Annotated in this window: 53 protein-coding genes and 1 tRNA gene (1 of these 54 cut by a window edge); 35 read left to right on the plus strand and 19 right to left on the minus strand. The window is 63.4% G+C overall.

The window, feature by feature from the left end; all coding sequences use genetic code 11:
* From FJW04_RS09965 to FJW04_RS09975, 3 genes are all read right to left on the minus strand, one after another.
* Nucleotides 1–120: the 5' end (the start) of a TetR/AcrR family transcriptional regulator gene (locus tag FJW04_RS09965; protein ID WP_140713810.1), read on the minus strand. It extends 495 nt beyond the left edge of the window; only the first 120 of its 615 coding nucleotides appear in the window; it begins with the start codon at nt 118–120; its stop codon lies beyond the left edge, outside the window.
* Between the two features lie 141 nt (nt 121–261).
* Nucleotides 262–3369, minus strand: a complete 3108-nt coding sequence (locus tag FJW04_RS09970) for an efflux RND transporter permease subunit (protein WP_140713812.1) — start codon at nt 3367–3369, stop codon at nt 262–264.
* Nucleotides 3369–4481, minus strand: coding sequence for an efflux RND transporter periplasmic adaptor subunit (locus tag FJW04_RS09975; RefSeq protein WP_140713814.1), 1113 nt, complete (start codon nt 4479–4481; stop codon nt 3369–3371). The genes FJW04_RS09970 and FJW04_RS09975 overlap by 1 nt, the downstream gene beginning before the upstream one ends.
* Nucleotides 4482–4566: 85 nt before the next feature.
* Between FJW04_RS09975 and FJW04_RS09980 the strand changes: the two genes are divergently transcribed.
* Nucleotides 4567–5145 carry a TetR/AcrR family transcriptional regulator gene (locus tag FJW04_RS09980; RefSeq protein WP_140713929.1) on the plus strand — a complete coding sequence of 193 codons (579 nt, stop codon included), beginning with the start codon at nt 4567–4569 and terminating at the stop codon, nt 5143–5145.
* Between the two features lie 35 nt (nt 5146–5180).
* Complete coding sequence (fabF, locus tag FJW04_RS09985) at nt 5181–6449, plus strand: beta-ketoacyl-ACP synthase II (RefSeq protein WP_140713816.1); 1269 nt, start codon at nt 5181–5183, stop codon at nt 6447–6449.
* 122 nt (nt 6450–6571) lie between these two features.
* On the opposite strand, the gene FJW04_RS09990 is transcribed toward fabF, so the two are convergent.
* Entirely contained in the window at nt 6572–7165 is a 594-nt protein-coding gene (locus FJW04_RS09990) for a TetR/AcrR family transcriptional regulator (protein WP_140713818.1), read from the minus strand.
* A gap of 66 nt (nt 7166–7231) precedes the next feature.
* Between FJW04_RS09990 and FJW04_RS09995 the strand changes: the two genes are divergently transcribed.
* Nucleotides 7232–7708 carry a VOC family protein gene (locus tag FJW04_RS09995; RefSeq protein ID WP_140713820.1) on the plus strand — a complete coding sequence of 159 codons (477 nt, stop codon included), beginning with the start codon at nt 7232–7234 and terminating at the stop codon, nt 7706–7708.
* Here FJW04_RS09995 and FJW04_RS10000 read toward each other — a convergent pair.
* Nucleotides 7668–8618, minus strand: coding sequence for a trypsin-like peptidase domain-containing protein (locus tag FJW04_RS10000; RefSeq protein ID WP_140713823.1), 951 nt, complete (start codon nt 8616–8618; stop codon nt 7668–7670). The genes FJW04_RS09995 and FJW04_RS10000 overlap by 41 nt on opposite strands.
* A 166-nt stretch (nt 8619–8784) precedes the next feature.
* Between FJW04_RS10000 and FJW04_RS10005 the strand changes: the two genes are divergently transcribed.
* Nucleotides 8785–9657, plus strand: a complete 873-nt coding sequence (locus FJW04_RS10005; protein ID WP_140713825.1) for a S1C family serine protease — start codon at nt 8785–8787, stop codon at nt 9655–9657.
* An 8-nt stretch (nt 9658–9665) separates the two neighbouring features.
* Nucleotides 9666–10352, plus strand: coding sequence for a helix-turn-helix transcriptional regulator (locus tag FJW04_RS10010; RefSeq protein WP_140713827.1), 687 nt, complete (start codon nt 9666–9668; stop codon nt 10350–10352).
* A 294-nt stretch (nt 10353–10646) separates the two neighbouring features.
* Here FJW04_RS10010 and FJW04_RS10020 read toward each other — a convergent pair whose 3' ends face one another.
* On the minus strand, nt 10647–10862 hold the full coding sequence (locus FJW04_RS10020) for a type II toxin-antitoxin system VapB family antitoxin (RefSeq protein WP_140713829.1): 216 nt from the start codon (nt 10860–10862) through the stop codon (nt 10647–10649).
* A gap of 179 nt (nt 10863–11041) precedes the next feature.
* On the opposite strand from FJW04_RS10020, the gene FJW04_RS10025 reads away from it, so the two are divergent.
* Nucleotides 11042–11908 carry an NAD(P)-dependent oxidoreductase gene (locus FJW04_RS10025; protein WP_140713831.1) on the plus strand — a complete coding sequence of 289 codons (867 nt, stop codon included), beginning with the start codon at nt 11042–11044 and terminating at the stop codon, nt 11906–11908.
* A gap of 400 nt (nt 11909–12308) precedes the next feature.
* Here FJW04_RS10025 and FJW04_RS10035 read toward each other — a convergent pair whose 3' ends face one another.
* Entirely contained in the window at nt 12309–14408 is a 2100-nt protein-coding gene (locus FJW04_RS10035) for an OmpA family protein (RefSeq protein ID WP_140617815.1), read from the minus strand.
* Between the two features lie 198 nt (nt 14409–14606).
* Between FJW04_RS10035 and FJW04_RS10040 the strand changes: the two genes are divergently transcribed.
* Together FJW04_RS10040 and FJW04_RS10045 are read left to right on the plus strand one after the other, a co-directional pair.
* A complete protein-coding gene (locus FJW04_RS10040; RefSeq protein WP_140617863.1) occupies nt 14607–15053 on the plus strand; it encodes a YcgN family cysteine cluster protein in 447 nt (148 codons plus the stop codon).
* 262 nt (nt 15054–15315) lie between these two features.
* On the plus strand, nt 15316–15672 hold the full coding sequence (locus tag FJW04_RS10045; RefSeq protein ID WP_015316248.1) for a hypothetical protein: 357 nt from the start codon (nt 15316–15318) through the stop codon (nt 15670–15672).
* A gap of 167 nt (nt 15673–15839) precedes the next feature.
* Here FJW04_RS10045 and FJW04_RS10050 read toward each other — a convergent pair whose 3' ends face one another.
* Nucleotides 15840–16550 (minus strand): SIMPL domain-containing protein, encoded by a 711-nt coding sequence (locus FJW04_RS10050; protein ID WP_140617816.1) that lies wholly within the window; start codon nt 16548–16550, stop codon nt 15840–15842.
* A gap of 135 nt (nt 16551–16685) precedes the next feature.
* Here FJW04_RS10050 and FJW04_RS10055 point away from each other — a divergent pair.
* From FJW04_RS10055 to FJW04_RS10105, 11 genes are all read left to right on the plus strand, one after another.
* Nucleotides 16686–16761 (plus strand) — tRNA-Ile (locus tag FJW04_RS10055).
* Nucleotides 16762–16846: 85 nt separating this feature from the next.
* Entirely contained in the window at nt 16847–17869 is a 1023-nt protein-coding gene (locus tag FJW04_RS10060) for a LacI family DNA-binding transcriptional regulator (protein ID WP_210161500.1), read from the plus strand.
* Between the two features lie 189 nt (nt 17870–18058).
* On the plus strand, nt 18059–19072 hold the full coding sequence (locus FJW04_RS10065) for an SIS domain-containing protein (protein WP_140713835.1): 1014 nt from the start codon (nt 18059–18061) through the stop codon (nt 19070–19072).
* A gap of 37 nt (nt 19073–19109) precedes the next feature.
* The gene (locus FJW04_RS10070) at nt 19110–20432 is read left to right on the plus strand and encodes an ABC transporter substrate-binding protein (RefSeq protein ID WP_140713837.1); all 1323 of its coding nucleotides are present in this window, start codon (nt 19110–19112) and stop codon (nt 20430–20432) included.
* Between the two features lie 4 nt (nt 20433–20436).
* Entirely contained in the window at nt 20437–21396 is a 960-nt protein-coding gene (locus FJW04_RS10075; protein ID WP_224527425.1) for a sugar ABC transporter permease, read from the plus strand.
* A 5-nt stretch (nt 21397–21401) separates the two neighbouring features.
* The gene (locus FJW04_RS10080) at nt 21402–22253 is read left to right on the plus strand and encodes a carbohydrate ABC transporter permease (RefSeq protein WP_041163763.1); all 852 of its coding nucleotides are present in this window, start codon (nt 21402–21404) and stop codon (nt 22251–22253) included.
* A gap of 19 nt (nt 22254–22272) precedes the next feature.
* Nucleotides 22273–23127 carry a sugar phosphate isomerase/epimerase family protein gene (locus tag FJW04_RS10085; protein WP_140713839.1) on the plus strand — a complete coding sequence of 285 codons (855 nt, stop codon included), beginning with the start codon at nt 22273–22275 and terminating at the stop codon, nt 23125–23127.
* On the plus strand, nt 23124–23990 hold the full coding sequence (locus FJW04_RS10090) for a PfkB family carbohydrate kinase (RefSeq protein WP_140713841.1): 867 nt from the start codon (nt 23124–23126) through the stop codon (nt 23988–23990). The genes FJW04_RS10085 and FJW04_RS10090 overlap by 4 nt, the downstream gene beginning before the upstream one ends.
* Before the next feature lies 1 nt (nt 23991).
* Nucleotides 23992–25407, plus strand: a complete 1416-nt coding sequence (locus tag FJW04_RS10095) for an FAD-dependent oxidoreductase (RefSeq protein ID WP_140713843.1) — start codon at nt 23992–23994, stop codon at nt 25405–25407.
* A gap of 156 nt (nt 25408–25563) precedes the next feature.
* The gene (locus FJW04_RS10100) at nt 25564–27060 is read left to right on the plus strand and encodes an aldehyde dehydrogenase family protein (RefSeq protein ID WP_015316719.1); all 1497 of its coding nucleotides are present in this window, start codon (nt 25564–25566) and stop codon (nt 27058–27060) included.
* Nucleotides 27061–27210: 150 nt separating this feature from the next.
* Nucleotides 27211–27486, plus strand: a complete 276-nt coding sequence (locus tag FJW04_RS10105) for a hypothetical protein (RefSeq protein WP_015316720.1) — start codon at nt 27211–27213, stop codon at nt 27484–27486.
* 105 nt (nt 27487–27591) lie between these two features.
* Here FJW04_RS10105 and FJW04_RS10110 read toward each other — a convergent pair whose 3' ends face one another.
* Entirely contained in the window at nt 27592–28092 is a 501-nt protein-coding gene (locus FJW04_RS10110) for a peptide deformylase (protein ID WP_140713845.1), read from the minus strand.
* A gap of 10 nt (nt 28093–28102) precedes the next feature.
* Complete coding sequence (locus tag FJW04_RS10115; RefSeq protein WP_140713847.1) at nt 28103–29185, minus strand: CaiB/BaiF CoA-transferase family protein; 1083 nt, start codon at nt 29183–29185, stop codon at nt 28103–28105.
* A 105-nt stretch (nt 29186–29290) separates the two neighbouring features.
* On the opposite strand from FJW04_RS10115, the gene FJW04_RS10120 reads away from it, so the two are divergent.
* Nucleotides 29291–30313: an LLM class flavin-dependent oxidoreductase gene (locus FJW04_RS10120; protein WP_140713849.1), complete on the plus strand. Its 1023-nt coding sequence runs from the start codon at nt 29291–29293 to the stop codon at nt 30311–30313.
* A 49-nt stretch (nt 30314–30362) separates the two neighbouring features.
* Entirely contained in the window at nt 30363–31010 is a 648-nt protein-coding gene (locus FJW04_RS10125; protein ID WP_140713851.1) for a ThuA domain-containing protein, read from the plus strand.
* Nucleotide 31011: 1 nt separating this feature from the next.
* Here the strand turns inward: FJW04_RS10125 and FJW04_RS10130 are convergent, their stop codons facing one another.
* Both FJW04_RS10130 and FJW04_RS10135 read right to left on the minus strand, forming a co-directional pair.
* Entirely contained in the window at nt 31012–31407 is a 396-nt protein-coding gene (locus FJW04_RS10130; RefSeq protein WP_246673772.1) for a VOC family protein, read from the minus strand.
* Nucleotides 31408–31490: 83 nt separating this feature from the next.
* Nucleotides 31491–33512: an amidase gene (locus FJW04_RS10135; RefSeq protein ID WP_140713853.1), complete on the minus strand. Its 2022-nt coding sequence runs from the start codon at nt 33510–33512 to the stop codon at nt 31491–31493.
* A gap of 158 nt (nt 33513–33670) precedes the next feature.
* On the opposite strand from FJW04_RS10135, the gene FJW04_RS10140 reads away from it, so the two are divergent.
* Both FJW04_RS10140 and FJW04_RS30530 read left to right on the plus strand, forming a co-directional pair.
* A complete protein-coding gene (locus FJW04_RS10140) occupies nt 33671–33904 on the plus strand; it encodes a hypothetical protein (protein WP_181166341.1) in 234 nt (77 codons plus the stop codon).
* A 150-nt stretch (nt 33905–34054) separates the two neighbouring features.
* Complete coding sequence (locus FJW04_RS30530) at nt 34055–34177, plus strand: hypothetical protein (RefSeq protein WP_281405540.1); 123 nt, start codon at nt 34055–34057, stop codon at nt 34175–34177.
* A 65-nt stretch (nt 34178–34242) separates the two neighbouring features.
* On the opposite strand, the gene FJW04_RS10150 is transcribed toward FJW04_RS30530, so the two are convergent.
* Together FJW04_RS10150 and FJW04_RS10155 are read right to left on the minus strand one after the other, a co-directional pair.
* Nucleotides 34243–35526, minus strand: a complete 1284-nt coding sequence (locus tag FJW04_RS10150; protein ID WP_140713855.1) for an alpha-D-ribose 1-methylphosphonate 5-triphosphate diphosphatase — start codon at nt 35524–35526, stop codon at nt 34243–34245.
* A 379-nt stretch (nt 35527–35905) separates the two neighbouring features.
* Nucleotides 35906–38020: an alpha/beta fold hydrolase gene (locus FJW04_RS10155; protein ID WP_140713857.1), complete on the minus strand. Its 2115-nt coding sequence runs from the start codon at nt 38018–38020 to the stop codon at nt 35906–35908.
* Between the two features lie 897 nt (nt 38021–38917).
* Here FJW04_RS10155 and FJW04_RS10160 point away from each other — a divergent pair.
* Nucleotides 38918–39976 (plus strand): alpha-hydroxy acid oxidase, encoded by a 1059-nt coding sequence (locus FJW04_RS10160; RefSeq protein WP_140665969.1) that lies wholly within the window; start codon nt 38918–38920, stop codon nt 39974–39976.
* A 402-nt stretch (nt 39977–40378) separates the two neighbouring features.
* A complete protein-coding gene (locus tag FJW04_RS10165; RefSeq protein WP_140713859.1) occupies nt 40379–40930 on the plus strand; it encodes a GNAT family N-acetyltransferase in 552 nt (183 codons plus the stop codon).
* Between the two features lie 39 nt (nt 40931–40969).
* Here FJW04_RS10165 and FJW04_RS10170 read toward each other — a convergent pair whose 3' ends face one another.
* Nucleotides 40970–41992: an aminopeptidase gene (locus tag FJW04_RS10170; protein ID WP_140713931.1), complete on the minus strand. Its 1023-nt coding sequence runs from the start codon at nt 41990–41992 to the stop codon at nt 40970–40972.
* Here FJW04_RS10170 and FJW04_RS29915 point away from each other — a divergent pair.
* From FJW04_RS29915 to FJW04_RS10180, 3 genes are read left to right on the plus strand one after another with little or no spacing between them, the layout of a single operon-like run.
* Entirely contained in the window at nt 41967–42179 is a 213-nt protein-coding gene (locus FJW04_RS29915; protein WP_181172917.1) for a hypothetical protein, read from the plus strand. The genes FJW04_RS10170 and FJW04_RS29915 overlap by 26 nt on opposite strands.
* Before the next feature lie 56 nt (nt 42180–42235).
* Nucleotides 42236–42994 (plus strand): SDR family oxidoreductase, encoded by a 759-nt coding sequence (locus tag FJW04_RS10175; protein WP_140713861.1) that lies wholly within the window; start codon nt 42236–42238, stop codon nt 42992–42994.
* Nucleotides 42991–43887: a sigma-70 family RNA polymerase sigma factor gene (locus FJW04_RS10180; protein WP_140713863.1), complete on the plus strand. Its 897-nt coding sequence runs from the start codon at nt 42991–42993 to the stop codon at nt 43885–43887. The genes FJW04_RS10175 and FJW04_RS10180 overlap by 4 nt, the downstream gene beginning before the upstream one ends.
* 12 nt (nt 43888–43899) lie before the next feature.
* Here the strand turns inward: FJW04_RS10180 and FJW04_RS10185 are convergent, their stop codons facing one another.
* The 3 genes from FJW04_RS10185 to FJW04_RS10195 form a co-directional block, all read right to left on the minus strand.
* The gene (locus tag FJW04_RS10185; RefSeq protein ID WP_140713865.1) at nt 43900–44520 is read right to left on the minus strand and encodes an FMN-binding negative transcriptional regulator; all 621 of its coding nucleotides are present in this window, start codon (nt 44518–44520) and stop codon (nt 43900–43902) included.
* Nucleotides 44521–44653: 133 nt separating this feature from the next.
* Nucleotides 44654–45802 (minus strand): amidohydrolase, encoded by a 1149-nt coding sequence (locus tag FJW04_RS10190; RefSeq protein ID WP_140713867.1) that lies wholly within the window; start codon nt 45800–45802, stop codon nt 44654–44656.
* 98 nt (nt 45803–45900) lie between these two features.
* Nucleotides 45901–46356 (minus strand): hypothetical protein, encoded by a 456-nt coding sequence (locus tag FJW04_RS10195; protein ID WP_140713869.1) that lies wholly within the window; start codon nt 46354–46356, stop codon nt 45901–45903.
* 214 nt (nt 46357–46570) lie between these two features.
* Here FJW04_RS10195 and FJW04_RS10200 point away from each other — a divergent pair, with 214 nt between their 5' ends.
* The 7 genes from FJW04_RS10200 (at nt 46571) to FJW04_RS10230 (ending at nt 53947) form a co-directional block, all read left to right on the plus strand.
* Nucleotides 46571–47431, plus strand: coding sequence for a xanthine dehydrogenase family protein subunit M (locus tag FJW04_RS10200; protein WP_140713871.1), 861 nt, complete (start codon nt 46571–46573; stop codon nt 47429–47431).
* A complete protein-coding gene (locus FJW04_RS10205; RefSeq protein ID WP_015316741.1) occupies nt 47431–47907 on the plus strand; it encodes a (2Fe-2S)-binding protein in 477 nt (158 codons plus the stop codon). The genes FJW04_RS10200 and FJW04_RS10205 overlap by 1 nt, the downstream gene beginning before the upstream one ends.
* Before the next feature lies 1 nt (nt 47908).
* Nucleotides 47909–50173, plus strand: a complete 2265-nt coding sequence (locus FJW04_RS10210; RefSeq protein WP_140713873.1) for a xanthine dehydrogenase family protein molybdopterin-binding subunit — start codon at nt 47909–47911, stop codon at nt 50171–50173.
* A 167-nt stretch (nt 50174–50340) separates the two neighbouring features.
* Entirely contained in the window at nt 50341–50586 is a 246-nt protein-coding gene (locus FJW04_RS10215; protein WP_019859698.1) for a MoaD/ThiS family protein, read from the plus strand.
* A 568-nt stretch (nt 50587–51154) separates the two neighbouring features.
* Nucleotides 51155–52156, plus strand: a complete 1002-nt coding sequence (locus FJW04_RS10220) for a hypothetical protein (protein WP_140713875.1) — start codon at nt 51155–51157, stop codon at nt 52154–52156.
* A complete protein-coding gene (locus tag FJW04_RS10225; protein WP_140713877.1) occupies nt 52146–53267 on the plus strand; it encodes a hypothetical protein in 1122 nt (373 codons plus the stop codon). The genes FJW04_RS10220 and FJW04_RS10225 overlap by 11 nt, the downstream gene beginning before the upstream one ends.
* 38 nt (nt 53268–53305) lie before the next feature.
* The gene (locus FJW04_RS10230) at nt 53306–53947 is read left to right on the plus strand and encodes a hypothetical protein (RefSeq protein ID WP_140713878.1); all 642 of its coding nucleotides are present in this window, start codon (nt 53306–53308) and stop codon (nt 53945–53947) included.
* A gap of 120 nt (nt 53948–54067) precedes the next feature.
* Here FJW04_RS10230 and FJW04_RS10235 read toward each other — a convergent pair whose 3' ends face one another.
* Complete coding sequence (locus FJW04_RS10235) at nt 54068–54781, minus strand: hypothetical protein (protein ID WP_140713880.1); 714 nt, start codon at nt 54779–54781, stop codon at nt 54068–54070.
* Nucleotides 54782–55082: the final 301 nt, after the last annotated feature.

Raw genomic sequence — 55082 nt, forward strand, 5'->3', positions numbered from 1 at the left:
GGCGATATCAGCCACCGATGTCTTATGGGTGCCGAGGCGGCGAAACTGCTCGTCCGCCACAGCCAGGATGCGCGCGCGCATCTCGTCGGGATCAGTTCGTGTTCGAACTGGACGGTTCATGCATGTCTCCAGAATTGATGAAGCGAACCGGCCGGACTCGCGTGGGACGATCCTCTGTAAGCGGCAAGTTCGTGCCGTTGGCCTGTGTCCAGGCAGAGCCAACGGGCAAGAATTCGAACCGTCTCCTGCGACAACGGAGCCCTACTCGGCCGCCATTGCTGCCGGCACTTCCGGTTCCTCCGTTGAATTCTCCTGGTCATCCGTGGCCGGCTTGATCCGGAACCACGCGACGTAGAGTGCAGGGAGGAACAGCAGGATCAGCACCGTGCCGGCAGCCGTGCCGCCGATCAGCGTGAACGCCATCGATCCCCAGAAGACGGAGTGCGTGAGGGGGATGAAAGCCAGAACGGCGGCAAGTGCGGTCAGGATCACCGGCCTTGTGCGTTGCACCGTGGCCTCGATGACCGCCTGATAGTCGTCAAGACCGGCGGCACGGTTCTCCTTGATCTGTTCGGTCAGGATCAGCGTATTGCGCATCAGGATACCCGCCAGGCCTATCAGGCCCAGGATGGCGTTGAATCCGAAAGGCTGGTTGAAGGCCAGCAACATCGGTACGACGCCAACGAGACCGAGAGGTGCCGTCAGCATGACCATCGCCATCGTCGAGAAGGATCGCACCTGCAGTATGATGACGATCAGCATGGCGGCGAGCATGGCCGGAAAGACCTTGCCCAGCGCTGTGTTGGCCTTGGTTGCCTCCTCGATCGATCCACCCATTTCGATGCGATAGCCGGCAGGCAGGGATTGAATCAGCGGCTGAAGGGCCGTCATGATCTGCTTGGAAACCTCTGGAGGCTGGGTCGCCTCATTGATGTCCGAGCGGATCGTGATGACGGGTGTGCGATCGCGGCGTTTCAGGATCGGTTCTTCCAGACGAACTTCGGAGTGACCGATCTGGTCGAGTGGAATCTGGCGGCCCTCCCGGCTCATCAGCGAGAAATCCGCCAGACGCGATGGATCCAGTCGCTCGCCGCCGGCGCTGCGGGCCACGATGGGGACGTTGCGGATGTCCACGCGGACCTGCGTGACCGGGATGCCGGTGAGGAGGAACTGGAGCTGCTGGGCCACTTCCGCCGGCGACAGGCCGATAAGGTTCAATCGGTCCTGATCCGGGATGAAGCGCAGTACCGGCGTGCGATTGCCCCAGTCGCGATTGGCCTGCCGCACGTCCGGTACGCCGCGCATGATGTCGAGAGCTTTTTCGGAGATGATGTACAATTGCCGCGGGTCTGGCCCCATGACCCGGAACTCGACCGGGAACGGCGTGTAAGGTCCGAACACGAGTTGCGTAACGCGGATGTTCGCTTCAGGGGCAAGCCCTGTCGCAACCGCTTCACGGAGCCTGTGCTTCAAGGCCTCGCGCGCGTCCGCGTCCGGTGTCAGGACGACGATCTTGGCGAAGGCGGGATCAGGCAATTCGGGCGCCATGGCGAAGAAGAAGCGGGGAGCGCCCTGACCGACATAGCTCGTGACGATCTTGGCCTCGGGCTGGCCGCCAAGCCAGTGTTCCAGTTTCTCGACCGTGGCGGTCGTCGTCTCGATGCTGGTGCCCTCCGGCAGGCGAACCTCGACCAGCACTTCGGGACGGTCGGATGTCGGGAAGAACTGCTGCTTGAGACCGCTCATGCCGACAACCGAAAGCGCGAAGACGATGCCGACGGCAGCGCAGGTCACGAACTTGTGGCGCACGGCAAAGGTGATGAGCCGGCGGAGGCGCCGATAGTTCGGTGTGTCGTATATGGCGTGAACGCCGCCTTCGACCGGTTTGATCGCGGGCAGCATCTTGACGCCCATATAAGGGGTGAAGAAAACCGCGACGACCCAGGAGACGATGAGGGCGAACCCCACGACCCAGAAGATGTTGCCGGCGTATTCGCCGGCCGTCGAGCGCGCGAAGCCCACCGGCAGGAACCCCGCGATCGTCACCAGCGTGCCCGACAGCATCGGCGCCGCGGTGTGGCTCCATGCATAGGCCGCCGCCTTGATGCGATCCATGCCCTCTTCCATTTTCACCACCATCACCTCGATGGCGATGATGGCGTCGTCGACGAGGAGGCCCAGCGCCAGGATGAGGGCACCGAGCGTGATGCGGTCGAAGAACCGGCCGGTTTCCAGCATGATGAGAAACACGACGGCGAGCGTCAGCGGGACGGCGGCCGCCACGACGATGCCGACGCGCCAGCCGAGGCTGAGCAGGCTCACCAGCAGCACCACGCCAAGCGCCATCGCGAATTTGATCATGAACTCGTTGACCGACGAGCCGATGTTGACGGCCTGATCGCTCACTTTGGCCAGCGTCATTCCGAGAGGCAGCGTCTGTGCGATCGCTGCTGACCTCTCCTCCAGTGCCTTGCCGAGTTCAAGACCATTCCAGCCCTCCTGCATCACCGCCGCGAGCATGATGGTCGGCTCACCCTGGTGACGGATGACGTAGGTGGCAGGATCCTCGTAGCCGCGCCGGACCACGGCGATGTCGGAGAGCTTCAACGTCCGTCCCGCGGCGACGATCGGCGTGTCGGCGATCGTCTGGACACTGTCATAGGCGCCGTCGACGCGGATGAAGACCTGCGGCCCCTCTGTGTCGATCGAGCCCGCCGGTGTGACGGTGTTCTGCCGCTGCAGGGCAGCGACGATATCCTGCGCCGACACGCCGAGGGTTGCCAGCTTGGCATAGGAAAACTCGACGAATATCTGTTCGGGACGTTCGCCGAGGATGTTGATCTTCTTGACGCCGGGCACATGCAGAAGGTCCTGGCGAATGGTCTCGGCCTGCCTGGCGAGTTCCCGCATGGGCAAGCCCTTCGCCTTAAGGGCGTAAAGAGCGAAACTCACATCGGAATATTCGTCGTTGACAAAGGGGCCGAGCACGCCGGGCGGCAGGTTGCGGGCTTCATCCCCGAGCTTCTTGCGGGCCTGGTAAAATTCCTCCTGCACGCTGGATGGCGGTGTGCTGTCCTTCAGTGTGACCGTCAAATAGGCATAGCCTGGCCGTGTCGTCGTCTCCACACGGTCGTACCAGGTCAACTCCTGAAGTCGCTTCTCCAACGGTTCGGCGACGAGGTCCTGCATCTCGCGCGCCGTCGCGCCCGGCCATACGGTCGTGACCGTCAGGGTCTTGATGGTGAAGTTGGGATCCTCCGCACGTCCAAGCATGAGGAAAGCGTAGGCGCCGGCGGCGACGAGCAGAATGATGAAGAAAAGGGTGACGGCTCGCTCGCGAACGGCGATCGCGGAAAAATTGAGGCTCATCAGTTGCTCCTGTTTTCAGAGGCAGTCCTGACGCGAGCGCCTTCCTGCAGGAGATGAGCACCGAGCGAAACGATCGAATCGCCCGAGCTCAGCCCGGAGATCACGGCGGTTTCGCTGGTTACACGAACAAGCTTGACGGGCCGAAAGTGTACGGTCGAGGTTGCGCCGTCCAAACTCCAAACGCCGGTCTTCTGACCATCGTCCAGCACGGCTCCGAGCGGCACCTGGACTTCCGTTTGACTTGCCTGGCTTGCAAGCCGGATGGTTACCGTCGCGCCAAGCGGTGCTGCCGCGGCCTCACCATCGAGCACATAACGGGCCTCATAGGTACGAGTCTGGGGATCGGCAGCGTCCGACAACTGCCGGAGATGCGCCGTAAAATGCCGCCCATCGCCTCCATACAAGCCCGCCTCGGCTACCGAGCCGATCGCCGGCCGGATCGTTTCGGGAAGCGTGACCACCGCCTCACGGGGGCCGGCGTTCGCGATCCGAACCACGGTCTGTCCCGCGGCGACAACCTGTCCTGGCTCGCCAAGCGTTTCGACGACGGTTCCGTCGGCGTTCGCGTCCAGGACGGAATAGGCCGCCTCGTTTTCCGCGACCTTCGCTTCCGCTTCGGTGGCGGCAAGCTGTGCAGTCGCGGTATCGAGTGCTGCCTTCGCCTGCTCGTAACGCTGCGGGGTTGCGGCCAACTCCTTCTTGACCAGAACCGCATAGCGCTTCTCGTCCGCACTGGTCTGAACCAGGACAGCGCGCGCAGCCGCGACAGCGTTGCGCTTGGCGGTGAGGGCAAGGGCAAGATCGGTATCATCGATCCGCAGCAGCGGTTGGCCCGCCTTGACCTGTTCGCCGACATTTACAAGGCGCTCGATGATCTTGCCGGGTACGCGAAACCCAAGATTGCTCTGCACCCTCGCGGCAATTGTACCCGTGAAGCCGCGTTCGGATCCTGTCACCGCCACTGCCGTCACGAGTCTGACGATCGGTGCTTCCTGCCTCGGGTCAGCCACGACGGCGGCTGCCTGTGTGCGAATGGGAAGCGTGACGAATGCAGCCACCCCAAGCCCCGCGACCAGAACGCTCCCCAGCCCAATAATGAGTTTCTTTTTCATGCCCATCGCCTTCTGTGAAAATAGATTGCATTCGTACTCTATAACTGATATAGATTATGAACGCAATCAAAAAAGGAGACGAATGATGCGTGTGACTCGCAGCCAAGCTGAGCAGAACCGGCAAACCGTGATCGATGTAGCGAGCCGGCTTTTTCGGGAGCGCGGATTCGATGGCATCGGCGTCAAGGATCTGATGGAGGGCGCCGGGCTGACCCAAGGCGGGTTCTACAAGCAGTTCGCGTCCAAGGACGACTTGGTCGCGCAGGCGTCCAGACGGGCATTGGAAAGCGCTGCGAACCGATGGTCGGCGGCGGCCGCGGCGAGCCCTGAGGATCCGCTTGGCGCCGTGATCGACTTCTATCTCAGCACGGGGCATCGCGAGGAAAGGATGGACGGCTGCCCGGTGGTTGCGCTTGGCTCGGATGCTGCCAGGCAAGGCGCCGAGGTGAAGGCATCATTTGAGGCCGGCATCCGAGAATACCTCGAGATGCTGGGCTCATGGGTTGGCGAGGCGGACGGCGATGCGCCCGGCGGTAAAGCCATGGCCGTTCTCTCGACAATGGTCGGCGCGGTCGTCCTCTCGCGCGCCGTCAATGATCCCGATCTCGCGAAGGCTTTTCTGAGTGCCGCCACCGCTCAGGTTCGCAAAGCCGTCGCGGCTTGAAAGCCGCACGCGCTGGCCAAGTGATAGGAGAATAGATGCGACGGATCGTTGTTACGGGCATGGGAGCGGTCACGCCGCTCGCGGCCAATGTCGAAGCGTCATGGTCGCGCCTGCTGGCCGGTCGTTCGGGGCTTGGAAAGCTTCCGGACGACATGGTGGGGGACCTGCCGGCGAAGGTCGGCGGAATGGTTCCTTCCTTGCTGGAAGACCCCGAAGGTGGCTTCGATCCAGACACCGTCCTGGCGCCGAAGGACCAGCGCAAGGCCGACCGCTTCATTGTCTTCGCGCTGGCGGCTGCGGGAGAGGCGCTTGCCAAGGCCAGGTGGAACCCGGTCTCGGACGATGACAGGGCCCGCACCGCGACGATCATCGCTTCGGGTGTCGGAGGATTTCCCGCGATCACCGAAGCTGTGCGAACCGTCGACCAGCGCGGTGTTCGGCGTCTCTCACCGTTCACCGTGCCGTCGTTCCTGGTGAACATGGCGGCGGGACAGATTTCGATCCGATATGGGTTCAAGGGTCCGCTCGGCGCGCCGGTGACGGCCTGCGCGGCCGGCATCCAGGCGATCGGCGATGCGGCGCGTCTTATCCGCGCCAACGAGGCCGACATCGCGGTCTGCGGCGGAACGGAAGCCTGCATCAATACGGTCAGCCTCGGCGGCTTTGCCGCGGCACGCTCTCTTTCTACATCCTTCAATCATCGTCCTGAGGAGGCCTCCCGCCCGTTCGACATGTCGCGCGACGGCTTCGTCATGGGCGAAGGCGCCGGCATCCTGGTCATCGAGGCATTGAGCCACGCGCTTGCGCGCGGCGCCAAACCGCTCGCCGAACTGGCCGGCTACGGCACGACGGCGGACGCTTATCACATCACCTCCGGCCCCGAGGATGGCGACGGTGCGCGCCGGGCCATGGAGATCGCGATTGCCCAAGCCGGTATTTCGGCACGGGAGGTCCGCCACCTCAACGCGCACGCGACCTCCACGCCAGTCGGCGACTTGGGGGAAATCGCCGCGATCAAAAGGGTCTTCGGAGAAGATTTCGGCATAGCCGTCAGCGCAACGAAGTCGGCGACCGGCCACCTGCTTGGCGCCGCCGGCGGGCTTGGGGCGATCTTCACGGTCCTGGCGCTCAGGGACCAGGTCGCACCGCCAACCCTCAATCTGAGCGCCCCCGATCCGGCAAGCGACGGGATCGACTTCGTCCCAAACCACGCCCGGCCGATGGAGATGGATTACGCGATTTCCAATGGCTTCGGCTTTGGCGGCGTGAACGCCAGCGCATTGTTCCGGCGCTGGACGGACTAGCCGCGGCTTGCGGCAATCGTGATGTCCTGGTCGGGCAGTGGCAGCCGGCGACAAGTTTACGCATGGCGACATCGTCGCCCCGCACCCGGGCGATGACTGCACGATACATTCGCGGGGGCACTTCAGGCGCGCGACAGTCCGTCTATCAGCGCCGTCAGCACGGCACGGTAGTCTTCGCCTGACGCACCGGCCTCGATGGCGAGCGCCGCGCGGTCGAAGGCGGCGGCAAGCAGCGCGGTCAGCGCTTCGAGCGGCAATCTTTTCATCGACTGCGTCCGCATCGCCGCGACAAGACCCTCGCGCAGCGAGCGGTTGCTGTGGCGGTTGTCGATCGTGTCCATGGCGGTGCGGCCGAGCACGGCGGGGCCGTCGAGCAGCAAGAGCCTCGTGCGGCCGGGCGCGCGCATGGCCGTGAGATAGGCATCGGAACCGGCAATCAGCGCATCGCGGGCGCTGAGCGAAGGCGGGGAGGCGCGGTCAATCTCTCGCGCCACCGCCGCGGCTTCCTGTTCGACCACGGCGGCGAAAAGCGCCTGCTTGTCGGCGAAATGGTGGTAGAGCGCGCCGCGCGTCACGCCAGCGGCGGCAACGATCTCCGGTGTGCCGGTCTCGGCATAGGATTTTTCCGTGAACAGTTTGCGCGCCGCCGCGATCAGGTCGGCGCGCGTTGTCTCGGTGCGATCGCGGTTGGAACGACGCGCGGATTCCTGTTGCATACATGCAGCCTGTATGTTAATTCAATTTACATGCAGACTGTATGTTAGTTGACGGGAGAAGGAAAGATGAAGACGACGAGCTACTATCCGGTGCTGATGACCGGAGATGTCGCCGGCACGGCGGCCTTCTATGTCAGGCATTTCGGTTTCCGGCCGTTGTTTCAGAGCGACTGGTACGTGCATCTGCAGTCGGTGGACAACAAGCGCGTCAATCTCGGCATCGTCCAGGGCGACCACGAGACGATTCCCGAGGAGGGGCGGGGGCGGACCTCCGGGCTGCTGATCAATTTCGAGGTCCGTGATCCCGATGCGGTCCATGACCGGATCCTTGCTGCCGGCCTGCCTATCCTGCGAACGCTGCGTGACGAGCCTTTCGGCCAGCGCCACTTCATCACCAGGGATCCCAACGGCGTGCTGATCGACGTCATCAAGCCGATCCCGCCCAGCGAGGAATTCCTGGCGCGGTATGCGGAAGGCGCCAACGGGGGCTTGAACGGCAGCCTCAACTTGCCCGCGCCACCGGCGTCACCGCCACCTGGCTGACGCCGGTGCGGCGCACCACGGTGCACAGCGTCTCGCGGTCGATGCGCTCGGCGTCGAGCATGCGCACGAGGTCGTCGACGCCGGTCACCGGGCGGCCGTCGATTGCGGCGATGATGTCGCCTTCCCTGAGACCCGCCCTGGCCGCCGGGCCGTCCTTCTCGACGCTGCGCAGCCGTACCGCCGTGCTGGTCGAGACCTGCGACAAGAGAGCCGCGCGCCGCGGCAGGTTTACCGTGTCGGCGGAGACGCCAATGAAGGCGCGGCGCACGCGGCCGAAGCGGATGATCTCGGAAATGACGAAGTTCGCGGTGTTGGAGGCGACGGCGAAGGCGATGCCTTGCGCGCCATGGATCATGGCGGTGTTGACGCCGATCACCTCGCCGGCCGACGAGACCAGCGGACCACCGGAATTGCCGGGGTTGAGCGCGGCGTCGGTCTGGATGACGTCGTCGATCAGCCTGCCGGTCGAAGCTCGCATCGAGCGGCCGAGCGCCGAGACGACGCCGGAGGTGACGGTCCATTCGAAGCCCAGCGGATTGCCGATGGCAATCGCGATCTGGCCGCGCCGCAGCCGCTTGGAATCGCCCAGCGGCGCCACGTCGGCGAAGCTGCCGTCAGCGCGCACCAGGGCGATGTCGGTGTCGGGGTCGCGGCCGAGCACGCGGCCTTCGCTGGAGGCGCCGTCCGGCATCGAGACGCGTACCGTCCTGGCGTCACCCACGACATGGAAATTGGTGACGACCAACCCGTCAGGCGCGATGACGAAGCCCGAGCCGTGGCCGCCCGGCCCCCCGATGCGCTCGATGCGGCAGACAGCCGGGCCGATGCGGTCGACCGCGTCGGCAACCGTCGTCGAATAGGCGTCGAGCAATGTCTCGTCCGGTTGGAATTTTGGCGCGGCGAGGGCCATGGGGGCTCCGTGTTTTCAGGCTTGATCGTGACTATATGTGCGGAGCGGCCGGAACCGCCGCGACCTGACCAGATGGCCAGTCGAACCCGCAACTAGCCGTCAGGCGAGTACCTCCTGGCGTACTGCCGAGCGATATCTGGGGCATGAGAAAACCCAGGAGATCATCATGAGCGACTTCAATCTGAATGCATTTTCCGATGCCATTGCCGATATCGCCGACAAGGCGACGCCGGCAACGGCAAGCTTCGCCACGCATCATCACCGCACGGCGAGCGCCTTCCACTGGGGCGACGGCTATTTCGTCACCGCCGAGGAAGCCGTCGAGGCCGGCGAGGAGATCGAACTGACACTGGCCTCCGGCGAGACGGCGAAGGCCGAACTGGTCGGCCGCGATCCTTCGACGGGCGTCGCCCTGCTGAAGCCCGCGGATGCGGCCACCGCGCCTGTCCTCGATAGAGCCAGCCCCGTTCGGCCAGGCAATATCGCCATAGCTGTCGGCAGCAGCCAGGGCTCGGTGCTGGCCGTGTCGGGCTCGGTCGGCGAAGTCGGCCCGGCCTGGCGCTCGATGCGCGGCGGCACCATCGACCGGCGCATCAACCTGGCTGTCGGTGCCGGCGGCCGCTTCGAGGGTGGCCCGGTGCTGGACGCCAAAGGCGCGCTGATCGGCATGCTTCTGTTCGGCCCGCGTGGCCGCGCGCTGGTCATGCCCTATGAGACGATCGAACGCGCGGTGGCGACGCTGCGCGAAAAGGGTCATGTCGCACGTGGTTACCTCGGCGCCGGCCTGCATCCGGTACGCGACCGCGACGCGCGTGGCGCAATGGTGATGAGCCTCGACGACAATGGCCCGGCCAAGGCCGCTGGCCTCTCGCTCGGCGACATCATCGTGGCGTGGAACGGCGAGGCTGTGCATGGTCCGCGAGATCTGATCCGCCGGCTCGGGCCCGACAGCGCCGGTGCTTCGGTGAAGCTGGGTGTCGTGCGCGGCGGCGAACAGCGCGACGTCGTGCTGACGATCGGCGAAAAGCCGCTGAGCTGAGAGGACGGATGGAAAGCGACACGCTGATAAGGCCTGACGTGGCGCGCGGCGAACGCCAGCTCGTGGTGCTGATCGCACTACGCGATGCCGTGCGTGCCGAGCGCTTGTCGACTTCGCTTGCCATGGCCGACGATCTGCTGCCGGTCGTGGCCGGCGGCGGGGTCGCCGATGTCGCCATCGTCGATGACGCTGTCGCCAACGGCACGGCTTCGGTCGATCGAGCCGGCGTCGGCGGCAGCACGACCCCAAAAGTACTGCTTTCGGACCGCGCGGGCCGGCCGCAAGGCCAGGTGTTTGCGGTGCTGCCGTTGGCCACGGATGCAGCTTTGATCGCCGCTGCCGTCAGGCTGGCCGCCGCCGGCTACCGGGTGTCCGGCGAAGGGCGTTCGATGCCCGATAGGCATGAGGATTTCGACCGCGGTGACGCGGCCAATGGGGATGGAAGCCATAGCGGGTTGTTCGGCGAGGAAACGGTCGACGATGGCGCCGCCGCCCGGCCAGCGCTGTCGCCGCGCGAGGCGGAAGTGCTGGCGCTGCTGGCCGAAGGGGCGCCCAACAAGGTGATCGCGCGGCGGCTCAACATCTCCGTCCACACAGCGAAGTTCCATGTCGCCGCGATCCTGATCAAGCTTGGTGCCGCCAATCGTACGGACGCCATCGCGATCGCGATGCGGCAGGGGCTGGTTCTGGTTTAGGAGTGGATGTCGGGCAAGTCTGACGATTATCTTCAGAGGTCGGCGCTGCCGCTCATCCGCCTACCGGCACCTTCTCCCCGTATAATGACAGGGAGAAGGGAGTTGCCGCGACCTCGGCGCTCCTTTTGCAAAGGTGATGATTGGCGAAGTCCGCGATGAGAGCGTCTTTCTCCCCGTCACTATACGGGGAGAAATGCCCGGCAGGGCAATGAGGGGCGGCGCGACGGTGCGGACGAAGTATCCGTCAGCTGCTCGGTATTTCGAGTTCATCGTAACCGAGTACTTCGTCTTCGGTCATTGGGCGGTCCCGATGAGTATCCGGCCTGCTTGCTCTGAAATTTCCATCAGCCTCGCGATCAGGTCAGACTCGTTTTGCTGAGAAGTCAGGTGTTCGCGAGCAGTTTCGTTTTCGAGGCTCTGCCGGATCGCTTCGGTCACCGGCACACCACGGCTCTTGGCAAGTTCTCGGGCCAACCGCTCCACTTCGACATTCTTGATGAACAAAGCCATTTGGTGATCTGCCATCCGGTATGGAATCATACGCCAAATCGGTTTCGGCGCCACGTCGTTTGCAGCCGACAAGGCACGGTACCCTCCGCTACGTCACCATCGCGTCGCACCACAAGCTCTTGTATCCGGCTCTGGCGCGCGCAAGGATCGCGACACAAGACAATCCAGGCGGAGGAAAAATGTCGCTCAAGGGAAAGACGCTGTTCATCTCCGGCGGGTCACGTGGCATCGGGCTGGCGATCGCGCTGCGCGCCGCGCGCGACGGCGCCAATGTGACGATCGCCGCCAAGACGACGGAGCCGCATCCGAAGCTGCCGGGAACGATCTACAGCGCCGCTGAAGAGATCGAGCAGGCCGGCGGCAAGGCACTGCCGGTGCTATGCGACATCCGCGAGGAAGCGCAGGTGGCCGAGGCGGTCGGCAGAACCGTCGAGAAATTCGGCGGCATCGATATCTGCGTCAACAATGCCAGCGCCATCCAGCTTACCGGCACGCTGGAAACCGACATGAAGCGCTACGATCTGATGCATCAGATCAACACGCGCGGCACCTTCCTCGTGTCCAAAATGTGCATTCCACACCTGAAGTTGGCGAAGAACCCTCACATCCTGAATCTGGCGCCGCCGCTCGACATGAAGGCCAAATGGTTCAAGAACCATGTCGCCTACACCATGGCCAAGTTCGGCATGTCGATGTGCACGCTGGGCATGAGCGCGGAATTCGCCAGGGATGGCATCGCGGTCAATTCGCTGTGGCCGATCTCGACCATCGACACGGCCGCGGTACGCAACCTTCTGGGCGGAGCGACGGTCGCGGCGATGAGCCGGTCGCCGGACATCATGGCCGATGCCGCGCACGCGATCTTCATGCGGCCGTCGCGCGAGGCATCAGGCAATTTCTACATCGACGAAGAGGTGCTGCGCGCCGAGGGCGTCAGCGATTTCTCGGTCTATGCGCCTGACGCAACCGGACCGCTGGCCGGAGACTTTTTTGTGCCGGATGAGGTGTTTGCCAGGACGGACAGCAAGATCAGGAACATCTACTGAAGGGGATCCTGCCGCCGCCGCTTGCTTTCAAAAAGGACTCGACATCGAACGGCTCCGGTTCACCTGACTGGCCGCCCTCGTCGATTGCCCGACGAAGCCGCTCAAGCCTCTGATCGCCGTTTTCTTCTGTAGGCATCAGTGGATCTGAAAGCAAAAAACCCCGCCGGAGAGGGCCGGCGGGGCTCAATGCGTCCCGCTGGAGTCGGGACGGGGCAGGGAACGCCCAGTCAGGAATCTGGGGTGCGAAGCCCGGTGATTCAATGACCCGGCTCTAGGGGTCTGTACAATTCTTGTTGACCCGAGCCGTGCCGTCCGCAGTCTGTCCCATCCCGGTTGACCGGGATGGGACCTTGTTGCCGACCTCGTTCCAGAAACCACTGCAAGTGGCTGGAAACGCAGGTCAGTTGTTGCTCGCCACCGGCGCCACGAGCGAGGTGATGCGGCGGATGGCGACGCGCCGGTTCTCGCGGTTGGGCGCCGAGGTGTCGACCTTCAGGTACTCCTCGCCATAGCCCTGTGTCGTCAGGTTCTCGGGCGGGATGCCGAAGGCGTTGGTCAGCGCTTCGGCGACCGCTTCGGCGCGACGGTCCGACAGAGCAAGGTTTGCCTCGGGCGTGCCGACGGCGTCGGTGTGGCCCTCGATCAGGAAGGTCTCGGCCGGGTTCTTTTTCAACAGCTTCTCCATGGCGTCGGCGACACCCTGGAGCTTCTGTACCTCGGTGTCGGAGATCGAGGACGAGCCGAATTCGAAATTCAGCGTGTCGAGGTCGATCCGCCGTGCAATGTCACGCACGCGGGCCGAACGCTTGACCTCGTTGATCGAATACAGACGCTGCACTTTCTCCACCGGCGGCTGTTCGAGGAAGGTGTAGTAGTCGTCGGGACTTTCGACATCCTCGGAATCGAGGATGTAGTCCCGGCGCGGGATGGTCAGCCGCATCGGCGGCAGGTCATCGCCGGGATCGCGCCAGTCATCTTCGTCCTGGTAGCTGCGCTCGTCGACATAGCTCAGCACATATTCGCGACCGTCGGGCGCGATGCGCGACCGCTGCAGGATGTCGCCGTAGCGGTTGCGTATGGTGACGATCCGGAAGCCATTGTCGCGCTCGACCGTCTCGCGCGTGCGGCCTTGCGGCAGGTCCTCGTAGTAGACATCCTTGGCGCCGCGGGTCAGGCGCGGGCGATCGTTGCTTTGGACGAACGTCTGGTCGTTGAACTGGACGATCACCCGGTCGCCGATTTCCTTGAGCACGTCGACGCCCTTGGGCCGGCGGCGGTCACGGATGTCCTCGTCAGGCGCGCGCTCGAGCCGCTTGCCCTTCTCCTGCGTCACCGGGACGATTTTTTCCGTCTTGATCGCCTCCTGGGCGGCTCTGTCGTCGGTTGGAGGCGGACCCTGATCCACCGGCGCCACTACCGGCTTCCGGCCCTGGTCACCGCCTTGCTGGGCATTCTGCCCACCATTCTGCTGCCCGCCGTTCTGCTGTTCGCCATTCTGGTTGGCGGGCTGGGTGGCCGGGTTCCCGCCGCCCTGGCCGTTCTCGCCGCGACCCTTGCGCCTGGCATCCTTCTGGCTGTCGAGGATGGGGGCGGCATTCTTGTCGGCGGGGGCTTCGCCCTGAACCGGGTTTTCGCCCTGGACAGGCGCGGCCTTCCCATTGGTAGCGGCCCCACCGGTGGCGGGCTGCTCTCCCGTCGCCGGCTGTTCGCCGGTGGTGGGCTGCCTACCGGTCTGCGGCTGTTCGCCGGTCGCGGGCTGCTCGCCATTCGCCGGCTGTTCGCCAGCCGGTTTCCTGCCGTGCTTCTTCGTCTTGTCTTGGGATTGCTCGCCCTGGGCGGGAACCTGCTCGCCGGCGGGAGGGGATTCAACCTTCGGCGTCGCTTCGCCGGCAGGAGCCTGCTTCGGTGTCGGAGCGGTCTCCGGCACGGCGGACGGCGCCTCTTTCTGCTGGTCCAGCTTGTGTTTCCTGCCAGGCTTGGTCGGCTGGTTGTCGTTGGCAGGCGCGGCCTCGCCGGCGGGCGCCTGCTCGGTCTGCTGCTGGTCGCGCTTCTTCCTGCGCGGCTGCTGCTCGTCGGTTGCGGGCGCGGCCTCGCCGGCGGGCGCCTGTTCGGTCTGCTGCTGCTGGTCGCGCTTCTTCCTGCGCGGCTGCTGCTCGTCGGTTGCGGGCGCGGCCTCGCCGGCGGGCGCCTGCTCGGCCTGCTGCTGCTGGTCGCGCTTCTTCCTGCGCGGCTGCTGCTCTTCAGCCGCGGGGGCGGGCTGCTGCGCGGCCGGAGCGGTCTCGGTCTGCTGTTGCTGCTCGCGCTTCTTCTTGCGCGGCTGTTCCTCGTCGCCCTGTCCCTGGTCGGTGGGGGTGTCCTGCGCCAGGATGATCAGCGGTGTCCCCCCGCGTTGCATGGGGCCGAACGCGGCTGTCCCCTGAAGCGGGGACGCGCCTAACGGCGCGGATGCCATCAACAGGCCAAGGGCTGTGCCTGCCAGAATCCGTGGTTGGCGTTTCATCGAAATTCTCCTTGTGGGGTCCCATCCTTGCCGAAACCGCTTTTAACGAAATTGGTTCCAGTTGCCCATCGTTAGGGGCTGTACAGGGCTATTGGCCGACCTTTTGAAGGCAACTTCATGTCATTCGGCCCCCTTTGCAGCCTCATTCCGGCTGTCGCCGCGCTTGACCTTGGTGGCGGCTGGGGCCACATGCCGGAAATGGAAACCCCGTTCTGGAAGACCAAGACGCTGGAAGAGATGAGCCCCACCGAGTGGGAATCGCTCTGCGACGGCTGCGGCAAGTGCTGCCTGTCCAAGCTCGAGGACGAGGACACCGGTGAAATCTACTGGACCAGCGTCGGCTGCCGGCTGTTCGACGCCGAGAGCTGCCGCTGTGCGGACTATGCCAACCGGCTGGCGCGCGTTCCCGACTGCGTCGGCCTGACGCCGCAGAATGTGCGCACCATCAGCTGGCTGCCCAGCACCTGCGCCTACCGGCTGGTGGCCGAGGGCCGCGACCTCTACTGGTGGCATCGGTTGGTTTCCGGCAGTGTCGAGACCGTGCACGAGGCCGGCATTTCCATGCGCGGCCGGGTCAAGGCGAGCGAGACCGACCTGGCCGAGCCGGAAGACTATTTTGACTTTATGCTCGACGACGAGCCCTGACGCGCGCGGTAGATCTTCAGGAGTTGCCTGTCGGGAACCGTGCGAGGGCGAGGCGCCTGGCGCGATATTGTTGAATGCCGGCAAGGGATTTGGCCGGCGAGGGATTTGGCCGGCGAGATTTGCAAGGTCGGCGCTTTGCCCGTGTGGCGCTACATGAACCGCGGATGAACGGGCAGTTCGTAAATAGTTCAGACAGGCCGGTGCATTCTCCCGCCATCGGTTTCACGAGGAGGGCGCAAGCCCGCAACAAGGAGAGAGAACCATGTACACCACCATCAAGACGGCAGCGCTTTCGGCTCTGGTCGGCCTCGGCACGCTGGCGGCCATCCCCGCCCATGCCGACAGCCTCTATCTTGGCTTCGGCAACAACCAGGATCCGCGCTTCGGCGTCTATGCCGGCGACGACGGCTATCGCCACCGCCGGGACGAGCGCCGCGACGATTGGCGCCGTGGCTGCTCGCCGGATCGCGCCCTCGACAAGGCGGAGCGCATGGGGCTGCACCGTGCCCGCATCGTCGATGTCAACCGCCGCGTGGTCAAGGTGATGGGCCGTCAGTACGGCGACCGCGTCGTCATCGTGTTCGCCAACGAGCGCGGTTGCCCGGTCATCAACCGCTGAGAATCTCAGGCGTGGACCGTCTGTGAAGGTCTGGAGCCCCTTTCCCTCGGGAAAGAAGTGGCCCGAAACCCCCGCGGGAGCGATTCCGCGGGGTTTTAATGCCCGCGGCGGTCTCTCTTGAGCAGGTCCGTGGCCAAGCAATGCTCGGCCACGGCGTCCAGCGCCGCCTACTTCAGTTCGAAGGTAACGGTGACCTGGACATTGTAGGCGTTCTCGCCGGCCTGTACCGGCGCCGCGCCGGCCGCGGCGTCGAATGCCTTGGCGTTGATCGGCATCGGCGCCGGCCTGATGTTCTGATCGGTGATCTCGAGCACACGGCCCAGGCTGACCCCGGCCGCCTCGGCCAGCGTCCTGGCCTTGGCCATGGCGTCGGCGACAGCTTTCTTGCGCGCCTCGGTGACGGTGGCCGCCGGATTGTCATTGGTGAAGGCGATGCCGCCGCCCTGGTTGACGCCGAGCGACACCGCCTTGTCGAGGATCTCGCCTGTCTTGTCGACGTCGCGCACGCGCACCGAGAGCGTGTTGGTCACCTGATAGGCGACGAGTTCGGCCTCCTGGCTGCCGTCCGGCTTGTTGGTGTAGTTGTAGCGGGGGTTGATCTGGATGCCCGCGGTCTGCAGGTCGCGATCCTTGATGCCGGCGGCCTTCATCGCGGCGATCACTGCGGCCATGGCATCATTGTTGGCGTCGAGTGCGGCACGCGCCGTCTTGGCTTCGCGCATGACGCTGAGCGTCAGCACCGCCAGATCGGGGGCCACGGTTGCTTCGCCCTCGCCGGACACGATGATGCGGGGCGGGGTCGGCAGATCGGTGGCTCCAGCCATCGCCGGAAAAGCGATTGCAGCGGCGAGCGCGAGGGGCAAAAGATGTCTGGTCATGAAAATCTCCTTGGTCTGCGATCAAGTCGCATGGGGGCGCGTAGAGCGCGATTATGGGTTGATTTGGGCGATCTGCGAAAGCCCGCCGGGAAAGCCTTGTGCCGCGATGCGAAAAACATTAATCCAGCCCGCGTGGGGCCTGTAGCTCAATGGTTAGAGCCGGCGGCTCATAACCGCTTGGTTGGGGGTTCGAGTCCCTCCGGGCCCACCATTGTTGTTATTTACCAATAGCGTACGGGCAAGTTCGCCCGCGGGTTCGCCAAACGGGATATTACCGTCCCGGGAGCATAATGATCGTGACGCAGAAAGGGATCACCCTGAAAGACGTGGCCGCCGCGGCCAACGTTTCGCGCGCCACGGCGGCGCGGGCGCTCAACAGTTATGGTTACGTCGGCGACGGCACGGCTTTGCGCGTGCTGGAAGCCGCCGAGCGATTGGGCTATCGCGCCAACCTCGTCGCGCAGGCTCTGCGCAGCGGGCAGCTGCCGATCGTCGGCTTCATTCCCGGCGACATCCAGAATCCGTTCTTCGCGCGCATTGCCCATGATATCGAGGCGGAACTGCGCAGGCACCGCCACAATCTCCTGATCGCCAGCAGCGAAGAGAATGTCGAACAGGAAAAGGAACTGCTCGAAAGCCTGCGTTCGCTCAGCATCCGTGGCTTCATTCTTGCGCCGACCTCGGCGACGGACAGCCAGCATATCGTGCAGCTCGCCCGTGAGGGCACGCCGGTCGTGCTGATCGACCGTGTCGTCAAGGAAGTGCACTGCGACAGCGTCGTCGTCGACAATGAAGGCGGTGCGCGCGCGGCCGTGGACTACCTGGTTGCCAATGGCCATGAGCGCATCGGCCTGTTGCGGGACGAATCGCGCATCTTCACCGCGCAGGAGCGCCTTGCCGGTTACCAGAATTCGCTTGCAGCGCATGGCATTGCCCTCGACCCGTCGCTGGTCAGCGTATCACGCTCGACCGTGGAACATGCTGTCGAAGCCACCATTCGACTGTTCAGCCGCCGCGATCGTCCGACCGCCCTGTTCACCGTGGACAGCCTGATGACCCAAGGCGCGTTGCTCGGCCTGCGCTCGATGGGACTGTCGATCCCGCATGATGTTTCGCTGGTCGGGTTCGACGATTTCAACCTCGCCACCTTCACCGATCCCCAGATCACCGTCATTGCGCAGCCGACAGCCGAAATAGGGCCGCTTGCCGCCAAAATGCTGCTCGACCGCCTGGCCGGCAAGAAGCTGGCCCCGCGCCACACGCGCTTCCCGACCCGTCTCATCGTTCGCGGCTCGGTCTCGCGGCTGCACGGGCGCTGATCGCCCGATCCAAATAGGCTCTTCCGCGAATTGGTCATGCGAGGGGGCTTGCCAACCTCTGAAATGCGTGCGTTAAATATGTGAGATCGATCTCACAATCATTCGGATCGATGGTGGCCATGGCGATCCGCCGGCGGTGCCTGCAACGAGCGGACGCCCCGCCGCAGCGAAAATACGAGGAAGACCTGCATGCTCAACTTTGACAAAGACCGCTTCATCAAGATCCAGGGCGGAGCCGTCTCCTTCGCCGGAGAGGCGAGGGCGCTCATGCACCGGCTGCTCGGCGAGGGCGTCGAGCGGCTCTATTTCATGGGGACCGGTGGCGTGCAGCTTCTGACCCTTCCGGCCATCGAGCTGGCCGAGCGCCGTACGAGCTTCCCGGTGCGGGGAGAATATCCGGCGCAGGTCGTGCTTGATCCGCCCGCCGGGCTGGACCGGAAGTCGCTCGTGGTCATCCCGTCGCTGTCGGGCACGACCAGGGAAAGCGTGCAGCTGCTTTCCTTCCTGAAGCAGAGAGGCGTGCGCACGCTCTCGCTCACCGGCCATTCCGACACGCCACTTGCCAGGGAAGCCGATTTCACCTTCACGAACTTCGCGGAGGACGACACCTCTTCGGAGTCCTTCTATCTGCAGTCGCTGCTGATCGTGCTGGCACTGCTGGCGGAGCGCGGCGAATACGAGGACTTCGACGCCACGGTGGCCGAGCTCAAGAGACTGCCGGAACTGCTGGTTGGGGCAAAGGCGGCCTATGAAGACAGCGCGGCGAAACTCGCCGACACGATCAAGAACGAAACCTATCACATCTTCACCGGCGCCGGCTCCGTCTGGCCGCAAGCCTACTATTACGGCATGTGCATCCTGGAAGAGATGCAGTGGATCAGGACCAGACCGGTCCATGCCGCCGACTTCTTCCACGGCACGCTGGAGCTGGTCGAACCGGGTGTGAGCGTATTCCTCTTCAAGGGGGAAGATGCCAGCCGTCCGCTGGGTGATCGCGTCGAAAATTTCATCAAACGATACACCGACAAGGTGCACGTTGTCGATGCCGCATCGGTCGAACTGCCCGGTATCTCGCCTGCTGTCCGCAAGCTGATCTCGCCGATCGTGCTTGCGACGTTGCTGGAACGGGTGAGCGCGCATCTGGAAGTGTTGCGCAATCACCCGCTGACGACGCGCCGCTACTACAAGCGCGTCGAATACTGATCACCTCACCTCATAAAAACGAAGAAGGGAACTGATCATGAAATATTCAACACAGGCGGCAATCGCCGCGCTTGCCGCGGCATCGGCACTGGGTCTGACAATGGGACAGGGTATCGGCGCCGAGGCGGTCCAGGCCGATCCGAACGCTAAGGTCGATTACCAGGGAACGCTGTCGGTCCTGACGAAATTCGGCGCGCAGCAGCTGGCGCCGTATTTTGTCGGCGTCGCCCAGGACTATGAGAAGCTTCATCCCGGCGTGAAGGTCGAACTCATCCAGGAAAGCGACGACAGCGTCAAGGACAAGACCAAAACGCTGGTCGCGTCGAACTCGCTCCCGGACATCTACTTTTCCTGGACCGGCAGCTGGGGCGGAAACTTCGTGCGCGGCCATCGCGCCGTCGACCTGACCCCGGTCATCGGGCCCGATACCGAGTGGGGCAAGACACTGACCCCGGCCGCCGTTCAGGCCTTCATGTACAATGGCAAATACTACGGTATTCCGCTCTATCTCGACGCAAAATTCATGGGCTACAACAAGCAGGCGTTCTCCAAGCTCGGCCTGAGCGCGCCCAAGACCTTCGAGGAGCTCCTGTCGTCCTGCGAGACGATCCGGAAATCGGGCATGACGCCGATCTCTTTCGGCAACAAGGAGGCTTGGCCGGCAATCCACTATGTGGGGCAGCTGCTCGCCTACGACGTTCCGCAGGCGGTACTCGAGAAGGATTTCGACCCCGGCACGGCGGACTATAGCGGCCCGGGCTATGTCGCCGCGCTCACCCAGTACAAGCAGCTCATCGACAGTTGCACGGATGGCGGCGCCTCGGTGAACGGCACCTCCTATTCGTCGGCCATCCAGACCTTCAGCAACACGAAATCGGCCATGTACTACCAGGAAATCATCGAGTTCGATCAGAGCGCGTCGGCGGATTCCGCTTTGAAAGTATCCGATCTGGGCTTCTTCACCCTGCCTGTGCCGAACGGCGCGAAGGGCGACGCGAAAGCGATCGAAGGCGCGCCGGAGGGCTACATGATCAGTTCCGCCTCCAGCAACATCCCGCTGGCGATCGACTTCATGAAATTCGTCACGTCCAAGCAGAATGGCCAGGTGCTCTCGGCTCCGCCCTACGGGCAGCCCAGCGCGACCATCGGCGGGGCGTCGGAAGCCAACATGAACCCTTCCGTCGTGGCCGGCCTCAAGGAGATCGCCTCCGCTTCCTACCTGATGCCGTGGCTGGACACGGTGAACCCGCCGCGCGTGGCCTCCGCCTGGCTGTCCAGCCTCCAGGCCCTCACCGGCGGCTCGATGACGCCGGAACAGGTCATGGAGCAGGTCAAGCAGGCGGCCGCGGCATCGAAATAGGCCAATGGCGAATCCCGGTCTGGCCAGAATGGAAGGCGCTGCCTTGAGCAACGCCAAGGGCGAGCCGGCGGCGAAAGCCGGCCGCCGGTTCCGCCACTGGGGCTCGCTCCGGTGGGTCGCCGTCGCCGTGATCCTGGTCGGCTGGTTCGTGTATTACCCGATCGTCGACAACTTCATCGTCAGCACCACCGACGAGGATATTTTTACCGGCGAGACCACGAATATCGGCCTCGCCAATTATGAGCGGCTGCTGCACGACCCGGTCGTCTGGGTGGCGTTGTGGAACAACACGCTCTACGCGTTGATCTCCATCGTCTTCCAGGTCGGCGGGGCCTTCGTGCTGGCGGCGCTGATCGAGGGGCTGGGCAGCGAGCGGCAAAGGCGCTTCTGGCGGGCGATTTATTTCATTCCTTCCGCGATCTCGATCACCGTGACCGGCCTGCTGTTCTATTTCATCTACCAGCCGGATATCGGGCTCTTGAACGCCGGGCTCAGGCGCATTGGCCTGGAACAACTCATCCAGCCCTGGCTCGGCGGCGAGCACACAGCGATCTACGCGATCATCGCGATGAGCCAGTGGCAGGGCTTCGGCTATTCGACGCTCCTGTTCGCGATCGCGATCCAGAAGATTCCGCGCGATCTCTATGATGCCGCGGTCATGGACGGAGCCGGACCGCTGCGCAGGCTGTGGAGCGTGACGCTGCCGCTGACCCGCGAGATGACCGGCCTGATGATCATCGTCACCATCACCGGCGCGTTCCAGGTGTTCAACGAAGTCATGGTCATGACCGCCGGCGGCCCCAACAACCGCAGCCAGGTGCTTGGCACATGGCTTTACCAGCAGGGCTTCATCCAGAACAATTTCGGCTACGGCGCCGCGATCGCCGCCGTGATCTTCGCCGTGACCATGATCACCGGAGCGGCCCAGCTTTGGTACACCAGGCGCCGGAGGGTCGAGCTGTGACGGTGATGGCGGCCAGCGGGCGGACCGCGCGCCCGGCCTTCGGGAGCGCTCTTGCGAAAGCCTTTCTGTACTCGTTCCTGATCTGTCTCGGCATCGTCGTGCTTTATCCGCTGGTCTGGATGGCGCTCAACGGCTTCAAGGATAATGGGCAGATCTTCGGCGACCCGTTCGCGCTGCCGTCGCGGTGGACCTGGGGCAATTATGTGCAGGCCTGGAACCGGGGCGTCCGCGACTATCTGGTCTCGAGCCTGCTGGTGACCGTCGCTTCAGCGATCTGCACGGTGCTGATCAGCGCCTGGACCGCCTACGGGCTGACGCGAACGCCAATGCCCGGCAAGCCGCTTATCGTCGGTCTGGTTCTTGGCGGCCTCATGCTCAGTCCGACCGTGGCGCTGATCCCGCTGGTGCGGATGCTGCAGGCCATCGGCCTCTACAACACCTACTGGGCGCTGATCATCCTCTACACGGCGTTCCGGATTCCGTTCAGCACCTTCCTGATCCGCGCCTACATGCTTGGGCTGCCGAAGGATCTCGACGAGGCGGCCCGCATCGACGGCGCCAGCGAGGGGCAGATCTTCTGGCGCATCATCCTGCCGCTGTGCCAGCCGATCATCATCTCCTGCATCATCCTGCACGTGCTGTTTGCCTGGAACGAGTATTTGTTCGCGATGGTCTTCACCAATGGATCGGCGGTGCAGACGCTGCCCGTCGGCCTGACATCGCTGATGTCCAAGAACGGCACCAATTACGGCGTCGTCTTCGCGGCGATGACGATCTCGGCCCTGCCGATCGTCCTGCTTTTCTTCGCCGCGCAGCGGTACTTCATCCGCGGCCTCTCCGAAGGCATCGGCAAATAAATCACCGGGAAGGACATCCATGCCGCAATTCAAGGTCGACCAGCTGATTGGGGCCAACTTCGCCTTCCAGCATTACGCATTCGAGCGCGTTGCCGAGATCCTTCGCGGCTTCGGCTTCAAGGAGATCGAGCTTTGGGGCATCGCGCCGCATCTCGACCTGTTTCATGCGACAGAGGCGCATGTTCGATCGGTTCGCGAGATACTTGCGCAGAACGGACTGACGGTCTGGTGCTTCACGCCCGAGCAGGTGATCTATCCGATCAACATCGCGTCGGGCGACGGCGCATACCGCCGCGACAGCGTCAGGCGGTTCTGCCGCGCGGCGGACATATGCGCCGAACTGGGCGCCCGATATTTGTTTCTGACGTCCGGGCGTGGATATGAACACGACCCGCCGCAAGAGGCGTGGGCACGGTCGGCCCAGTCGCTCGCGGAGATCGCCGCCCATGCGTCCTCGGTCGGCGTGCGCTGCCTGCTCGAGCCGCTGCAACGCGTCGAAACCAACGTCGTCACCAATGCGGCGGGCCTGCGCGAAATGCTCGATGAGATCGGCGCCGACACTGTTGATGTGGTCCTGGACACGGTCGGCATGGCCACTGCCGGCGATACCGTGGCCGACTATGTCAGGCTGTTCGGGCCGCGCCTCGCGCATGTCCAGATCGTCGACGGGCTGCCGGCGGGGCATCTTGTCTGGGGCGACGGCAAGCTTCCGATCGGCCAGTATCTCGACGACCTCGCCGCGTCGGGCTATCGGGGGAAACTGACCTTCGAGCCGTTCGGAAATGGCTCCTATGCTCTGGACCCGGTCGCGGCGTGGACACGCAATCTCAAGGCCGTCGAGCCCCACATGACGCGGGCGCCGACAGCAGCATGACCGGAGGAGCACCGCCCAATCTGGTCGCCGTCGGTGACAACTGCCTCGACGTCTATCTCAACAAGGACCTCCTGACCGTGGGCGGGAACGCCCTCAACGTGGCCGTTCAATGGCGCCGCAATGGCTGGAGCGCACGCTATTTCGGCGCCGTTGGTGATGATCCTGAAGGTGAGATAACGCTCCGCGAGATCGAGACCGCCGGGCTGTCCCGCAACGATGTCGAGATGATCTCCGGCGATACTGCGGTGACCTTGCTGCGCGACCAGTCGGGCGACCGTACTTTCCTGTTCGAATCCTTCGGGGTCGGCGAGAATTACATGCCCGCGCCGCGCAACTGGCAGGTCATTTCGAAAGCCGACTGGGTGCATCTGGGCACCAATGCCAACGAGGATCTCGTGCGCCGCCTGGTTCGCGAGCGCGTGCCGTTCAGTCTCGACGTCTCGACCGCGCATCTGGCCTTGCCACTGGAGGGCGTGCCTCTGGTCTTCGCGTCCGGTCCAGACGAGCCGAGCGTGCCGGTCGAGCCCCTCATGACCGCGCTGCGGTCGGCCGGGGCGCGCCAGGTCGTGCTCACCTGCGGCAGCCGCGGCGCCTATTTCCGCGACAGTCAAGGCGTTCGCCATGTCGAGGCGTCGCCGACCGCCGTCGTGGACACGTGCGGTGCGGGAGACAGCTTTATCGCCACCTTCATCACCGCGTTCTGCTTCGCGGGTCTCGATGCCGACGATGCCATGCGAAAAGCCTCTCTCGACGCCAGCAGGACCTGCACGCATCTCGGCGGCTTCCCGCAGGAACCGCGCCCTATCCCCGACTGGCTGCCGCTGAAATATGCCGACGTGATCAATCGCGAGACGAGGGTCTGACATGGCCACTTTACGGATGAGACAGCCGGCGGTCGCGGCGACAGCCGATCGGTCGTTCTGGCTGCAGGACATTGCCGCTGCCCCGGCGACCCAACCCCTGGTCGGCGGCGAGCAGGCCGACGTGGCAATCGTCGGCGGCGGCTACACCGGGCTGTGGACGGCGTTGCGGATCCGCGACCTGGCTCCCGAAACCCGCGTCATGGTGCTCGAGGCCGATCAGTGCGGCTCCGGCGCTTCGGGGCGCAATGGCGGACAGGTGCATTCCTGGTTCGCCGAGCTCGATCAGATCAGCGCCGTCGTCGGCGAGGAGGAGGGGCGGGCGCTTTGCGCCGATAGCGTCGATGCCATCGCGGAGCTGGAGAAACTTCAGCGCGACGGCACGATCGATATGGATCTCCGGCTTGACGGCTGGCTGTGGACGGCCAGCTCCACGGCCCAGGAGGGAGCCTGGAACCGCGCTGTCGCGATGACCGAGGCAGCCGGGGCCAACCGCTTCCGGCAGCTGACCGGCGAGGAGATCAAGCAGCGGACCGGGTCTTCCGCCTCCTATGCCGGCGTCGTCGAGGCGAATGCCGGAACCGTGCATCCAGCCAAGCTGGCCACCGGCCTGCGCGACCTGGCGATCGCTCGCGGCGTCGTCGTCCATGAGCGCAGTCCCGTCACCGAAATCGTGCCCGGCAGGACCTGTGTGGTCCGGACCGCGCAAGGCGCGGTGCGGGCCGAGAAGGTCGTGCTGGCGGCCAATGCCTGGCTGTCGGCGTTGCCCGAACTGCGACGGCATCTTTACGTGGTCGCGAGCCAGGTGGTCGCGACCGCGGAAATCCCTGACTTGCTCGACCGGATCGGCTGGCGAGACGGAGCCTCCATCTGCGACGCGCAGCGCCAGGTCCTCTATTATCAGCGCACCCCGAAAGGCCGGGTGGTCTTCGGCCGCGGCAGCGGCAACATCGCCTATGCGGGCAATTTCGGCCAAAGCTTCAACCGCAGCCCCGAACACGGACGGGACAATATCCGCGAACTGGCCCGCGTCTACCCCGAACTGCGAGGAGTGCCGATCGACTATGATTGGGCGGGCCCGATCGACTGCGTGCCGGAGCATGTTCCCGTCTTCGATCACTTGAAGGGTCATCCCAACATTTTCTTTGGCATGGGCTACAACGGGACCGGCATTGCCCAGACCCCAATCGGCGGCCGCGTCCTCGCCAGCCTTGTTCTGGAACGGAAGGATCGCTGGAGCGGCAGTGGGCTGGTGGGGCTCGATCGGCGCAAGACGATGCCGCCGGAACCGTTCCGCTATCTCGGCGCCAAGCTTGTGCGCGCCGCGATCGCGCGCCGGAACGACGTCGAGATCCGCAACGGGACGCCAGGCGCTCTAACGCGATTCCTGTCGGAACGCACGCCGGGCGGCGGGGGCTAGGCATCTTTAAACCCGCAAGGACCTGTTGTTGCGCCTTTCTGGTGAACACGGGCGCGGACGCTGGCGGTCCGATTATCCGAACGCCCTTCAGCTTTCCTTGTTGAGGTCGCCCCCGCCGGGAGTAATAGTTGCCCGGAAATTCGCGAGGAGGAAGGGATGACGGTGAATTTCGACCCGAGGGCGAAGGCCACGTCGCTCTACCATGGCGAATTCCGGCCGATGTTCATCGACGGCAAGTGGGTCGCAGCGCAGTCCGGCGAGGTGATGCAGGCGCTGAATCCGGCGACCGGCGAGGTGCTGGCGACGGTGCCGCGTGGCGGAGCCGCCGATGTCGATGCAGCGGTCGCGGCGGCGCGCGCGGCTTTCGAAGGTCCATGGTCGAAATTCTCGCCCTATGAGCGGCAATGCGTGCTGCTCAGGATCGCCGACCTGTTCGAGACACATTGGGAAGAGCTCAGCGTTTGCGACACGCTCGACATGGGGCTGCCGATCACGCGCACGCTGGCCAACCGGCGCCGCGTCATCGGCATGCTGCGCTTCTATGCAGGCATGGCGACGGCGCTGCATGGCGAGGCGATCGACAATTCCATTCCGGGCGAAATCGTCACCTTCACAAGGCGCGAGCCGGTTGGCGTCGTTGGCGCGATCATTCCCTGGAACGCGCCGACCGCGGCCTCGATCTGGAAGATCGCGCCGGCGCTCGCCACGGGCTGTACCATCGTGCTGAAACCGTCCGAGGAGGCATCGCTGACGCCGCTGCTGATCGCCGGGCTGATGCAGGAAGCCGGCGTGCCCGACGGCGTCGTCAACATCGTCACCGGTACCGGGGCCGAAGCGGGCGCGCGGCTCGCCGAACATCCCGACGTCAACAAGATCGTCTTCACCGGCTCGACGCTGACAGGTCAAGCGATCGCGCGGGCTGCTGTCACCAACCTCAAGCGCGTCTCGCTTGAGCTTGGCGGCAAGTCACCGATCATTGTCTGCCGCGACGCCGACATCGACAAGGCTGTCCCAATCGCGGCGATGGCGGTGTTCGTGCATTCGGGCCAGATCTGCATTGCCGGCTCGCGCCTGTTCGTGGCGCGCGAGATCCATGACGAATTCGTGCGCCGGCTGGCGGAGTTCGCCGGAAAACTGCGCATCGGCCATGGCATCGAGGCGGAGACCGAAATCGGGCCGCTCATCAATGCCAGGCAGGCCGGCAAGGTGGAAGGCTACATCAAGGCCGGCAGCGACGAAGGCGCCCAACTGGTCGTCGGCGGGGCGCGGCTGACAGGCGAACTCTATGATGGCGGCAACTTCATCGCGCCGACCGTTTTCGGCGCGGTGTCGGACACTATGACCATCGCGCGGGAGGAGATTTTCGGACCCGTTATTTCGGCGATGCCGTTCGACACGCTGGACGAGGCCGTCGCGCGCGCCAACGCGACGCCCTACGGGCTTGCAGCCGGCGTCTTCACCACCCACCTCGGCACCGCGCACAAGCTAGCCCGCCGCATCAAGGCCGGCTCGGTCTGGGTCAACATGTACCACGCCATCGATCCGGCCGTGCCTTTCGGCGGGATGAAGATGTCCGGCCATGGCCGCGAGGGCGGCATCGAGCATCTGCACGAGTATCTGGAGACCAAATCCGTCTGGATCCAGACGGATTGAGGGCGTGGCGATGTTCAGGTGAGGGCGCCCGCGGTCCGGGCCCGTCGCCGACTGCCGCGCATCGGCCGGAGCAAGGCCCTTGTTCAGGAACTTTTCGTCATCTGGCGATTTTCGATATAAGATCGAATCCCGAACAGAAGGGTGTTTGCGATGACGACGAAACGATTGGCGATCTGCGCTCTTGCTCTCGCGATGGGCTTCGGCATGTCCTCGTTGGCTTTCGCGGGCGCCAAGCACCGTCATCACCAGGACGAACAGGAGCGCTACGTTCCCGCCAATGACGATCTCATCGACTTCCTCTTCGGCGGCCCGCGCTACTATGACCAGCAGTTGTTCACAACGGCCGCTGGAGCCTGCTCCTACCACCGGACTGGTCCGGACGGTTTTGCGATAAACAAGATCAACGATCACCACTGCGGAAAATGACCGGCGGACGTTTCGTCCGCGATCAGGTTAGCACGTTGCGAACGTGACACGGTCCGCCGGCGCGGCCACGCGCCCGGCGTAACATTGCGATCCGCCCCGTGGCGTCTACGAGGCTCGTATCAGCTTGCCATAGCGCTTGATCAGCCGGTCGCGCTTGAGGCGGGTCAGCCTGTGCGTCCAGAACAGCCCGTCGAGCTGATCGATCTCATGCTGATGGCAAACCGCCAGCAGGCCCTCGGCGTCCTCGAACCGCTCACCGCCATCCAGATCCTGATAGCGAACGCGGATGCGGGCGTGCCGTTCGATGTCCTCGGTGACACCGGGCATCGAAACGCTGCCTTCCTCATGACGGATCATTTCGGTCGAGGCCTGGACGACGGCCGGATTTACATAGATCGCCGGTTTAGCCGCGGAAGGGAGCTCGATGACGACCAGGCGTTTCAGAATGCCGATGTGCGGGGCGGTGATACCGATTCCGGGGGCCGCGCGCATCGTGTCGATGAGGTCGCTGGCCAAGGCCTGCAGATCGTCGTCGAACAGCTCCACGGGTTCGGCCACGGCGCGAAGGAGGGGATTGGGGAATTTTACGATCGACCGAACTGTCATGGACCTCGCCTCAACTCGGCAAGCCTGCGCGGATTTCTGCGTCATGTTCGCCGCGCATGGGGCTCTTGGCCGGTGTCTTTTGTTCCCATCCGGAAAAGCGCGGCGCGGCCGCCGCCTGCAGGATGCCGTCCGCCATCAGCCATGTGCCGCGTGCGGCCATGTGCGGATGCTGGGCCGCTTCATGGGGGCTGAAGACTGGGCCGACACAGGCGTCCGAGCCCGCGAACAACTTGACCCATGCGTCGCGAGGTCGCGTGGCGAAGATCGCCGCCAGCCGGTCGCCCAGCTGCGGCCAGAGTTCGCGATCGAACTGGTTGGCGAATTGCGGATCGGCGGTCAAGCCAAGCCTGTCGAGGAAGAGCGCATAGAATTTAGGCTCGACGCACTGGACGCTGATAAAGCCGCCATCCGATGTCCGGTAGACGCGGCACCAATGCGGTCCGTCGAGAAGGCTCCGGCCGCGGTCTGCGGCAAGCGCGCCGGACTGTGCGAGCGACATCAGCAGGTTCATCATATGGGCCGAGCCGTCGACGATCGCCGCGTCGACGACGATGCCCTGGCCGCCGGCGCGCACGTTCATCATGGCGGCCAGCATGCCTATCACCAGATAGAGCGCCCCGCCGCCTACGTCGCCGACGAGCGTCGGTGGCGCCATGGGCGGCTCTCCCGGCAAGGAGCCGTACCAGAGCGCGCCGGACAGGCCGATATAGTTCATGTCGTGGCCGGCGGTGCGGGCCAGCGGACCGTGCTGGCCCCAGCCGGTCATGCGGCCATAGACCAGGCGCGGATTGGCCGCGATACAGGCCTCCGGGCCAAGCCCGAGACGCTCCATGACGCCGGGCCGGAACCCCTCGATCAACCCGTCAGCGGTGGCGATGAGGCGCGTCAGCACGGCCACGTCGTCCATATTCTTCAGGTCGAGCGCGATGGAGCGCTTGCCGCGATCGAGCAGCGAGCGCTGGGGCGCGCCCGGCACGGACGGCTCCCTGCGGTGGACGACAATGACATCGGCGCCAAGGTCGGCGAAAAGCATGCCGGCGAACGGCGCCGGTCCCAGCGCCTCGATCTCGACGATGCGGATTCCCCTGAGCATCCATCCTCTCTGGTGTTGCGCGTTTAAGCTATTGCGGAGGGCGACGGTGTGTAACCCTGTTCTTTCGCCATTGAAGCATGTGCCGCCCGCATATACTTCAGGACCATGAAAAAAATTGGTTTCCTGTCATTCGGGCACTGGTCGCCCTCTTCGCAATCGCAGGTGCGTTCGGCATCCGACGCGCTGTTGCAATCGATCGATCTCGCCGTCGCCGCCGAGCAGCTCGGCGCCGACGGGGCCTATTTCCGCGTGCATCACTTCGCCCGCCAGCTCGCCTCGCCATTCCCGCTGCTGGCGGCCGTCGGCGCCAAGACCAGCCGCATCGAGATCGGCACGGCCGTCATCGACATGCGCTACGAGAATCCGCTCTACATGGCCGAGGATGCGGGTGCGGCCGACATCATCGCCGGCGGCCGGCTGCAGCTCGGCATCAGCCGCGGCTCGCCCGAGCAGGTGATCGATGGCTGGCGCTATTTCGGCTATGTGCCGCAGGAAGGCAAAAGCGACGCCGACATGGCGCGGCATCACGCCGAGGTGTTCCTCGATACGCTGCGCGGCGAAGGCTTCGCGCAGCCCAATCCACGGCCGATGTTCCCCAACCCGCCGGGCTTGCTCAGGCTCGAGCCGCATTCGGAGGGCTTGCGCGAGCGCATCTGGTGGGGCGCGGCGACCAACGCCACCTCTGAATGGGCGGCGAAGCTCGGCATGAATTTGCAGAGCTCGACGCTGAAATTCGACGAGAGCGGCAAGCCGTTCCATGTCCAGCAGGCCGAGCAGATCCGCATCTATCGCGAGGCCTGGAAGGCGGCCGGGCATGAACGCGAACCGCGCGTCTCGGTCAGCCGCAGCATCTTCGCGCTGGTCGACGACCGCGACCGCGCCTATTTCGGGCGCGGCAATGAGAGCCGCGACCAGATCGGCTTCATCGAGGAAAATACCAGGGCGATCTTCGGCCGCAGCTACGCCGCCGAGCCGGACGTGCTGATCAAGGAATTGGCGCAGGACGAGGCGATCGCCGAGGCCGACACGCTTTTGCTCACGGTTCCCAACCAGCTCGGCGTCGACTACAACGCCCATGTCATCGAGGCGATCCTCACCCATGTCGCGCCGGCGCTAGGCTGGCGCTGACCGGTGCGGGGAGCGGTCGTCGGTCTAATGGATCGAGGGAGGTTGCCGCATGTCCAGGAAAGCCCTGATTGCCTGGGGAGGCTGGGAAGGCCACACGCCAGAGCGCAGCGCCAACATCATCCGCGACATGCTGGAGCGTAACGGCTTCGCGGTCACGCTCGGCGAGGGGACAGCGATGTTCGCCGATCCGAACCTTGCATCATTCGATCTCATCGTGCCTGTCATCACCATGTCGACGATCGAAAAGGTCGAGCTGAACAACCTGACGCAGGCGGTTCGCCTGGGGAGCGGGCTGGGCGGCTTTCACGGCACGATGGGCGACAGTTTTCGCGCGGAGCCCGACTACCAGTTCATGACCGGCGGCCAGTGGGTCGCGCATCCCGGCAACATCATCGACTACCATGTCGTCATCACCCGGCCGGACGATCCGGTCACGAAAGGCGTCAGCGATTTCGCCTACCGGTCGGAGCAATATTACATGCATGTCGACCCGGGCAACGACGTGCTGGCGACAACCACCTTCACCGACGCGCATTTTCCCGGCATCGACGGCGTCGTCATGCCGGTCGTCTGGAAGCGCCGCTATGGCGCGGGCAAGGTTTTTTACAGTTCTCTCGGCCATACGGCGGATGAGTTCGCGGTGCCGGAAATGGCGCTAATCATGGAGCGCGGTTTGCTGTGGGCCGCGCGCGACTAGCCTACCAGTCCGCGACGCGGTCGCCGCCGGTGAATTGCGCGCTTTTGCCGGTGTATTCGAAGAGTTCGATCTTCACCCCGTTGGGGTCGCGCAGCCAGGCCTGGTACGTGTCGTCGCAGGCGTGTTTCTTGGCGGTGACGTCAACGCCCATGGATGCGATGTGCGCGATCGCGGCGTCGATGTCTTCGACTTCCAGGCAGAAATGGTTGATCTGATCCGTCTCGCTGAACCGCGCGCCCTCTTTCTGGAAGACCTCGACATGGCTGCGGCCGCCGCAATTGAGGTAGAAACCGAAAACCGCGCCATCGCGCAGGAAATTGAACTGGATGTCCATGGCAAGGACATTTTTCGTAGAAGCGCCGTGTTTCTTCCAGGTCGTTGGCGAAAATGCAGACATGGGCGAGTTGCTTGACTTTGATCATGGCTGGGTTCCGTGGCTTGGCCCGTTGTGCATGGTAAGGCGGCCCGTACGGCGCATCATCACTCGATTCCGCCGGTGACCGCGTATGCACCGGCGGTGCGCCCATCCTGAAGCCGCAAGACAGCAGTCACGATGGAGCCGTAGGAGCCGCGCCAGACGCTGTGCAGGCGCCGATGCTCGGCGGCAGGGACGAGCGCCTGCCCGGTGAACCGCATGCCGGTTCGCTGCATCTCAACGGCCTCTCCGTTGACATGGACCTTGATGCTGGCCGTTTCAGGTATCTCGCCAACCATTTCGATCGTGATGGCAATCTCATCCTGATCACCGTTAGCGCGCGTCTCGGCCGCAAGCTTGATGGTTGGCGCCGGCGTCTTGCCTGTGCCGGCTTGGCCGGGATGATCCGAAAAGACATCATCAGGCAATTCAGGCGTGCGCGGCGGCTGGGTGCGGCGCTGCGTGGAACGTTCGAAGTCGCCGGCCATGCAAAGCAGCCTTTCATCGTCATAGGCCTTGCCGGCGAAGGTCAGGCCGACCGGCATGCCGATATCGGCCATTGTGCCCATCGGCACGGTGACGGTCGGGATGCCGAAATGGCGCCAGACCAGATTGCCGTTGGCGACCCAGGTGCCGTTGCGCCAGGCCAGATCGGCTGACGCCTCGTTGACGTCGGCGTCGGCCGGGCCGACATCGGCGGCGGCCGGCAGGACCACGGCATCGAGGCCTTGTGCGTCCAGCCAGTCCTCGAAGTCGATGCGTCTTGTTGCTTCGAGTCCCTTGATGCCATCTGCGATCGTGGGAATGTGGGTCAAGGGCGCGACGCCGAGCTTTGCCCGCTCGACATACTCGGCCAGATCGAAGCCGCCTTCATAGCGGTCGGGCAGCGTGCCCGGTGGCTGCGGGAAGATTTTTGGGCCGTCGACCGAGGCGAGATCGGGCAGAGCAGGGTCGGCGTTGGCCCGCAGGAAATCGTCCCAGCCCCAGATGCAGAGATCCCAGATTTCGCGGTCGGCGAAGTCCCCGGGCACCAGCCCACGCTCGACCATGGTCCGCGCGCCTGGGCGGTCGCGCTCATAGTTGGAGACGACGGGAAAGTCGACCTCGACCACTTCGGCGCCGAGCCGCCGCAGATCCGCGGCCGCCTGTTCCCAGAGATCAAGTACCGAGGCGCGGGTTTCGATCGGGCGATCTATTTCTGCGTCGCGGCCGATATACATTCTGGGTACGCCGAGCCGCTTGCCCTTCAGCGAACCCGCAAGCGTCAGGTCGGTATAACGTCGTGGCCGCATCCCGGAGCTTTTCGGCAGCGCCACCCAAGGCTGGGCGCGCCAGAAATCGCCTCGCGTTTCCGGATCGTCGGCGACGATGATGTCAAGCAGTTCCAGCATGTCGGGCACGCTGCGCGTGTGCGGCACCACGACATCCATGGTCGGCACCAAGGGCCAGTTGCCGCGCACCGAAATGACGCCGCGCGAGGGCGTGTAGGCGACCAGCGCGTTGTTGGTGGCTGGCGCACGGCCGGACGACCACGTCTCTTCGCCGAGCCCGAAGGCGCAGAAGCTGGCCGCCGTCGCGGTGCCCGAGCCGTTGGAGGAGCCCGACGCGAAGGCGGCGGTCAGATAGTCGCCATTGTAGGGGCTTTCAGCGCGGCCATAGACGCCGCGCTGCATGCCGCCATTGGCCATGGGCGGCATGTTGGTGAGGCCGATCAGCACCGCGCCGCCGGCGCGCAGCCGGGCGATGGTGAAGGCGTCCTCATTGGCGACGAGATGCTCGAAGGCGGGCGAGCCGGCAGCCACCGTCAGGCCTTTGACCTTGTAGCTGTCCTTGGCGGTGTAGGGGATGCCGTCGAGCGGGCCAAGCGTCTTTCCTTGCCGGCGCCGCTCGTCGGAAGCGGCGGCATCCTCGAACATTTCAGGGTTGAGCACCGGCACGGCGTTCAGCGCGATGCCGTGCCGGTCGAAATACGCGATCCGCCTGACATAGGCCGCGACCAGTTCGACGCTGGTGACGGCGCCTTTGTCGAGCGCTAGGCGCAATTGGTCGATCGACGCTTCGACGAGGTGAAGGCTGGTCTCGGTCATCATTGGCCCCAGTGTCTGTACGCCATGGATGAGCGAGGCCGCCGGCTTCGGCAAGAGCCAATTGGAACTCTTTCGCGCCTCCCCGAAAAAATCGTTTTTTTAGGCAACCTCCGATGGACGCGTGCGTTACTGCGTTCCGGGGAAGGTTGAGGTTTGCATTGGACCGTTTCGAGATTTTGAATGAGCCGACAGGCACGTATTCCATTTTCGACAGATACACCGAATTGCCGGTGACGGTGCAAGGCAGGATTTTGATCGGGCTCTGCCGGCACGAAGTGCCGCTTGCCCTGCTCCGCGCCATGGAAGACGACGACGCGGGATGCCGTCGCTCTCCCCGTTGGGCGGCTGTCGATCATACGAACATCAACGAGACGACTTGCAAGGGTGAATGAATGCTCGCACAAGTTGCGGCAAGGCATACAGCATGAAGAAAATGGTGCCGTTATCGTAGCATGAAAGGGAATCATGCCTGACCAGATTGCGCTTGTCCGCGCAGCCATCGCGCGGCTGCTTCGGAAAAAACCGGGGCTCCCGTGATTTCGATGAGGGAGAGTATCGCCGAACTGCCGGCGATATCAGGTGCGCCGCTGACCACCGAAAACCTGCAGGATCTGCTGCTGGAAATGGCGGAGGTGCGCGGGATGATGGTGGCGCTCGATCTTTAGCAACTACTGGGGAAGCGCCACGCGCTTTTCCCCAGAGAACCGCTAAGCCCTGGTTGCCTAGGTGTCTAGTCCTGGGATTGCCCTCGGTCGGCTGGCAGCGGCCGGTCGCGGCCTCCCTCGATCACCCTGTTCCGCGCCGGTTCAAGCGTACCGTCGCCGTAGATCATGCGGCCGGCGCGGAAGGTGGCTCGCACACGTGGCACCGGCTGGCGGTCGGCCACGACGAGATCGGCCAGGAGCCCAGCTTCGATGGCTCCGCGATCGGTGAGCCCGAGTGCGGCGGCCGGGTTGGCGCTCGTCAGCGCCGCCGCCTTCGCCAGGCCACCGTCGCTCAGTTTCGCCAGGCCGAGGACGGCCGGCAGGATCGAGGCCGGGTGATAGTCGCTGGCCAGCATGTCGAGCAACCCGGCCTCATAGGCCTGGCGAGCGGAAAGATTGCCGGAATAGGATTCTCCGCGCAGCGCATTGGGCGCGCCCATGGCCGTATACATGCCCAGCCGGCGGGCTTCCCGCGCCGCCTCCAGCGTCACCGGGAATTCGCTGAGCACGGTTCCCAGGCCGTGGACGAATTCCACCTTTTCCGGCGTGTCGTCATCGTGCGAGGCGAGCACGATGCCGCGCGCGCGGGCAAACGCCGACAGGCCCTGCAGCGTGCCGAGCACACCGCCATGCCCGTTCCGATCGGCCATGCGCTTGCCGACGACCTCGGATACGTCGGCAATGGACATGCCGCGCTCCTTGGCCAGGCGGGCGATATACAGTTCGACGTCGCGGTATTGTCCCTGGCCGGGGGTGTGATCCATCAGCGAAATCAAATGCAGCTTGCCGGCATCCATCAATCTTTCCAGCACGCCGACAGCCGCGCTGAACGTCACCTCGAAGCGGGCATGGATGCGGTGATCGACCAGAAGGTGGTCTTTCAGCCCGGCGATGGTCTCGATGATGGACGATGTGTGTTCTTCCGAGCGCAGCAAGGCGGCCGTGGCGCTGTTGCCGATGAAGGAGAGCGCGGCATAGGCGGTGGTCACGCCGCAGGAGGCCAGCCGCTTGTCGAGCTCGGCGATGCCGACTTCCATCGGCACGTGGACCCCGCTGCGCGGCTCCACTTCCCGTTCCACCATGTCGCCGTGCATGTCGATGAAACCAGGCAGCAGCAGGCGGCCGCCGCCGACGAAGTCGGCATTCTCGACAGGCCGGTCGCGGATCTCGGCGATCAGGCCGTCTTCGATCCTGGCCGCGCCATTGGCAATGACACGGTCGCGCAGCACAATCTCGAATTCGCTCAACCACAGATCCTGTTTCTTCAGCTGATTCCGATGGGGTGCGGCCCTGTCCGTCCGTTCAAGCATGGTCGTCTCCGAAAACAGCATTCCACATGTCCCGATCGCCCTCCGGCCGGGCGGTTTCAAGGCGTGTCATGTGGATGGTTCATTCCCGAGGATCGGATAAGCTCAGTTGGTGACAGCTTTGTGTAGGACAGGCGGGTTGGGCCGCCGTGCTGCCACCGGTGGTTAAACCGCAAGATGTGATACGAGACGCACGTTGGTTGGCTACGTCAGGAATGCGCCGCATTTCGGACGTATAGATTGTCTTCGCCAAGTCCTGATAGCAGACATTGCAAGGAGGACTGCGGAGGTCGCGACCGCGCCAAGACTCCTCACCGTGCCCATCGTGCTTTGAGCCACCACAAAGTGCAAACGCGTGGCCGAAATGGCTATCCGTGGCTGGTCACCCGCCAGTGCCGGACGGCGCCCCACTGACGGAAAAGAACGCGAGCACGCCGGGCATCCCGCTCGCTTCCATCTCGCCATACTCTTCGAATGTCAGGCCGGAGCCAACCACGAGATCGCGCACCGTCCGCGACGCGATGATCTCGCCCGGCCGGGCATAGTCGAGCAATCGCGATGACAGCTCGATCGCGATGCCGGTGAAGTCATCGCCGCGCTCCTCGCATTCGCCGGTGTGGACCGCGGAGCGGACATCCAGACCGGATTGTCTCAGGCGATGGCGGATCGCGATCGCGCACTGGATCGACCGCGTCGGTCGTTGGAACACCGCGAGCATTCGGCTTGGCGAGCGCCTGATCTGCCTGCCTTCAGCGAGAAGTAATTGGCTTCTGATCTCTTCTGCGTGTCGCTCAATCAGATCTGCGCCGGAGTCAGAATGCGGGTCGCCTATCTCCAGCGACAGCACCGACACCAGGAGCCGTTCGCCCGGTGTCGCCTGGAGAGCGTTGGTGACGAAAACCTCGATCTCGTCGACGAGGCGATCGGAATTCTCGCCCCAGATCACGTGATCCCGGCCGGTGAGCTCGACATATCTGGCGCCTTCGATATGCGTTGCCAGGTAGCGTCCTTCTTCCCGTTTGACCCAGCGGTCGCCCGACGTCTGAACGATCAGTGTCGGAACATGAATGACAGGCAGGATGTCGCGAACATCGATTTCGGTTCCCCAGCGCCAGAGCGAGATCGCGTCTGCGGGCGAGGCTGAATTCCTGAGGTAAGCGGCGAACCATTCTCTTTCGAACGTGTCGTTCATCAGGCTGGGGGCCGCATTGCCCATGTCCGCCGGCTCTCCCCACTGTCTCTCAATGGTGGCCAGGTCTTCTTCCACCTGCTCGGCCGTCCTTGCCCAAGGGTAATCCTTCGACCATCTGCCCCTGGCATAGGTTCCGTTGAGCACAAGTGCCGCCGTGCGCTCGGGGTAGGTCGCCGCGAATAGCATGCACATGGGGCCGCCCTCGGAACCGCCGAACACAACCGTGCGCTTCGAGCCGACCGCATCCAGCACGGCTCGCATGTCCTCCATCCGCTCTTCCATGGTCGGCAAACCGACATTGCGGTCGGATAGCCCTGTGCCGTGCTTGTCCATGCGGATCAAGCGGCAGAAGCTGCCGAGCCGCTGGAACACATGCGAAAGCCGTGGCGAGGCCCAGGCAAGGTCGAGATTGGAGACCCATCCAGGCACATAGATCAGGTCGATCGGCCCGTCGCCGGTCACCTGATAGGCGATGCTGACCCCGGAGGATTTGACATAGTGGGTGTAGGGGCGCAGGGGTTCGCCGCCCGCCTCGGCGCGCGGCGGCTCGGAGGCCGAGGCCGGACGCGGCGATGTCGTGCGGCGGGCCCGCAGCGTCTCGTGCAAATGTCTTGTCTCCGGCTCGGGCTGCAGCCTCAGCTCCCGCTGCAGCGCATCGCGGCAATTGTCATATTGCTTGAGCGCCAGATTGATCCGGCCCTGCCCCGCATAGACGTGCATCAGGGCGCGGTGGATGTCCTCCCGCAACGGCTCCATGGCGAGCAGGCGCGTAGCAGCGCGGACGCAGGAGGCCGGATCCTTGGTTGCACTATAATGCGCGACCAGCCTGTCCAGCGCCGCGACAGCCGTTGCCCTCAGACGCTCGCGCTCGATCCGCAGCCAGTCCTCGAAAGGCTCCTGCTTCAGGCCGAAACCGTCAAGCAGGTCGCCGCGATAGACGACAAGCGCCTGTTCGAGGTTATCAGGCTCCGAGCTGGCCGCCAGCGCCTCGAACCGCGCGACATCGAAATCAAGGCCATCGAGATGAAGGGCGACATTGTCGCTATCCCTGAGGAAGCGAGCGCTGCCAGAAGCTTGCATAGCCTTGCCGACAACCGAAACCGCTTGTCGCAGGTTCATCCGCGCCTGGGTCTCGCTGTTGCCACCCCACAAAAGGGCGGCGAGCTTTTCGCGCGACTGCGCATGTCCCGATTGCAGCGCGAGGTAAGCCATCATCGCCCGCGCCTTGCGGCTGAAGGCGGGGACCGCAGCCCCAACGCCGGCAAAGTCGAAACCACCCAGTAGATAGAGATGAGGCCCGGTCATCGGATCCGCCACAACAGCCACCACGCACCGGCGATCCTTTCGTGTCGCCCTCCTTATTTCAACCGTGATTCTGCCAGAATCGCGCTTTTCACGATTCCATCACGCTGGTTGCTGCGCGTTTCTCACGGCTGTCGAGGAGATTGCCGCACTGAGCCCCTTGTTTCTCACTCCGCGTGTCTCAGGAGGACGCCGTGCAACGCCCAAGCTCGATCGACTGGCCCATCTGGCATGACGATCCCTTGCATGAAGAGTCTTGGCACAATCCGGCGTGGCGCGGCGCGGTTGCACCACTGTGTCACGACATTGCGCTTGCCAACTATCTCGAAAGGCAAAAGGCCCACCGCGGATCAGTGGTTCGCCGGCTTGATCTCTCAGCCGTCATGGGCCGCGCATGCGTAACGATCGCGCGTGTCGGACGCGCTTTCCTCCAGCGATTGCGCCCGTTGCAGCGTAGCGGGGACCCTGCGAAGAATGCTTGAGTTGGTCGACGACATTGACTTGAGAATGTCGAGGGCCCACTCGGGATTCAGCAAGGCTCTGGGCCCATCGTGCGCGGCACCCGAGACCGGTGACATACTGCCCTATCCACGGACTGACCTTCCGACCCACAGGGCCGAACCCCGCCATGACCCCTTCTCCCACAACCGGGAGCAGGCAGGCTCGGTTGGTCGGCAATTTCGGGGCCGATCAAGTCGATGCGAGCGACAAGCCCTGAAAGTCATTTTTGAAGATCCAAGCCTCAAAGCTCCTGGTCTGCCTCTGGCCGCGTTTCCGCCGCCCGGTCATCGACGTTCGTTGCCCTGCGCGCTGTGCCGCCGTCTTGCGGCCAGCGGCCAAATGCGCGAATGTTGTCTTTGGACTTAGCCGACTTTTTTGACACGTTGACCGGAGTGGGCCATGCCGCTCGACATCGAGACCCGGTTTCTCTGCCTAGCGGATCTTGAACCGGCGGCACGAGAGGTATTGCCGCACGCAGTTTACGAGTTCATTGCTGGGGGTGCTGGCGACGAAATCACCAAGCGTGACAATGAAGCCGCATTCGACCGCATCAGATTAAGGCCGCGCGTGCTACGCGATGTGACAAGACTTGATACCGGGATCACGCTCTTCGGACAAAGTCTGCCGCATCCGATCATCCTGGCCCCAATAGCATATCAGCGGCTGGTGCATCCGGAAGGCGAGGTGGCAGCGGCGCGCGGCGCCGGAGTGGCGGAAGCGGTGTTCACTCTGGGTACCACGGCGACGGCGGCGATCGAGGATTGCGTGGCGGTGAGCCAGTCTCCAGTCTGGTTCCTGCTCTATTGGCAAAGCGATCGCGGTTTCAATGGCGAACTCGTATCGCGCATGGCGGCACTGGGCGCGAAGGCAATCAGCGTGACTGTCGACTTGCCAACGCCAGGCGATCGCCACAGGCAGTTCCGGGCAGGATTCAAAATTCCCGACAGCCTCGCAACGCCATACTTCAAGGACCGTAACACCGGCGTGCTCAAAGTTGGCACTGCGCAGCGGCGGGCGATGCCGACCTGGGCGGATATTGCCTGGCTGCGTTCGCTGACAACCCTACCGCTTATCCTGAAGGGCATTCTCGATCCTGACGATGCCGAGCAGGCAATCAGAACCGGTGCCGATGCCATCGTCGTCTCGAACCACGGTTCGCGCAACCTCGACACCCTGCCAGCGACCATCGACGCCCTGCCCGCCATCTCGGAGCGGGTAGCCGGGCGGATTCCCATCATCCTCGACGGCGGCGTGAGGCGTGGCACAGACGTTTTGAAGGCGATTGCCCTAGGGGCAAGCGCCGTCATGATTGGTCGCCCCTATGTCTACGCACTTGCAACGGATGGTGCCGACGGCGTAGCCTATTGTGTCCACCTGCTCCGCAGAGACTTCGAGGCGGCAATGGCGCTAACCGGCCGGGCGCGCATCGACGAGATCGACCGGTCGGCAATCTGGTGAAGCCCCAACTATTCCTCGGCATGTTCAGTATTGCAGATCTACGCTTTACTCCGTCCCGCTTTTTGTCCAGCCGAGCGCCCACTATATTGTCGCATTGTCGCCGATTCTGAGAATTTGGACAGAGAAGCCGATGGTCTGCTGTCGGCCCCACAACAGCCGTTTATGTTCATGGCGAATCGCCAACGCGCGTTGTCATAGTCCCACCCTGTGGTGGGCTGGCGCCATCACCAAATCTCACGCCATGACCGGCGGTAGCCGGGTGGCCCCGGAGTGATTGAAGCGCATGGCGCTGGGGCTGAAGGCGGTTGGGGCGTAGCTTGCGGTCGAATCTGTCCTGGCGGTCAGCCGCCGCGGCTCTCAGCTCCGTTGCATTGGCGCTGCCCCGGGTCGAAAATGCCCTCCATGAGAGCAGTTCCCAGGCTCACCACACCAAGGCTCGTGCTTCGGGCGCCGGGCGAGCGGGATATCCCGGCGTGGTTCGCGCGCGCGAGCGATATCGAATCCGCCTCCCTTGCCGGCGATCCCGTTGCCGACGACATCAGCGCGGGCGAGCGATGGCTCGCCCTTGCGCGTCAGCGGTTCGCCGACGGCCGGGCGATCAAATGGTCGATAGACCAGCCTGGCGTGGCGGACGCGATCGGGACGATAACCCTGTCCTTCGGCGCGGACGATGCCAGGTCGGCCGCATTGGGATTTGTGCTGGGGCGTGCGCATTGGGGGCAGGGGCTGGGCTCCGAGGCGGCACGCGAGGTCATTCGCTACGCCTTCGAGACCCTGGCGCTCGAACAGGTGACGGCCGAGGCGGCGGCGCGCAATGTCGCGTCGCTTCGGATACTGGCGAAGCTCGGCTTCAAACATGTCGACAGCTTCATCGATGAGTCCGACGGCGAGCACTGCGAGCGTTTTGTGCTCGGCGCGCACATAGGACCGTTAGTCCTGGCGAACCAGGCTTAGAGTCATCGGAGCACGCCAAAAGCCACCGTGCTCTGCAAGTCAATCGCACGTGGTCGCCGCCTTGAGCGCTTCGGCACGGGACAATTGCGGCAGATCAGCGATCCGTCGAACGGATGCGTAGAACCTTGGATAATCGCCGGAGCATAAATCGAACAAGCGAATAAACGCCGGAACCTGTTCGCCATAGACAGACGTCGCGGCGAGCTTTGCGTTGTTGATCGGCGCATTGAACCAGGCGTCGTATCCCCGGTATCCGGCCCAGCTTCCGTCGCGCATTTGCCGGTAGCGCGTCCGCAACCTGTCGAGCGTGGCTGCCTTGGCCGCCGCCATCCCGTCGGGGGTCCGGGAGCTTTCATAGACCTGCCGCAACTCGTCGCGGGTTTTCGACACCAGTGCGAGAAAATCGGCGCTGCGCTTGCGATCGGCCTCGTAGCGGCGCAATCCGGCGCGATCGCCGGCGGCGCGGAGCCATTTTCTCGTGCCGGTGGTTTCGACGGCGACCGCGAAAGCCTCATTGAATGCGGAATCGCCGTTCACATAGAGGCGCTGATGCGCCAGTTCATGAAAGACAAGACTCGCCAGATAGGTGTCGTCCTGACGCAGCATGGTCGAGAGCAGCGGGTCGCTGGACCAGCCCAGCGTGGAATAGGCGGTGATGCCGGTGACATAGACGTCTAGCCCCTGTCGATGAAGTGCCACGGCGCTTTCGGTCGCGGATTTCCGATCGAAGTATCCCCGGTAGGGAACGCAGCCGAAAACCGGAAAGCACCATGTCTTGGGCGTGAGCGAGAATTGCGGGGCGGCAAAAACGGCCCAGGTCACGGCATCCCGGTGGATGTCGACATAGCTGTGATAGCTGCTGTTGTCGGGCAGTGCCAGCTCATCCGTCGCGAACCGCCTTATGGCGCTCGCCGACGTCAGCTTGGCGCGCAATGCCTCCGGCGTCGAAGGGGCCTCGATCAGTTTTCCAACGTCTTGGCGCGCGGCCATGATCCGGACATGGCCCTCCAGCGATTGCGCGTAGTAGGAAACGCTGGTGCAGCCGCTCAGCGCGGACGCCATGACGGCCGTGGCAAACAATCGAAAAACGCGCTTCACTTCTTCCCCACCGCTTCGTCACCTGCCCATGGAGCACATGTTGCGCCCCAATGTCCAAACCGGCGCACCAATTTTCGTCAAGATCCATAGCGAGCAGCGGCGCGGACTGTCGACCCGGCTTCTGCTGACGACAAATCTCCCCCACCGCTGACTCTTTTCCCGATCCTCAACCGTCTTAGCTACAGTGAAACACTGGAGCAGGGTCAAATGAGCCTCAGGGATAAGAAAATCGTGGTCACCGGAGGCAGCCGTGGGCTTGGCCTCGGATTGGTCGAAGCGCTGGTCGAGCAAGGCGCCGGCGTGACCGTGGTCGCGCGGGGCGCCGAGGCGCTGCAGGCGGTCGGTGCCCGGCTTGGGGTCGCCACCATCGCCGCCGATGTCACGGACGAGGACGCCGCCTATCGCATTCTTGGCGAGGTCCGCCCTGACATACTGGTGCTCAACGCCGGCGCCACGCCCCGGATGGGGCGGCTGGACCAGTTGAAGTGGGAGGACTTCTCCATCGCATGGGAAACCGATGTCAAGGCCGGGCTCTACTGGCTGCAGGCGTCGCTGAACCTGCCGCTCGGGCCGGGCAGCCGGGTGCTGGTCGGGTCGAGCGGTGCGGCCGTCACCGGGTCGCAGATGTCGGGCGGCTATGGCGGCGCCAAGCGGATGCTCTGGTTCATGGCCAAATACGCCAATGGCGTGGCGCAGGAGAAAGGCCTCGGCATCCGCTTCCAGGCGATCGTGCCGCGGCAGATGATCCTCGACACCGGGATTGGCGACGCGGCGGCGAGCGCCTATGCCGGCTCAATGGGCATCACGCCGGAACAATTCGTCACCCGCTTCGGCGCGCCGATGCCGCCCCGGGCGTTCGGCGACAGGGTGGTCTCGCTGCTGGAAGACCCGCAATATGGCGAGGGCGTCGTCTTCGGCCTCAGTGGCGACGCCGGGGTGACGATCATGGAGGGCGCGGGTCCTTGAGCGACGCAAAGCCAGCGGTGGAGCGCGACCGGCAGGAAGGGCTGCTTGCCCTTGCCACCGCGTTGCGGCCGGAGCTGCACCGCTATTGTTCGCGCCTGATGGGCTCGGTCATCGACGGCGAGGATGTCGTGCAGGACACGTTCGCGCGCGCCGTCGTTGCCCTGGAGGAGTTGTGTGAGGTGCCTCGGCTCAAGCCCTGGCTGTTCCGGATCGCCCACAACCGCGCGCTTGACCTATTGCGCAGCCGCGAGATCCGCGCCGCGGAGCCGATCGAGGCGGCGCTCGCGATAGCCGACGAAGCCGACCCGGTGGAGGTGCTGATGCGCAGGCAAGCCGTGCAAACCGCCGTGTCGCGCTTCGCCGAGCTTCCGGTGACGCAACGCAGCGTGGTCGTCCTCAGGGATGTGCTCGACGAGCCGCTGGCCGACATCGCCGCCCTGCTCGGCATCACGGTCGATGCGGTGAAGGCGCATCTGGCGCGCGGCCGCGCCCGGCTTCGGCGGATCAACGCCCAGGCCAATCCGCTTCCCGACGCGCGCATCGCATCGGCGGCCATCCTGCGCTACGTCAATCTGTTCAACCGACGCGACTGGGACGGCTTGCGCGCGCTGCTGGCCGACGATGTGAGGCTCCATCAGTCCACGCACAAGCCGCGCGCGGGGGCCGCCGACGTCGGCATGTTCTTCACCATCTACGCCAGGAGCGACGGCTTGTGGCTCAGGCCGGCATGGGTCGAGGGCCGCGAGGTGATCGCGGTGTTCGAAGACCGGGCCGACGCGAAACCCAGTCATTTCATGTGGTTGGAATGGCGCGACGGCCGGATCAGCTTCATTCGCGACTACCGTTATGTCCGGTACGTTCTCGAGGACGCCGACCTGGTGCTGGCAAGGTGAGGCGCCGTACCTTCACGGGATGAGGGCGGAGACCTCGCGGTCAGACGGACGCTCGCTCGCGGCCAGCCCGGAGGCCACGCCGGCGCGGTCGGCGGCGTTGCGGTTCTGGCTCATCTTGCGCTTGCCTTCGAGCCTGGCGACCGGCATGCGCAGGCCGACAATGCCGCGAAGCTGCGACTGAATGAAGTCGGGCGGCGCGTCCGACACGGCCCAGGGCGCGGCGCGCGCGCCTTCGTGCAGGTTGGTCAGCCGGGTGACGACCTCCAGCAGCCTGTCCGCATCCTCGAAGAACTCGACCGGCCCGTAGGCATGAACCGCGGCGTAGTTCCAGGTCGGCACGACCTTGCCGGTTTCCTGCTTGGTGGCGTACCAGGCCGGCGTCACATAGGCGTCCGGACCCATGAAGATGGCGAGCCCGTCGCCGATCGCGGGAACGCGCCACTGCGGGTTGGCCTTGGCCAGATGGCCATGGATGACGCCGTGCTCGCCCTCGGTCTCATCGAGAAAAAGCGGCAGGGGGGTGGCGAGCGGCCCGTCCGCCGTGGCGGTGACGAGATTGGCCAGCCGCGCGGCGCGGATCGTCGCGATCAGGCTGTCCTTGTCGTCGTCGCGGAAGGCGGGCGGCGTGTACATTTTCGAACTCCTCGCATTGCCCTCACAGATGCCACACAATCCGGCCCGTTGGAAATATCCAGTTCGAGGCATCCAGGTGGCCAGTCGATCGGGGACGGAGCTTTGCCACAGTGCTGGCCGGGTGCCGCTGAGATCAGCCGAGAAGGTTGCGCGCGGTCCTCATGAAGATCTTCGAGCCGATCGGGATCAAATCGTCGGGAAAGTCGTAGTCGGGATTGTGCAGGGCAGGGTGCCGCTCGCCCGCACCGAGGAAGAACATCGCCGACCTGGCGCTGTGGCCGAACAGGCCGAAATCCTCCGAGGCGCGCATCGGCAAGGCTTCCTCGCCATGCGCGACGCTCTCTTCATCGAGGGCGCGCCGCAGGTGCTCGACAGCATCCGGCGCGTTGACGCTGGCGACGAAGATCTCATGATAGTCCCAACTGGCGGAGAGGCCGTGGCGTCCGGCAATCTCCTTGACCAGGGTTTCGGCGGCGGCGCAGAGGTCCGCCATGCGCTCGTCGCGGCGTGTGCGCAGCGTTGCCCAGACCTCGGCGTGGGCGGGCGCGATGCCGAACACGGCTTCGCCCATCCGCGCATGGGTGACGGTGACCATGGAGAAATCATCGTCGGCGAAAGTCGCGCGGCCGAGCGCGGGCAGGGCCGGCATCAGCTCCGAGATCGCCGGCATGGGCGAGGTTCCGGTCTCGGGCATGGAGGAATGCGCGGTCTTGCCCTCCAGCACGATGCGCATGCCGCGCGAGGCGCAGTTGACCACGCCGGGCTTGAGCCTGACTTCGCCGAACGGCACGCCGGGCAGATTGTGCAGCGAGAAGGCGAAATCCGGCGCGATCTCGCCAAAGCGCGGATCGGCGACGACGCCGGCCGCGCCATTGCCGGTTTCCTCGGCGGGCTGGAACATCAGCACGACGCGGCCGCTGGCGGGCCGTTCGCGCCCGAACTGGCGGCCAAGGGCGGCCAGGATAGCGGTGTGCCCGTCATGGCCGCACATATGCGACTTGCCAGGAATTTGCGATGCATGCGGCACGCCGGACAGTTCCTCGATGGGCAGCGCGTCGAGTTCGGACCGAAACAGGACGGTTGGTCCGTTTTTGCCGCTGTCGTAGATGGCCGCGACGCCGTTGCCGCCGAGGCCGGTCAGCACCTTGTCCGGCCCGGTGTCGGCGAGGAAAGCGACGACCTCTTTCGCCGTCTTCTCCTCCTCGTTCGAGATTTCCGGCTGCCGGTGCAGCTTGCGCCGCCACTCAGTCAGTTCGACAATGTCGCGATTGGTCAGGGTCATGGTCTTTCGCCTCCACTGCGGTCCTGTGCTAGCGATAAACGGCCTTGCCTACCACGGTCCAAGTTCCGGGCTTTGGCGGGCCAGGCCTCGCGATCGGTCTACTTCACGCGGTTGGGGCAGAGCGCCTTGAACTGGTCCAGCGTATAATCGTAGCCCGAGGCACCGGAGCCATCCAGCACCACTTTCTCGTCGACGGCGGTGATCCGGTAATCGGTCGTCACATCGGTGCTCTTGTTGCGGCCCTGGAACAGCATGGCGGCGCCGTAGAAGGTGGTGAATTCGCCGGTCTTGCAGTTGGCGGTGATTTCGAAATGCAGGGGCGCGTTCATTTCCGAATCAATGCACTCCTGGGTGAAATCATGGCCGTATTCGCGGCAGTAGAGGCGGGCCTTCCGCCTGTCGTGCCTGGCCAGGATGCTGGCGTGCGTGGAGCCGATGCCCGACTTTTTGACGATGGTAAGCTCCATTCCAATTCGGGCGCCGTAATAAAGCGTCGCGGCGCCAGCCGGCGCGGCCAGCGTCACGGCGCAAAGCACAGCCAACAGACGTCGCATGGAAATTCCTCGCTTGGCCGGGAAGGATTGACGCACGGGGCGGGGCGGTCAAGCCCCAATTGGCCCACTGGCTGACGCTTCGCGGCCATGTTCCAGGTCGAGTGGACCGCATTTTGCCGCACCTGGCCCAATCGCCTCGGCTCGGGAAACGGATGGTCATTATGAGACGATTGTTTATAACGGTCGCTGAAAATCGCGATACCAAGGGGAGACGATGCGCTACATACGTCCGCTTTCAATCGAAGACGCCGTCGGCCAATTGGCCGGATCGGCCGGCCCGGCCGCCATCCTTGCCGGTGGCAGTGACCTCCTGGTGAGGATGAAGGGCGGCTTTGTCGAACCCGAACTGATCATCGACATCAAGTCGATCGCCGGCTTGCGCGACATCAGGGAAACCGCCGACGGCTTCAGCATCGGCGCCGCCGTGCCTTGCGCGGTGCTGGGCGAGAACGCCGGCTTGAGGAAGGCTTGGCCCGGAGTGGTCGAGGCGGCCAAGCTGATCGGCTCGAAGCAGGTGCAGGGACGCTGCACCATTGTCGGCAATCTGTGCAACGCCTCGCCGGCGGCCGACAGCGTTCCGGCTCTGGTGGCGGCGGGCGCCAAGGCCGTGGTCGTCGGCCCGTCGGGCAAGCGCACCATTGCCGTCGAGACGGTGCCGACCGCGCCGGGCCGGACATCGCTCGCCAAGGGCGAGATCATCGAGGCGATCCTGCTCGGCAAGCCCGCGCCGCGTTCGGCCGATGCCTATCTCAGGTTCATTCCGCGCACCGAGATGGACATCGCCGTGGTCAGCGCGGGCGTGAACCTGACGCTGGACGAAGCTGGTGTCGTGACGGCGGCCCGGGTGGCGATCGGCGCCGCGGCGCCGACCGTGTTGCTGGTGGAAGAAGGGGCCGAGGCCCTGATCGGCCGCAAGCTCGACGAGGCAGCGCTGGAGCGGCTGGCCAAGGTCTGCGCCGGCGCCTGCCGGCCGATCGACGACAAAAGAGGCACAATCGAATTCAGGCGCAAGGTTGCGGGCGTGCTGGCCAGGCGGGCCGCACAGACCGCCTATGCACGTGCAGGAGGCAAATGATGGCTGGCGTAGCGGTTTCAACCACGATCAACGGCGACAATGTCGAATATCTCTGCCAGCCCGACGAGACGCTGCTCGACGTGCTGCGCGACCGGCTCGGACTGACCGGCGCCAAGGAAGGCTGTGGCACGGGCGATTGCGGCGCCTGCAGCGTCATCGTCGACGACCGGCTGGTGTGTTCGTGCCTGGTGCTTGGCGCGGAAGCCGAAGGCCGCCGCATCGAGACCGTCGAGGGCATGGCGCATGGCGATAGGCTGCACCCGCTGCAGCAGAAATTCCTGGAGCACGCGGCACTGCAATGCGGCATCTGCACGCCAGGTTTCCTGATCGCGGCCAAGGATCTCTTGGCCAAGAACCCCGACCCGACCGAGGAGGAAATCCGCTTCGGCCTGGCCGGCAATCTCTGCCGCTGCACCGGCTACGACAAGATCGTGCGCGCCGTCCAGGACGCGGCCATCGTTATGAAGGGAGCCTGAGATGAATTTCGATCCGCGTTTTTCGGGGCGTAAATTCGCATCCGTCGGCACGCGCCCGATCCGCCCCGACGGTGTCGACAAGGTGACCGGCCGCGCCCGCTATGGCGCCGACTTCAACATGGCCGGCCAGCTGGTCGGCCGCGTGCTGCGCAGCCCGCACGCGCATGCCAAGATCCGCAAGATCGACACTTCGAAGGCGGAAGCGCTTCCCGGCGTCAAGGCGGTGATCACCGCCGCCGACCTGCCTGACCTCACCGACGGCGATGCCGCCATGTACGACATCCTCGACAATTGCATGGCGCGCACCAAGGCGCTCTATGACGGCCATGCGGTGGCCGCCGTCGCCGCGATCGACGCCCGCACCGCCAGGCAGGCGCTGAAGCTGATCGAGGTCGACTACGAGGTGCTGCCGCATGTCACCGACGTCGACGAGGCGATGGCGCACCACGCGCCGCTGATCAACGACACGATCTTCACCGAGGGGCTGGAGGAAAAGCCGGTCAAGCCCTCCAACGTCACCAAGCGCTCGCAGTTCGGCCATGGCGACGTCCATCAGGGTTTTGGGCAGGCCGATTTCATCGTCGAGCGCTCGTTCAAGACCGAGCAGACGCACCAGGGCTATATCGAGCCGCATGCCTGCGTGGCCAATGTCAGCTCCGACGGCACCGCGGATCTCTGGGTCTGCACGCAGGGCCATTTCGTCTATCGCCAGCACTGCGCCCAGCTGCTCGGCATGGAGGCCTCGAAGCTGCGCGTCACCTCGTCGGAGATCGGCGGCGGTTTCGGCGGCAAGACCCATGTCTGGGCCGAGCCGGTGGCGCTCGCTCTGTCGCGCAAGGCCGGACGCCCGGTGAAGCTCGTCATGACCCGCGACGAGGTGTTCCGCGCCTCGGGTCCGACCAGCGCCACCTCGATCGACGTCAAGATCGGCGCCCGCAAGGACGGCACCATCACGGCGGCGGAAGCGACGCTGCGCTACAGCGCCGGCCCCTATGCCGGCTCCTGGGCCGAGATCGGCGCGATGACGGCATTCGCCTGCTATCGTCTCGATAACGTCAAGACGGGGGGCTACGAAGTGCTGGTCAACCGGCCGAAGACCGCCGCCTATCGCGCGCCCTCGGCGCCGATGGCGGCCTTCGCGGTGGAAAGTGCCGTCGACGAGCTCGCCAAGGAGCTCGGCATGGATCCTGTCGAGTTCCGCATCAAGAACGCCGCCCAGGAAGGCACGCGCTCCTCCTACGGCCCGGTCTACGGCCCGATCGGCATCGGCCCGACGCTGGAAGCGGTGAAGAGCCATGCGCACATGAAGGCGCCGCTGAAGGAGAACCAGGGCAGGGGCATGGCCTGTGGCTTCTGGTTCAATTTCGGCGGCCAGACCTGCGTGGACTTGAACATCGGCATGGACGGCTCGGTGTCGCTGGCCGTGGGCACCGTCGATGTCGGTGGTTCGCGTGCGTCGCTGTCGCTAGTCGCGGCGGAGGAGCTCGGCATCGACTATTCCCAGCTCAAGGCGGTGGTCGCCGACACCTCGTCCCTCGGTTACAACGACATGACCGACGGCAGCCGCGGCACCTTCTCGTCCTCGATGGCGACCATCTCGGCCGCCCGCAACGCGATCAAGATCCTGCGCGAGCGCGCCGCGCAGATGTGGGACATCTCGGTCGACGACGTGATCTGGGAACAGGGCCATGCGGTCGCCAAGGGCGAGAAGCACGGCAATCTCGGCAAGCTGTCGCTGAAGGAGATCGCGGCCAAATCGGGCACCACCGGCGGGCCGATCGCCGGCCATAGCGAGCTCGTCGCCGACGGCGCCGGCGTCTCCTTCGCCACCCATATATGCGATGTCGAGGTCGACCCCGAGACGGGTTCGACCAAGGTGATCCGCTACACGGTGGTGCAGGATGCCGGCAAGGCGGTGCACCCGACCTATGTCGAGGGCCAGTACCAGGGCGGCGCGGCGCAAGGCATCGGCTGGGCGCTCAACGAGGAGTATATTTACGGCAAGGACGGTCGGCTGCAGAACGCGGGCTTCCTCGATTACCGCATCCCGGTGTGCTCCGACCTGCCGATGATCGACACGCAGATCCTGGAAATCCCCAACCCCAACCACCCCTATGGCGTGCGCGGCGTCGGCGAAACCTCGATCGTGCCGCCGCTGGCGGCGATCGCCAACGCGGTGTCAAACGCGGCCGGCGTGCGCATGACCCACATCCCCATGTCTCCGCCCCGCATCCTGGCGGCGATCGAGGCTGAACGGGAAGGCTAGGGCGAAAGCTAGGGATAAGGTGTGTTGAGGTTCAGGTCAGGCCGAGCCGAAAGTGGCGGGTTCCGAGAACCGGAGCGGAGCGTACTTGAAGTACGTGAGCACCGGAAGCGCAGGAACCTGCCATTTGCAGGCCGGCCTCACCTGAATATCAGCACACCGTAGCGGCGATGGTCGAAGTCACCCTTTGGGGCGCGCTGGGCCAGCTCGCCGGCGGCAAGAGCAAGGTCGAGGTCGAGGCCAAGGACATCAGGGAACTGTTCAGGAAACTGGCTGAACAGTATCCCGGATTCGAGCCGTGGATCGATCGGGGGATTGCTGTGGCGATTGATGGAACGATCTATCGCGATACCTGGTCGAAGAAGCTGCCGGAGGGGGCGGAGATATTTCTGCTGCCAAGGCTGGCTGGGGGGTGAGGCGCCATCGATGACCTTGAAGCTCTGTCATTCGGTGAGAAATGCGCACTCGAATTAAAGTCGCAGGCGAGGAAGATTTACGGCGATCTAGCGATAGGAAGCCAGCGCACTGTGGACGAGCCCACGTTCGTTGAACCACCGTTGCGCTAACGCCCAGCTCGAGGCGCGCCGATTTGTAGCCTTCGACCTCGACCGGATGTTACCGCTGCCGATAACGGGTGGCGAGCGGTACTGGGACGCTGTTCAGACCCACCCTCGGCGCCTCCATCATGCGCAGATTGTGGCGCCGCACCACCACCCGATCTGTTGACATCGTGTATGCCACTTCCGCTATCGATTCCTAGTCAGGACCTAAGTGTACGCTTTCTAAACGCGCAAACTCCAAAGTTGGCCTGCGGTAGGTAATCTAGTCAAAAATGAATGTTAAAATGGCACTGCTGTTCCTGTGGAAAAGGCGCAACCACAGTCGTGCCGTCTTGCTACACGACAATTACTAGAGAAATATTCGCGAGCTGCGATATTAGGGGCTTGCCGAACGAGCAGCGTAGCAGTCGAGGGATGGGTTGGGATGGCTGAAACTGCAACGATTGCGCGCATAGCCGAGATTGTTTCGGACCAGATATTTTCCGAATTTTTTTGGACAAAAGTTGGACCGATGAACTCCAATTGGAAATGCGAAAAACACGATCTCCACAAGGCTCAGACTCACCCTACAGACGTAGTATTTTTCTATGATGAGCCTTATGAAGAAGTAACGACGTACGTTCAATGCGACTTGAAGAGTTACGCCGCTGGATCGTTGGGGCGATCACAGATCGAAAAAGCCATCATAAGCCTGTCCAATCAAGTTTCTTGCGCAGAGATAAGTTCAGAATGGCAAAGCCGGTACGTACACAGGCATAAAGATTTCTCGATATCCGGCATGCTTTTTGTCTACAATCATGATGGAGGATACGATAGGACTTTCAGCGAATACTTAGAAAAACTTGATATAGATGTTCTCGATACGCCCGAGAACGGCAAACTAATAGTTCTTGGCCCGGTGGAAATTCATTGGCTAAATAATGTGAGCCAAGAGATCGTGCGGATGAGAGGGCGCTCGGGCCTCGAAAAATTGCCCAGTCGAGAGGCATGCTCATTCTTCTACCCCCAAACCGTGCGCCGTGCCCAAGTTCGTGGGAAGCAGCGATGTGCTGCGACATTAGAGATGCTTACTGGCCCTTGGGTCATTTTGCAGCACGAGGGGGACCAGAACAGGAAGGAAGGGTTGGTGGTCTTCTACAGACCGCCAGGCGAAACGGTGGACGAGTTTCTTTACCTGCTCGATTATTTACGGCAGCATGGCTTGCTTGATCAAAAGTATTCGATTGCTATACGTGCCATAGATAGGACTGGCGTAGCACAAAATAATTTTCAGAAGGCGCAACAATATTATATCGAAGCGATGGGTGCTACATATCAAGGGGATGGAAGTTTGTCTGACGCGATTAATGATGTAAAATTTTCTTCAATGCATAATCTGACATCGACGTTTTCGGAGGTCGAGATTGGTATGGAATATGACAGATAAGCTTCCCTTTCTTTCCGCCAATGACAAGGATATTTTCGATCTGCTCATGTCATCCCGAGGCCGGATGAGTGAGGCCGTACTGCACAGTATTTCTATAGGCAGGGGTATTATATATTCTATTAAGACAACGAGAGAGCGACTTGCAAGCGATATCGCTTCTCTACCTCACGATTACCTTTCGTTGAGTAAGTTGATCGAGCGACGCGAGCAGCAAGCCAGACAAGAAAAGAGGACCTATGTAGACATACCCGCCGTCCTCACTCATGAAGAGATCAACCAGATAGTGCGCAGCTACAAGAGCGAAGTTGCTGGGGAAGAGATAACGACACAACAGCGAAGAGTGAGCAATGTCAACGTAAATGTGACCTACGACGAAATCGATTATTCCAAGACGCGCCTTATTCAGAGGCAACGCAGAGACGCTGGTATCGAATTCGTCATTGGCGACGAAGGGACGACGATAAGAATGCCGTCGACGGAGAAGGCGCGGGGTATTGTCGACAAATTTATTCAGTACGCCAGCAAGATTAAATTGAAAGAACTGCGTCACAACGAAATTTCGCTTCAGGGTTTTAGTGCCGATCAAAGAACTAATTTTTTCATGCAGATAATGCAGACGACGCCAGGGTACCAATTGCAGACGGTTGTTAACATAAAATGTGCTACGGAGGATGAGGATGTCGCAGACGATTTCGAACTAGACATAGAGAACGAGCGCTCTGTCGAATCCGACATTGTAAGTAAAATTAACAGTGTAGCTCTCAGCGGAATGAATCTTTTGCAATCTGAGGAGTACCAGACCCTTAGACGAAACGGGTTTTTCATTACGGCAGTTACTTGGCGGGCAATGCAGAAGGAGAAGCCTCAGGATCTCCTCCAGTTCGATGTTTCGTTTGAGGACCCCCGACGGGGAAAAGGGTTCAAGTTTGGCGTCAGGATCGCTCGTCGCCTTGCAGACGGTAGCCTTACCAACGATTTTAAACCCTTGGAACCAAACCGCCAGCCTGCACTTTGGAGTTTGGTTGAGCGCACGTCCTCAGGTGTTCTTAAGGCTATCCTCTCGTCTTCCGGCGAGGAAGCTACGACCGTTCTGAAAGGGGCAAGGACATGACTCGACGTCGATGGCTTCGCGCACATTGGCCGGTCGACATGCGGACACTGGCAGAAAGATTGAAGGGCCTGCAGTTCACAACGGCGACCCAGAGCGGCTTCATTGTGGATAGGCTTAGGCCTGCTTCCATTGAGGGACGGTTCATTGAGCGACACGAAATTAGCCAGGTTGTTGAGAATCCTCTAGGCGAGAGGAGAATCTATGAGAGGACCGAATTTCGGGACATTGGATTCATTATTTCTCCAGAATATGCCGGCCTTGAAGTTATAAACCCACCTCGCAGTATAAACTTGTTTTTATCGCGGCTTGCTGAGGCATGCAATTTTCAAATATCAGTTAATGAGGTGAGGTTGGATGTTATCGATTGGTGCGAAAGGCTGGCCACCAATCTCGGACGTCGCGTTGAAATTGTTAGCTGCCAGCTGAAGGATATCAAAATTAGTGAGGACATCACGGCCACCGCAATTCTGAAGGGTAATTCGGATGTTCGTCAATCAGCTAGCTTGGTAGTGAATGGTTATACATACACAAATGACAAGGTAAAAATTCAGGTCGACGGCACTCCATATTACACGTTGATACTGACAAGGCAGGGATCGGCGACATTCGATCAGAGTTCGTCTGAGGTGCTTTTAGATTCGTTGCGCACGTCTCTGTATTCGTCGATTGTTCAACGCTGATATCTCCGTGTAAATTTTTGGGCAGCGTTACAGCCGGGGCCTCAGACGGGCGTTCCGAGTATGGGGTCTTCGGCCTGGAAGCGAACGTTTCCCCCGTCGTTTTGGCATGCGTCTCGGTTGCTATCCAATCGGCCTGCGCTTGGTTTCCCAGAGGTTTTGCGCGAACGAGCCTTCTTCCCAAACCTTTACTTTTAGATCGTTGGCCTCAAAAAACCCCACGATATCGAATTCGTGCTGGTCGATCAGAGCCCAAGTTTCGTTGTCCGCACCGGTTAATATGCTGCCGAGATCAATGGCTCTGGCCCGTTCCAGCTCCTTGCCGCGGCCAATAGCGGCAGTCAGGAGACTATCGAGGTCGTTAATTGCTTTCCTGCTGAAATTGGTTCGTCGATGGACAAGTTGGAGACCATTTTCGAGAGCCTTCTCAACGTAGATCACGCGCTCGTCATGCCAAAGGTCTTTCCCTGGACCGAAGTGAGCAATGCACTTGTCGCGAAGATTGGTGATTTCATTATGTTTCGCTTTCAGCGCCTCGTTATAGCCGCTTGTAACGCCGACTTTGAAACGATGGATTGCCTTGGTGTGGGTCGCGCGTGAGTAGACGACGACCGCATGGACCAACAGCGCCCTGCCAAGGCTCGATGTTCGATCTGATGCCTCATGGCCTATCTTCTGAAGAAGCTCGACGGATTCCGCAGCATCCCGGAGGTCTAGTACGACTGATTCCACGGCATGAAACGCCCTTATCGCTCGGATGAGGTCCTTGTGCGTGGTCGGGTGCAGCTTGTCGATAACGGCGGTTAGGTCAAAGGCTCTGTTGCGCGATTGGGTCATGGCGCATCCGTATCATGCCCCTCCCACTTCAAAAAATAGTTTGGCGGATTGCGTTTTCGAGCGACAGCAAGCAGGCTCCGCCGGCGGCGGACCGGATCGTTGCAACGACCGACGTAAAGGCGTAAAGCAGAAGGGCAACATCGGGTTCAAGCTCCCTCAATCACTGCCGGTTCCCACCAAGTTCCGCTTCTAGGCGGCTGGGCCATGCGGCCGTTCCTTGGCACCGACTGGTTGCGGATTAGGCCGTACGGCGCGCCGACCTCGCGGCCCCGCCATTCCCGCCCTTGCCCTAAACCCCCAC

Origin of the sequence: Mesorhizobium sp. B2-7-3, assembly GCF_006440715.1 — a bacterium.
In the GTDB taxonomy this organism is placed as follows: Bacteria; Pseudomonadota; Alphaproteobacteria; order Rhizobiales; family Rhizobiaceae; genus Mesorhizobium; species Mesorhizobium australicum.

Coding starts and splice junctions, on each gene's coding strand:
- FJW04_RS10205 (WP_015316741.1), top strand. CDS start 47,431: ATGGCTGGCGTAGCGGTTTCAACCACGATCAACGGCGACAATGTCGAA.
- FJW04_RS10025 (WP_140713831.1), top strand. CDS start 11,042: ATGTCGCTCAAGGGAAAGACGCTGTTCATCTCCGGCGGGTCACGTGGC.
- fabF (WP_140713816.1), top strand. CDS start 5,181: ATGCGACGGATCGTTGTTACGGGCATGGGAGCGGTCACGCCGCTCGCG.
- FJW04_RS09990 (WP_140713818.1), bottom strand. CDS start 7,165: ATGCAACAGGAATCCGCGCGTCGTTCCAACCGCGATCGCACCGAGACA.
- FJW04_RS10135 (WP_140713853.1), bottom strand. CDS start 33,512: ATGACCGAGACCAGCCTTCACCTCGTCGAAGCGTCGATCGACCAATTG.
- FJW04_RS10125 (WP_140713851.1), top strand. CDS start 30,363: ATGTCCAGGAAAGCCCTGATTGCCTGGGGAGGCTGGGAAGGCCACACG.
- FJW04_RS10150 (WP_140713855.1), bottom strand. CDS start 35,526: ATGCTTGAACGGACGGACAGGGCCGCACCCCATCGGAATCAGCTGAAG.
- FJW04_RS10020 (WP_140713829.1), bottom strand. CDS start 10,862: ATGGCTTTGTTCATCAAGAATGTCGAAGTGGAGCGGTTGGCCCGAGAA.
- FJW04_RS10065 (WP_140713835.1), top strand. CDS start 18,059: ATGCTCAACTTTGACAAAGACCGCTTCATCAAGATCCAGGGCGGAGCC.
- FJW04_RS10095 (WP_140713843.1), top strand. CDS start 23,992: ATGGCCACTTTACGGATGAGACAGCCGGCGGTCGCGGCGACAGCCGAT.
- FJW04_RS10110 (WP_140713845.1), bottom strand. CDS start 28,092: ATGACAGTTCGGTCGATCGTAAAATTCCCCAATCCCCTCCTTCGCGCC.
- FJW04_RS10080 (WP_041163763.1), top strand. CDS start 21,402: ATGGCGGCCAGCGGGCGGACCGCGCGCCCGGCCTTCGGGAGCGCTCTT.
- FJW04_RS09970 (WP_140713812.1), bottom strand. CDS start 3,369: ATGAGCCTCAATTTTTCCGCGATCGCCGTTCGCGAGCGAGCCGTCACC.
- FJW04_RS09980 (WP_140713929.1), top strand. CDS start 4,567: ATGCGTGTGACTCGCAGCCAAGCTGAGCAGAACCGGCAAACCGTGATC.
- FJW04_RS10040 (WP_140617863.1), top strand. CDS start 14,607: ATGGAAACCCCGTTCTGGAAGACCAAGACGCTGGAAGAGATGAGCCCC.
- FJW04_RS10190 (WP_140713867.1), bottom strand. CDS start 45,802: ATGACCCTGACCAATCGCGACATTGTCGAACTGACTGAGTGGCGGCGC.
- FJW04_RS10085 (WP_140713839.1), top strand. CDS start 22,273: ATGCCGCAATTCAAGGTCGACCAGCTGATTGGGGCCAACTTCGCCTTC.
- FJW04_RS10045 (WP_015316248.1), top strand. CDS start 15,316: ATGTACACCACCATCAAGACGGCAGCGCTTTCGGCTCTGGTCGGCCTC.
- FJW04_RS10010 (WP_140713827.1), top strand. CDS start 9,666: ATGGAAAGCGACACGCTGATAAGGCCTGACGTGGCGCGCGGCGAACGC.
- FJW04_RS10160 (WP_140665969.1), top strand. CDS start 38,918: ATGCCGCTCGACATCGAGACCCGGTTTCTCTGCCTAGCGGATCTTGAA.
- FJW04_RS10210 (WP_140713873.1), top strand. CDS start 47,909: ATGAATTTCGATCCGCGTTTTTCGGGGCGTAAATTCGCATCCGTCGGC.
- FJW04_RS10000 (WP_140713823.1), bottom strand. CDS start 8,618: ATGGCCCTCGCCGCGCCAAAATTCCAACCGGACGAGACATTGCTCGAC.
- FJW04_RS09995 (WP_140713820.1), top strand. CDS start 7,232: ATGAAGACGACGAGCTACTATCCGGTGCTGATGACCGGAGATGTCGCC.
- FJW04_RS10195 (WP_140713869.1), bottom strand. CDS start 46,356: ATGCGACGTCTGTTGGCTGTGCTTTGCGCCGTGACGCTGGCCGCGCCG.
- FJW04_RS10165 (WP_140713859.1), top strand. CDS start 40,379: ATGAGAGCAGTTCCCAGGCTCACCACACCAAGGCTCGTGCTTCGGGCG.
- FJW04_RS10175 (WP_140713861.1), top strand. CDS start 42,236: ATGAGCCTCAGGGATAAGAAAATCGTGGTCACCGGAGGCAGCCGTGGG.
- FJW04_RS10200 (WP_140713871.1), top strand. CDS start 46,571: ATGCGCTACATACGTCCGCTTTCAATCGAAGACGCCGTCGGCCAATTG.
- FJW04_RS10230 (WP_140713878.1), top strand. CDS start 53,306: ATGCGGACACTGGCAGAAAGATTGAAGGGCCTGCAGTTCACAACGGCG.
- FJW04_RS09975 (WP_140713814.1), bottom strand. CDS start 4,481: ATGAAAAAGAAACTCATTATTGGGCTGGGGAGCGTTCTGGTCGCGGGG.
- FJW04_RS10235 (WP_140713880.1), bottom strand. CDS start 54,781: ATGACCCAATCGCGCAACAGAGCCTTTGACCTAACCGCCGTTATCGAC.
- FJW04_RS10120 (WP_140713849.1), top strand. CDS start 29,291: ATGAAAAAAATTGGTTTCCTGTCATTCGGGCACTGGTCGCCCTCTTCG.
- FJW04_RS10155 (WP_140713857.1), bottom strand. CDS start 38,020: ATGACCGGGCCTCATCTCTATCTACTGGGTGGTTTCGACTTTGCCGGC.
- FJW04_RS10170 (WP_140713931.1), bottom strand. CDS start 41,992: ATGGCGTCCGCGCTGAGCGGCTGCACCAGCGTTTCCTACTACGCGCAA.
- FJW04_RS10075 (WP_224527425.1), top strand. CDS start 20,437: ATGGCGAATCCCGGTCTGGCCAGAATGGAAGGCGCTGCCTTGAGCAAC.
- FJW04_RS10070 (WP_140713837.1), top strand. CDS start 19,110: ATGAAATATTCAACACAGGCGGCAATCGCCGCGCTTGCCGCGGCATCG.
- FJW04_RS10050 (WP_140617816.1), bottom strand. CDS start 16,550: ATGACCAGACATCTTTTGCCCCTCGCGCTCGCCGCTGCAATCGCTTTT.
- FJW04_RS10185 (WP_140713865.1), bottom strand. CDS start 44,520: ATGTACACGCCGCCCGCCTTCCGCGACGACGACAAGGACAGCCTGATC.
- FJW04_RS10100 (WP_015316719.1), top strand. CDS start 25,564: ATGACGGTGAATTTCGACCCGAGGGCGAAGGCCACGTCGCTCTACCAT.
- FJW04_RS10005 (WP_140713825.1), top strand. CDS start 8,785: ATGAGCGACTTCAATCTGAATGCATTTTCCGATGCCATTGCCGATATC.
- FJW04_RS10035 (WP_140617815.1), bottom strand. CDS start 14,408: ATGAAACGCCAACCACGGATTCTGGCAGGCACAGCCCTTGGCCTGTTG.
- FJW04_RS10225 (WP_140713877.1), top strand. CDS start 52,146: ATGACAGATAAGCTTCCCTTTCTTTCCGCCAATGACAAGGATATTTTC.
- FJW04_RS10130 (WP_246673772.1), bottom strand. CDS start 31,407: ATGTCTGCATTTTCGCCAACGACCTGGAAGAAACACGGCGCTTCTACG.
- FJW04_RS10090 (WP_140713841.1), top strand. CDS start 23,124: ATGACCGGAGGAGCACCGCCCAATCTGGTCGCCGTCGGTGACAACTGC.
- FJW04_RS30530 (WP_281405540.1), top strand. CDS start 34,055: ATGAGGGAGAGTATCGCCGAACTGCCGGCGATATCAGGTGCGCCGCTG.
- FJW04_RS10115 (WP_140713847.1), bottom strand. CDS start 29,185: ATGCTCAGGGGAATCCGCATCGTCGAGATCGAGGCGCTGGGACCGGCG.
- FJW04_RS10215 (WP_019859698.1), top strand. CDS start 50,341: ATGGTCGAAGTCACCCTTTGGGGCGCGCTGGGCCAGCTCGCCGGCGGC.
- FJW04_RS10220 (WP_140713875.1), top strand. CDS start 51,155: ATGGCTGAAACTGCAACGATTGCGCGCATAGCCGAGATTGTTTCGGAC.
- FJW04_RS10105 (WP_015316720.1), top strand. CDS start 27,211: ATGACGACGAAACGATTGGCGATCTGCGCTCTTGCTCTCGCGATGGGC.